The 56,549-nt window shown below is 57.6% G+C and carries 55 protein-coding genes (2 of these 55 only partly in view); 34 read left to right on the top strand and 21 right to left on the bottom strand.

What is annotated here, in order from left to right:
- The 3 genes from SERAS12_RS11275 to ydfG all read left to right on the top strand — a co-directional run.
- Positions 1–659 carry the 3' portion of an aldo/keto reductase gene (locus SERAS12_RS11275; protein ID WP_013812769.1) on the top strand. The gene continues 400 nt to the left of window position 1, outside the view, so 659 of the gene's 1,059 nt are visible here — the last part of the coding sequence; its start codon lies off the left edge, out of view; it ends in the stop codon at positions 657–659.
- A gap of 98 nt (positions 660–757) precedes the next feature.
- Positions 758–1,279: a GNAT family N-acetyltransferase gene (locus SERAS12_RS11270; protein WP_013812768.1), complete on the top strand. Its 522-nt coding sequence runs from the start codon at positions 758–760 to the stop codon at positions 1,277–1,279.
- A 198-nt stretch (positions 1,280–1,477) separates the two neighbouring features.
- The gene (ydfG, locus tag SERAS12_RS11265; protein ID WP_006325026.1) at positions 1,478–2,227 is read left to right on the top strand and encodes a bifunctional NADP-dependent 3-hydroxy acid dehydrogenase/3-hydroxypropionate dehydrogenase YdfG; all 750 of its coding nucleotides are present in this window, start codon (positions 1,478–1,480) and stop codon (positions 2,225–2,227) included.
- Between the two features lie 19 nt (positions 2,228–2,246).
- Here the strand turns inward: ydfG and SERAS12_RS11260 are convergent, their stop codons facing one another.
- Entirely contained in the window at positions 2,247–2,576 is a 330-nt protein-coding gene (locus SERAS12_RS11260; RefSeq protein ID WP_004944027.1) for a YnfA family protein, read from the bottom strand.
- Between the two features lie 149 nt (positions 2,577–2,725).
- Here SERAS12_RS11260 and SERAS12_RS11255 point away from each other — a divergent pair, with 149 nt between their 5' ends.
- Together SERAS12_RS11255 and SERAS12_RS11250 are read left to right on the top strand one after the other, a co-directional pair.
- Entirely contained in the window at positions 2,726–3,094 is a 369-nt protein-coding gene (locus tag SERAS12_RS11255) for a DUF1283 family protein (protein WP_013812767.1), read from the top strand.
- Between the two features lie 89 nt (positions 3,095–3,183).
- Positions 3,184–3,483, top strand: coding sequence for a DUF1161 domain-containing protein (locus tag SERAS12_RS11250; protein WP_013812766.1), 300 nt, complete (start codon positions 3,184–3,186; stop codon positions 3,481–3,483).
- Positions 3,484–3,522: 39 nt separating this feature from the next.
- Here the strand turns inward: SERAS12_RS11250 and SERAS12_RS11245 are convergent, their stop codons facing one another.
- Positions 3,523–5,010, bottom strand: coding sequence for an MDR family MFS transporter (locus tag SERAS12_RS11245; RefSeq protein ID WP_013812765.1), 1,488 nt, complete (start codon positions 5,008–5,010; stop codon positions 3,523–3,525).
- Between the two features lie 274 nt (positions 5,011–5,284).
- Between SERAS12_RS11245 and clcB the strand changes: the two genes are divergently transcribed.
- Positions 5,285–6,565 (top strand): voltage-gated ClC-type chloride channel ClcB, encoded by a 1,281-nt coding sequence (clcB, locus tag SERAS12_RS11240; protein WP_013812764.1) that lies wholly within the window; start codon positions 5,285–5,287, stop codon positions 6,563–6,565.
- Here clcB and bioD read toward each other — a convergent pair.
- The 3 genes from bioD to SERAS12_RS11225 all read right to left on the bottom strand — a co-directional run bounded on the left by bioD (position 6,562) and on the right by SERAS12_RS11225 (position 9,646).
- Entirely contained in the window at positions 6,562–7,233 is a 672-nt protein-coding gene (bioD, locus tag SERAS12_RS11235) for a dethiobiotin synthase (protein ID WP_013812763.1), read from the bottom strand. The two genes, clcB and bioD, sit on opposite strands and share 4 nt — an antisense overlap.
- 146 nt (positions 7,234–7,379) lie before the next feature.
- Positions 7,380–8,597, bottom strand: a complete 1,218-nt coding sequence (locus tag SERAS12_RS11230; protein WP_013812762.1) for an ROK family transcriptional regulator — start codon at positions 8,595–8,597, stop codon at positions 7,380–7,382.
- A gap of 158 nt (positions 8,598–8,755) precedes the next feature.
- Positions 8,756–9,646, bottom strand: a complete 891-nt coding sequence (locus tag SERAS12_RS11225; protein WP_013812761.1) for a LysR family transcriptional regulator — start codon at positions 9,644–9,646, stop codon at positions 8,756–8,758.
- Between the two features lie 149 nt (positions 9,647–9,795).
- Between SERAS12_RS11225 and SERAS12_RS11220 the strand changes: the two genes are divergently transcribed.
- Positions 9,796–11,061: an MFS transporter gene (locus SERAS12_RS11220; RefSeq protein ID WP_174270206.1), complete on the top strand. Its 1,266-nt coding sequence runs from the start codon at positions 9,796–9,798 to the stop codon at positions 11,059–11,061.
- Positions 11,062–11,221: 160 nt separating this feature from the next.
- Positions 11,222–12,160 carry a DNA replication terminus site-binding protein gene (gene tus, locus SERAS12_RS11215; protein WP_013812759.1) on the top strand — a complete coding sequence of 313 codons (939 nt, stop codon included), beginning with the start codon at positions 11,222–11,224 and terminating at the stop codon, positions 12,158–12,160.
- Here the strand turns inward: tus and SERAS12_RS11210 are convergent.
- From SERAS12_RS11210 to SERAS12_RS11200, 3 genes are all read right to left on the bottom strand, one after another.
- Positions 12,150–12,518: a VOC family protein gene (locus SERAS12_RS11210; protein WP_013812758.1), complete on the bottom strand. Its 369-nt coding sequence runs from the start codon at positions 12,516–12,518 to the stop codon at positions 12,150–12,152. The genes tus and SERAS12_RS11210 overlap by 11 nt on opposite strands.
- A 93-nt stretch (positions 12,519–12,611) precedes the next feature.
- Positions 12,612–13,301 (bottom strand): YafY family protein, encoded by a 690-nt coding sequence (locus SERAS12_RS11205; protein WP_013812757.1) that lies wholly within the window; start codon positions 13,299–13,301, stop codon positions 12,612–12,614.
- A gap of 1 nt (position 13,302) precedes the next feature.
- Positions 13,303–14,193, bottom strand: a complete 891-nt coding sequence (locus SERAS12_RS11200; RefSeq protein WP_013812756.1) for a LysR family transcriptional regulator — start codon at positions 14,191–14,193, stop codon at positions 13,303–13,305.
- A 100-nt stretch (positions 14,194–14,293) separates the two neighbouring features.
- On the opposite strand from SERAS12_RS11200, the gene SERAS12_RS11195 reads away from it, so the two are divergent.
- Positions 14,294–14,962, top strand: a complete 669-nt coding sequence (locus tag SERAS12_RS11195) for a peroxiredoxin-like family protein (RefSeq protein WP_239440995.1) — start codon at positions 14,294–14,296, stop codon at positions 14,960–14,962.
- A 60-nt stretch (positions 14,963–15,022) separates the two neighbouring features.
- Here the strand turns inward: SERAS12_RS11195 and fumC are convergent, their stop codons facing one another.
- Positions 15,023–16,420 (bottom strand): class II fumarate hydratase, encoded by a 1,398-nt coding sequence (fumC, locus tag SERAS12_RS11190; RefSeq protein ID WP_013812754.1) that lies wholly within the window; start codon positions 16,418–16,420, stop codon positions 15,023–15,025.
- Between the two features lie 274 nt (positions 16,421–16,694).
- Entirely contained in the window at positions 16,695–17,015 is a 321-nt protein-coding gene (locus tag SERAS12_RS11185) for a hypothetical protein (protein WP_013812753.1), read from the bottom strand.
- Between the two features lie 551 nt (positions 17,016–17,566).
- Between SERAS12_RS11185 and manA the strand changes: the two genes are divergently transcribed.
- A complete protein-coding gene (gene manA / locus SERAS12_RS11180; RefSeq protein WP_013812752.1) occupies positions 17,567–18,745 on the top strand; it encodes a mannose-6-phosphate isomerase in 1,179 nt (392 codons plus the stop codon).
- A gap of 143 nt (positions 18,746–18,888) precedes the next feature.
- Positions 18,889–20,412: a YdgA family protein gene (locus SERAS12_RS11175; RefSeq protein WP_013812751.1), complete on the top strand. Its 1,524-nt coding sequence runs from the start codon at positions 18,889–18,891 to the stop codon at positions 20,410–20,412.
- A 45-nt stretch (positions 20,413–20,457) separates the two neighbouring features.
- On the opposite strand, the gene SERAS12_RS11170 is transcribed toward SERAS12_RS11175, so the two are convergent.
- Entirely contained in the window at positions 20,458–21,615 is a 1,158-nt protein-coding gene (locus SERAS12_RS11170) for a serine hydrolase (RefSeq protein ID WP_013812750.1), read from the bottom strand.
- A 102-nt stretch (positions 21,616–21,717) separates the two neighbouring features.
- Here SERAS12_RS11170 and SERAS12_RS11165 point away from each other — a divergent pair, with 102 nt between their 5' ends.
- On the top strand, positions 21,718–22,647 hold the full coding sequence (locus tag SERAS12_RS11165; RefSeq protein ID WP_013812749.1) for a LysR family transcriptional regulator: 930 nt from the start codon (positions 21,718–21,720) through the stop codon (positions 22,645–22,647).
- Positions 22,648–22,656: 9 nt separating this feature from the next.
- On the opposite strand, the gene ampC is transcribed toward SERAS12_RS11165, so the two are convergent.
- Positions 22,657–23,793 (bottom strand): class C beta-lactamase, encoded by a 1,137-nt coding sequence (gene ampC, locus SERAS12_RS11160; protein WP_013812748.1) that lies wholly within the window; start codon positions 23,791–23,793, stop codon positions 22,657–22,659.
- Between the two features lie 257 nt (positions 23,794–24,050).
- On the opposite strand from ampC, the gene SERAS12_RS11155 reads away from it, so the two are divergent.
- Positions 24,051–24,926, top strand: a complete 876-nt coding sequence (locus tag SERAS12_RS11155; protein ID WP_013812747.1) for a LysR family transcriptional regulator — start codon at positions 24,051–24,053, stop codon at positions 24,924–24,926.
- Here SERAS12_RS11155 and SERAS12_RS11150 read toward each other — a convergent pair.
- Positions 24,923–25,954: a Mal regulon transcriptional regulator MalI gene (locus SERAS12_RS11150; protein WP_013812746.1), complete on the bottom strand. Its 1,032-nt coding sequence runs from the start codon at positions 25,952–25,954 to the stop codon at positions 24,923–24,925. The two genes, SERAS12_RS11155 and SERAS12_RS11150, sit on opposite strands and share 4 nt — an antisense overlap.
- 258 nt (positions 25,955–26,212) lie before the next feature.
- Between SERAS12_RS11150 and malX the strand changes: the two genes are divergently transcribed.
- A complete protein-coding gene (malX, locus tag SERAS12_RS11145; protein WP_013812745.1) occupies positions 26,213–27,832 on the top strand; it encodes a maltose/glucose-specific PTS transporter subunit IIBC in 1,620 nt (539 codons plus the stop codon).
- Positions 27,825–29,006 (top strand): MalY/PatB family protein, encoded by a 1,182-nt coding sequence (locus SERAS12_RS11140; RefSeq protein ID WP_013812744.1) that lies wholly within the window; start codon positions 27,825–27,827, stop codon positions 29,004–29,006. Before malX ends, SERAS12_RS11140 begins: the two co-directional genes overlap by 8 nt.
- A gap of 96 nt (positions 29,007–29,102) precedes the next feature.
- On the opposite strand, the gene SERAS12_RS11135 is transcribed toward SERAS12_RS11140, so the two are convergent.
- Together SERAS12_RS11135 and SERAS12_RS11130 are read right to left on the bottom strand one after the other, a co-directional pair.
- The gene (locus tag SERAS12_RS11135; RefSeq protein ID WP_013812743.1) at positions 29,103–29,468 is read right to left on the bottom strand and encodes an NUDIX hydrolase; all 366 of its coding nucleotides are present in this window, start codon (positions 29,466–29,468) and stop codon (positions 29,103–29,105) included.
- Complete coding sequence (locus SERAS12_RS11130; protein WP_013812742.1) at positions 29,465–30,061, bottom strand: NUDIX domain-containing protein; 597 nt, start codon at positions 30,059–30,061, stop codon at positions 29,465–29,467. The genes SERAS12_RS11135 and SERAS12_RS11130 overlap by 4 nt, the downstream gene beginning before the upstream one ends.
- A 101-nt stretch (positions 30,062–30,162) precedes the next feature.
- On the opposite strand from SERAS12_RS11130, the gene SERAS12_RS11125 reads away from it, so the two are divergent.
- From SERAS12_RS11125 to add, 9 genes are all read left to right on the top strand, one after another.
- Positions 30,163–30,918, top strand: coding sequence for a DeoR/GlpR family DNA-binding transcription regulator (locus SERAS12_RS11125; RefSeq protein ID WP_006324989.1), 756 nt, complete (start codon positions 30,163–30,165; stop codon positions 30,916–30,918).
- A 395-nt stretch (positions 30,919–31,313) separates the two neighbouring features.
- Complete coding sequence (locus SERAS12_RS11120) at positions 31,314–32,294, top strand: 6-phosphofructokinase (RefSeq protein ID WP_013812741.1); 981 nt, start codon at positions 31,314–31,316, stop codon at positions 32,292–32,294.
- 10 nt (positions 32,295–32,304) lie between these two features.
- Complete coding sequence (locus tag SERAS12_RS11115; RefSeq protein ID WP_006324987.1) at positions 32,305–32,619, top strand: PTS sugar transporter subunit IIB; 315 nt, start codon at positions 32,305–32,307, stop codon at positions 32,617–32,619.
- Positions 32,612–33,979, top strand: coding sequence for a PTS sugar transporter subunit IIC (locus tag SERAS12_RS11110; RefSeq protein ID WP_013812740.1), 1,368 nt, complete (start codon positions 32,612–32,614; stop codon positions 33,977–33,979). Before SERAS12_RS11115 ends, SERAS12_RS11110 begins: the two co-directional genes overlap by 8 nt.
- Positions 33,966–34,808: a class II fructose-bisphosphate aldolase gene (locus SERAS12_RS11105; protein WP_013812739.1), complete on the top strand. Its 843-nt coding sequence runs from the start codon at positions 33,966–33,968 to the stop codon at positions 34,806–34,808. Before SERAS12_RS11110 ends, SERAS12_RS11105 begins: the two co-directional genes overlap by 14 nt.
- Before the next feature lie 141 nt (positions 34,809–34,949).
- Positions 34,950–35,219, top strand: coding sequence for a hypothetical protein (locus SERAS12_RS11100; RefSeq protein ID WP_013812738.1), 270 nt, complete (start codon positions 34,950–34,952; stop codon positions 35,217–35,219).
- A gap of 9 nt (positions 35,220–35,228) precedes the next feature.
- On the top strand, positions 35,229–35,666 hold the full coding sequence (locus SERAS12_RS11095) for a PTS sugar transporter subunit IIA (protein ID WP_013812737.1): 438 nt from the start codon (positions 35,229–35,231) through the stop codon (positions 35,664–35,666).
- Positions 35,663–36,241: an ATPase AAA gene (locus SERAS12_RS11090; RefSeq protein ID WP_013812736.1), complete on the top strand. Its 579-nt coding sequence runs from the start codon at positions 35,663–35,665 to the stop codon at positions 36,239–36,241. The genes SERAS12_RS11095 and SERAS12_RS11090 overlap by 4 nt, the downstream gene beginning before the upstream one ends.
- Positions 36,242–36,426: 185 nt before the next feature.
- Positions 36,427–37,425: an adenosine deaminase gene (gene add, locus SERAS12_RS11085; protein WP_013812735.1), complete on the top strand. Its 999-nt coding sequence runs from the start codon at positions 36,427–36,429 to the stop codon at positions 37,423–37,425.
- 32 nt (positions 37,426–37,457) lie between these two features.
- Here the strand turns inward: add and SERAS12_RS11080 are convergent, their stop codons facing one another.
- Both SERAS12_RS11080 and SERAS12_RS11075 read right to left on the bottom strand, forming a co-directional pair.
- Positions 37,458–38,453: a bile acid:sodium symporter family protein gene (locus SERAS12_RS11080; RefSeq protein ID WP_013812734.1), complete on the bottom strand. Its 996-nt coding sequence runs from the start codon at positions 38,451–38,453 to the stop codon at positions 37,458–37,460.
- Between the two features lie 75 nt (positions 38,454–38,528).
- Positions 38,529–39,569 (bottom strand): oxidoreductase, encoded by a 1,041-nt coding sequence (locus SERAS12_RS11075; protein ID WP_013812733.1) that lies wholly within the window; start codon positions 39,567–39,569, stop codon positions 38,529–38,531.
- Positions 39,570–40,016: 447 nt separating this feature from the next.
- Here SERAS12_RS11075 and idi point away from each other — a divergent pair, with 447 nt between their 5' ends.
- The 4 genes from idi to sodD are packed head-to-tail and all read left to right on the top strand — an operon-like array spanning position 40,017 to position 44,591.
- On the top strand, positions 40,017–40,556 hold the full coding sequence (gene idi / locus SERAS12_RS11070) for an isopentenyl-diphosphate Delta-isomerase (protein WP_041416083.1): 540 nt from the start codon (positions 40,017–40,019) through the stop codon (positions 40,554–40,556).
- A gap of 26 nt (positions 40,557–40,582) precedes the next feature.
- Positions 40,583–42,427: a sodorifen biosynthesis 1-deoxy-D-xylulose-5-phosphate synthase SodB gene (gene sodB, locus SERAS12_RS11065; protein WP_013812731.1), complete on the top strand. Its 1,845-nt coding sequence runs from the start codon at positions 40,583–40,585 to the stop codon at positions 42,425–42,427.
- On the top strand, positions 42,424–43,395 hold the full coding sequence (gene sodC, locus SERAS12_RS11060) for a sodorifen biosynthesis class I SAM-dependent methyltransferase SodC (RefSeq protein ID WP_013812730.1): 972 nt from the start codon (positions 42,424–42,426) through the stop codon (positions 43,393–43,395). The genes sodB and sodC overlap by 4 nt, the downstream gene beginning before the upstream one ends.
- A gap of 41 nt (positions 43,396–43,436) precedes the next feature.
- Positions 43,437–44,591, top strand: a complete 1,155-nt coding sequence (sodD, locus tag SERAS12_RS11055; protein ID WP_013812729.1) for a sodorifen biosynthesis terpene cyclase SodD — start codon at positions 43,437–43,439, stop codon at positions 44,589–44,591.
- A 132-nt stretch (positions 44,592–44,723) separates the two neighbouring features.
- Here the strand turns inward: sodD and araC are convergent, their stop codons facing one another.
- The 4 genes from araC to SERAS12_RS11035 form a co-directional block, all read right to left on the bottom strand.
- Positions 44,724–45,641 carry an arabinose operon transcriptional regulator AraC gene (gene araC, locus SERAS12_RS11050; protein WP_013812728.1) on the bottom strand — a complete coding sequence of 306 codons (918 nt, stop codon included), beginning with the start codon at positions 45,639–45,641 and terminating at the stop codon, positions 44,724–44,726.
- 96 nt (positions 45,642–45,737) lie between these two features.
- Complete coding sequence (araH, locus tag SERAS12_RS11045) at positions 45,738–46,721, bottom strand: L-arabinose ABC transporter permease AraH (RefSeq protein ID WP_013812727.1); 984 nt, start codon at positions 46,719–46,721, stop codon at positions 45,738–45,740.
- Between the two features lie 17 nt (positions 46,722–46,738).
- The gene (araG, locus tag SERAS12_RS11040; RefSeq protein WP_013812726.1) at positions 46,739–48,274 is read right to left on the bottom strand and encodes an L-arabinose ABC transporter ATP-binding protein AraG; all 1,536 of its coding nucleotides are present in this window, start codon (positions 48,272–48,274) and stop codon (positions 46,739–46,741) included.
- A gap of 60 nt (positions 48,275–48,334) precedes the next feature.
- The gene (locus tag SERAS12_RS11035; RefSeq protein WP_013812725.1) at positions 48,335–49,318 is read right to left on the bottom strand and encodes an arabinose ABC transporter substrate-binding protein; all 984 of its coding nucleotides are present in this window, start codon (positions 49,316–49,318) and stop codon (positions 48,335–48,337) included.
- 362 nt (positions 49,319–49,680) lie between these two features.
- On the opposite strand from SERAS12_RS11035, the gene SERAS12_RS11030 reads away from it, so the two are divergent.
- The 6 genes from SERAS12_RS11030 to rsxC form a co-directional block, all read left to right on the top strand.
- Positions 49,681–51,366: a ribulokinase gene (locus SERAS12_RS11030; RefSeq protein ID WP_013812724.1), complete on the top strand. Its 1,686-nt coding sequence runs from the start codon at positions 49,681–49,683 to the stop codon at positions 51,364–51,366.
- A 35-nt stretch (positions 51,367–51,401) separates the two neighbouring features.
- Positions 51,402–52,907 carry an L-arabinose isomerase gene (gene araA, locus SERAS12_RS11025; protein ID WP_013812723.1) on the top strand — a complete coding sequence of 502 codons (1,506 nt, stop codon included), beginning with the start codon at positions 51,402–51,404 and terminating at the stop codon, positions 52,905–52,907.
- 147 nt (positions 52,908–53,054) lie between these two features.
- Positions 53,055–53,495: a DUF2569 domain-containing protein gene (locus SERAS12_RS11020; RefSeq protein WP_013812722.1), complete on the top strand. Its 441-nt coding sequence runs from the start codon at positions 53,055–53,057 to the stop codon at positions 53,493–53,495.
- Positions 53,496–53,640: 145 nt separating this feature from the next.
- Entirely contained in the window at positions 53,641–54,222 is a 582-nt protein-coding gene (gene rsxA / locus SERAS12_RS11015; protein WP_004938443.1) for an electron transport complex subunit RsxA, read from the top strand.
- Positions 54,222–54,794 (top strand): electron transport complex subunit RsxB, encoded by a 573-nt coding sequence (rsxB, locus tag SERAS12_RS11010; protein ID WP_004943888.1) that lies wholly within the window; start codon positions 54,222–54,224, stop codon positions 54,792–54,794. The genes rsxA and rsxB overlap by 1 nt, the downstream gene beginning before the upstream one ends.
- Positions 54,787–56,549, top strand: the 5' portion of a protein-coding gene (gene rsxC, locus SERAS12_RS11005) for an electron transport complex subunit RsxC (RefSeq protein ID WP_013812721.1). The gene runs 637 nt beyond the window's last position; the window shows 1,763 of its 2,400 coding nt (coding positions 1–1,763); it begins with the start codon at positions 54,787–54,789; the stop codon falls past the right edge of the window. Before rsxB ends, rsxC begins: the two co-directional genes overlap by 8 nt.

The following is a 56,549-nucleotide window of genomic DNA, read 5'->3' as shown; positions in this document are numbered from 1 at the left end:
CGGTTGAAGAGACCCTGCACGCGCTGGAGCATCTGGTCAGCAGCGGCAAGGTGCGTTACGTCGGCGTGTCCAATTTTTCCGGCTGGCACCTGATGAAACACCTGGGCGCCGCCGAACGTTTGGGCCTGGTGCGCCCGGTCAGCCAGCAGATTCATTACACGCTGCAGGCCCGCGAGGCAGAGTATGAACTGCTGCCGATCGCAGAGGATCAGGGCGTCGGCGTCCTGGTGTGGAGTCCGCTGGCCGGCGGTCTGCTTTCCGGTAAATACCGCCGCAATCAGCCTGCGCCGGAAGGCACCCGTCACCTGGCCAACTGGGGCGAACCACCGGTGCGCGACGAGGAACGGCTGTACGATATCGTCGACGTGCTGGTGGATATCGCCCAATCGCACGGCGTGTCTGCGGCTCAAGTCGCCCTGGCCTGGCTGCTGGCGCGGCCTACCATCACCTCGGTGGTGATCGGTGCTCGCAACGACACCCAACTGCAGGACAACCTGCAAGCGGCCAATCTGCACCTGAATGAGGAGGACTTTCAGCGGCTGGAGGAAGTGAGCCGCCCGCCACTGATTTATCCTTATTGGCACCAGGCCGCCACCGCGCCGGACCGTCTGTCGGAGGCCGACCTGTTGCTGTTGGCACCGCACCTGCCGCAAAAATAAGTCGCATCTGTCGCTAATCAACGTAATATCGATGATCCGCCCCGTTTTGACGGGCGCGGATTTTTTGCCGTTTTGGCCTGAAAAGCGAGGTAATAATAATGATTCACAGTGACCTTTCTCAGTGCCGCCTTAACACCGACCGGTTGTTGATTGCTCCATTTACCGCAGCAGACGCCGACGAGGTTTACCAGGCGATTACCCCTACGCTGACGCGTTTTATGAATTTTGAACCTGAGGAGTCGCCGGAGGCCTTCGCCAACGTCTGGCAAGCCTGGTTACCGCTGATCCGTGAAGGCGAGGAAGTGATTTTTGTTGCCCGTCTGCGCGACGGTAAAGGGTTTGTCGGCATGGGCGGCGCACACGATCTGCACAGCCAAACGCCGGAACTGGGCATTTGGGTGAAAGAGACTCAGCAGGGCCACGGCTATGGCCGCGAAATTGTCCACGCCATGGCGGTCTGGGCCAGTGAGCGTTACCGGCCGCAGCACTTTGTCTACCCGGTGGCCGAGCAAAACACCCCCAGCCGACGCATCGCTGAATCCCTCGGCGGCGTGGCAGCCGGCCGGCGCGAAAACACCAAATACGACTGCGTGGTCTACCACGTCCCGCCACAGCTTTAAGCGTTTTACCGGGCCGCCCCCTTGATCATCGTTTAGCGGCCCGGCCCTTATCCCTTCGTTGCCAACTGACCGAAAACTGCCCGTTTGCCCGCATCGATGACTGTTTTTTACCGCACATGCAGATAACCGCTGCCACTTGATGTGGGATTATGCTAATCCTAATAGCATATAGGGTATAAACACTTGAGGAACAGTCACATGATCATTTTTGTCACGGGCGCCACATCAGGTTTTGGCGAGGCTATCACACGACGTTTTATCCGCGAAGGCCACCAGGTGATTGCCACCGGACGTCGCGTTGAACGTCTGGAAGAGTTGAAAGACGAACTGGGTGACGCGCTGCATATCGTCCGCCTGGACGTGCGCAATCGCGCCGCTATTCAGCAGGTGATCGACGAGTTGCCTGCAACGCTGCGCCAAATCGATGTGCTGGTGAATAACGCCGGTCTGGCGTTGGGCCTGGAACCTGCGCACAGAGCCGACGCCGACGACTGGGATACCATGATCGATACCAACACCAAAGGCCTGGTGAACATGACCCGCGCCCTGCTGCCGGCGATGGTCGAACGCAACATTGGCCATGTGATCAACATCGGCTCAGTCGCCGCCAACTGGCCGTATGCCGGTGGCAACGTTTACGGTGCGACCAAGGCTTTCGTCAAACAGTTCAGCCTGGGTCTGCGGGCCGATCTGCACGGCACGCGCATCCGCGTCACCGACATTGAGCCTGGGCTGGTGGGTGGAACCGAGTTCTCCAACGTGCGCTTCAAAGGCGATGATGGCAAAGTTGACAAGATCTACGACGGCGCCAATGCGCTAACGCCGGAAGATATCGCCGAGTCGGTGTTCTGGGTGGCGACCCTGCCGGCCCACGTCAATATCAATACGCTGGAAATCATGCCGGTCAGCCAGTCCTTCGCCGGGTTGAACATCCACCGCGAGTCCTGATTTTTCCCGTGCCGCCGGGTTATCCGGCGGCACGCCAGCCTGAAACGATAATCAACATCCCCGCCAGCGCCACCCCGGCGCCCAGCCAATCCAACGCCGACAGCTTAACCCCGTCCACCACCCGCAACCACAGCAGCGCCGTTGCCACATAGACACCGCCATAAGCCGCATAAACTCGCCCGCTGGCGGCCGGGTGCAGCGTCAATAGCCAGACAAACAGCATCAAACTGGCCGCCGCCGGCAGCAACAACCAAACGCCGGCGTTTTTTTTCAGCCACAGGTAGGGCAAGAAGCAGCCTATAATTTCGGCTAACGCGGTGGCGAAAAATAGCAGGGTAGTCTTTAACATGGGTACTGATTTTCTCTCTATAAAGTAAACGAAGCGGTGCTTGACTGGTGCAGCATCAAGGCTCGGTGGTATATTTATTGCCACGCCCGCGGGCGCGATTAAGCCAGTGTTACCTTCCTTCGGCAACACTAACTCATAAGGATGAAACGATGAAAACACTTTCTACTCAACGACTGCTGCGCAGGATGCTGCCGGTCGCCATGCTGATGTTTATGGGTGCCTGGCAGGCTCCAGCGTTGGCTGCTACCTGCACTCAGGGCAGCACCTGCGTAACCGTCGATGGCAGCAACAGCGGCGCCATGAGCACCGAAGCGGCACGCCAGAGCAAAGAACAGTTTAACGACACCAAATCCCTGCGCCATAAGGTCAACACCCGCGTGGAGAAAGAGTTCGACAAGGTAGACAAGGCGATTGATAGCGAAGACCGCTGCGACGACAGCCTGAACGTTAACGCCTATTGGGAACCGAACACCCGCAAGTGTCTGGATCGCCAGACCGGTCGTCAGATTAATCCTTAATCACGCCGCAGCAAGCGGCGAACGTTAACCTCCGCCGCCATTGCTGCTATTGTGACAAAGGAAGCTCATGCTCAAATAAGGACGAATTGATGAAAAAAGCGCTTATCCTGGGTGCACTGCTGCTAACCGCAGCCCCCTTGGCAGCCTTGGCTTCATGCGAAAGCGTGAAGGCGGACATTTCACAGAAAATTGTCAAAAACGGCGTACCGGAATCCGGCTTCAAGCTGGACATCGTGCCCAATGACCAGGCCCAACAGGCTGGCGGATTGGTCGTTGGTCACTGCGAAAACGACACCCAGAAAATTGTCTATACCCGCCTGAGCAACGGCGACGACAACGGTGACGCGGCTCAGACCGGCACCAGTCAGGACACCAAAACCGCACAATAACCGCAGTTCAGGGCGCAATCTGCGCCCTTTCCTTTTTCTTTATGCCTGTTCCGCCTCTTCACCCTCGCCTTGCGGCCTATGCCTCGCGGGAATCAACATCGCCGCCGCCAGCGCCAGCAACGAAATCAGTGCGGAAACCAAAAACACCCAATGTAAAGAAGCGGCCACCTGCTGAATGATATCGGCCAGCTTTTCCGGCGTCATTGCGCCACGTACCGCCGGCTCCATCAGTTGCTGCACCGGATCGGCGGTTTGCGGCAGACGATACTGCAAGTTAAGGTTCAACGTTGCGCCCAGAATAGCGGTGCCGATGGCCGACCCCATCATCCGGGTGAAGACCGTACAGGCGGTGGCTATGCCGCGAATGCTGTGATGCGCGGCGTTTTGCACTGAAACCAGAAACGTGGTGTTGCACAGCCCCATGCCGGCGCCCACCATAAAGGCCGCCAACCGGCCCCACAACAGACCGCCGTTCGGCTGCAGCAGCAATAAGATCAACCCGCCAGCGACCAACAACAGCGCCCCCAGCAACGCGGTGGTACGGTAAGACGTCATCAGCATAAGCCGCCCGCTCAGGGTGCTGGCCAGCGGCCAACCGATCGACATCAGCGCCAGCGTGGTTCCGGCTTCCAGCGGCGTTCCGCCCATCACGCCCTGAATAAAGGTCGGCAGAAAAGCGCTGATCCCCATCATCGCCGCACCGATCACCACCCCGCCAATATTGCCGGCCACAATCACCCGGCTTTGCCATAATGCCAGCGGGAACAGCGGCTCTGGCGCGCGGCGTTCCTGGCGGATCAGCAGCATCAGCGAAACCGCCGCCAGCGACAACAGCGGCAACACCCACCACCCCAGACTTTCCGCCTGCAGCAGCGACATTAGCAGCGCCGCGACAAACAGCGTCAGCCACGCCGTGCCCGCCAGATCCAGCGCGTGTTTCCGCACCTGTTTACTGGAAGGCAGATAGCGGCCGAGGAAAAACATCGCCAGCAGGCCGATTGGCAAGTTGACCCAGAACACCAGCGCCCAAGGCAAATGCTGGACGATAAACGCCCCCAGCAACGGACCGATGATTGCCGACACGCCCCACACGCTGGACAGATAGCCCATGACCTTCGGCCGCTCGGTCGCACTGTAGATATCGCCGATAATGGTGGTCGCAATCGGCATAATCGCCCCGGCACCCAGCCCCTGCAACAGCCGAAAACCAATCAGCCAGTACATGTTGGGCGAAAAACCGCACAACACCGATCCCAGTAAAAACAGCGATGCGCCAAAGAAAAATACCCGTTTGCGGCCCAATAGATCCGCCAGCCGGCCATAGATCGGAATGGTGATGGCCTGTGCCAGCAAATAGACCGCAAAGACCCAGCCCAGCAGCGAGAAACCGCCGAGATCGCCAATGATGGTCGGCATCGCCGTGGCGACAATGGTCGCCTCGATGGCTGACATGAACATTGCCAGCATGCAGGCGATCAGAATCAGCGGGCGATGAGCGAGGGGTGCAGATGAGTCGTTATTTGTCATAGCGTTGTTTGGCTCTGGATTTTTATTGTCATCAAATTATACCCGCCGAGTTAAACGCTGCCGTAAGCTGTGTCTACTTCCCTGTTTTCAATGGCGAAAAACGCATCATTTGAACATTTAGTGACAACGTAACCGTAAATCAACGGAATTTATCGCTTCCCCGTTGAAACCACGATCCCAGCAGCGAATCTAAAAAGATTCTCTGGCCTTCGGCCGGACCGGCAAGCACAATGCCCAACTGAACCTTTCATTTTTCTCACGATTTTACCGCCTCATGAAACGATGGGTCCACTTGCATCACTATCGCGCCCTGCTGCGCCGCCTGTTTACCGCCATCTTTCTGGGCATTGCCGCCGCGTTGGTCGTTTGGCTGTTTCACCGCGCCATGCTCGGGTTGGAGTGGGCATTGCTCGATCACGAAGATGGCAGCCTGGTGGCCGCCGCCGCGGCATTACCGGGCTGGCGCAGAGCCTTGACTCCGGCTCTGGGCGGCCTGGCGGCAGGTTTGTTGCTGTGGGTTTATCAGCGTTATCAGCATCAGCGGCAAATAGCGCCCACCGATTATATGGAAGCGATAGAAACCGGCGACGGGCGGCTTGATGTCAGCGCCAGCCTGATTAAATGCCTGGCTTCATTGCTGGTGGTGTCCAGCGGCAGCGCTATCGGCCGCGAAGGTGCGATGATCCTGCTGGCGGCGCTGGTGGGATCGGTATTTGCCCAGCGTTTCACCCATGAGAAAGAGTGGAAACTGTGGGTGGCCTGCGGTGCGGCCGCCGGTATGGCCAGCGCCTATCACGCGCCGCTGGCGGGCAGCCTGTTTATCGCCGAAATTCTGTTTGGCACTCTGATGCTGGCTTCGCTCGGCCCGGTGGTGATTGCCGCCGTCAGCGCGCTGCTGGTGACTAATTTGCTCAACGGTGGCCAGGCGCCGCTGTATCTGGTGGAGCCGCTGCCTGCGCCCTGGCCGGTGCAATATCTGTTGATGGCGCTGCTCGGGATACTGGCCGGTATCTGCGGCCCGCTGTTCCTGTGGACGATGTCAGCTTCCGGCCATGCGTTCCGCTCGCTGCGCCTGACGCCGCCGCTACAGCTGGCGTTGGGCGGATTCATTGTTGGTTTGCTGTCGCTGCTGTTTCCTGAAGTGTGGGGCAATGGCTACAGCGTGGTGCAGTCTCTGCTCAGCGCGCCGCCCGGCGTATTGCTGGTCGGCGCCATTTTGATCTGCAAACTGTTGGCGGTGCTTGCCAGCAGTGGTTCCGGCGCGCCTGGCGGCGTGTTCACCCCAACGCTGTTTGTCGGGGCTGCGCTGGGCTCGCTGGTTGGGCAACTGTGCGCCACCTGGCCCGAACTGGGCGCAGCCGTACCGTTGCTGATGGCGTTGACCGGCATGGCGACCCTGTTGGCCGCCACCACTCACGCGCCGATCATGGCCGCGTTGATGGTGTTTGAGATGACCGGCGAATACACCTTGCTGCCCGGCATTCTGCTGGCCTGCGTGATAGCCACCACCGTGTCGCGCGGCTTGCGTTCAGTGTCGGTCTATCACAACGCCTAACGGTTCAGCAGCGCGGAGATATCGAGATAGTGCGCCAGTTCGCGCTGCTCGGCGCGCGGCAGATAAGGGATTTCGCCCAACAGCGGCGCAGGAATGCGTTGACGCAAGGCTTCAATAGTTTCTGCGTAATGCGCCAGCCCCGGGTTAATCCGGTTCGCTACCCATCCCAACAAAGGTAAGCCGTCATTAATGATCGACTGTGCGGTTAACAAGGCGTGGCTGACGCAACCCAGCTTGATTCCCACCACCAATACCACCGGCAATTGTTCCTGGATCACCCACTCGGCGTAGGGACGCAGATCGTTCATCAGCACACGCCAACCGCCGCTGCCCTCCACGACCACGGTGTCGGCTCTGGCGGACAAACTCTGCAACCCGCTGCTCATCACGCCGTAGTTGATATCCTCGGTGGCATTAGCGTGAAACACCTCATCCAGACAGGTGATGGGATTAATTTCCTCGTACGACAGCGGCAAGGTCGAAGACGCTTGTAAAACCAAAGCGTCTTTATTGCGAATGCCTTCGCTGGTTTCCTGACAATGCGCCGCGATCGGCTTATAGCCGGCTACCGAACGGCCCTGCGCGGCGAGCGCCTGCAGCAAGGCGCGGGAAACCACGGTTTTACCGACGTCGGTATCCGTGCCTGTTACAAATAAACGCTTTAACATGTCTTAATTGCCCCGAAATGCTCCATTAATCCAAATATCGCCGCATTAAGGCGAAGGAGACGAACGGGAAAATTCTAGGGGATGCTGAGCGCACAGGGCTTGAGGTAGCGCAATCTTTTGTCGTTAAACGATAAGTATTACTGATGCTACCCTTGCAACAGTTGCACCAACAGCGAACCGTTGTACAAGGCTTCCTTCACCAGTGCGGCGCCGGGCATGGTGCCCTTGTTGAAGAACTGAGTAGATTCTACCTGTACATGGTCGCTGTAAGCCGGCAACGACTGCTGACGAATACAAGAGGCGATGGCCGGGTGCAGGATTTCCGCCGCGCGATTCAGCGGTGAACCGACCAGGATTTTTTCAGGGTTGAACAAGTTGACCATGATCGCCAGGATACGCCCCACGCTGTGACCCACACCGAGGATGATATCTTTGGCCAGTTGATCGCCCGCCAGCGCCGCATCGCACAGGGATTCAGCCGTCAGCGGCGCGCCGTGCAGGCTGGAGCTCATGGAGGTCGCGAGACGCTGCTGGGCGATCTCCAGGATGTTTTCAATACTGGCGACGGTTTCCAGACAACCGTGGTTGCCGCAGTAACAGCGTTTTCCGTAAGGATCGACCTGCGTATGACCAATCTCTACCACGCTGTGGCTGCCGCCGTGCAGCACCCGGCCGCCGGTGATCACACCCGCCCCGACGTTGTGGTCGATCACCACCTGAATCACGTTCTGGCTGCCGCGTGAGGCGCCATACAGCGCTTCGGCCATGGTCCAGGCGCTGATATCGTGCTGCAGATAGACCGGCAGCCCGGTGCGGGTTTCCAGCGCGGGGCCCAGCGGCATGTCCACGACATCGTAAAACGGCATACGGTGCACCACGCCGGAGGCCACATCAATCATGCCCGGCAGCGTAATGGCGATCGCCGTCAGTCGCTCAAGTTTGCTTTGATGGCGGATAAAAAATTGGTCAACTTCACTGAGAATACGTTTTAGCAGCGGTTCAGGGTGTTCGGCGTCCAGCGGCAACAGCTCTTCCACCACCAGTTTACTGCTGAGATCGCGCAGCGCGAGCGTAATGGTGCCACGGCTGATGCGAGCGGAAAGGTAATGCCAGGCTTCGGTGTCCAGCACCAGCCCGACCGCCGGGCGCCCACGGCTGCCGACGTCCTGATATTCATTTTCTTTGACCAGATGCGCTTCCAGCAGCTCACGCACGATTTTGGTGATGCTGGCGGGGGCGAGCTGCGCGCGTTTTGACAGTTCGATGCGCGAAATTGGGCCCAGTTGATCGATTAACCGATAAACTGCCCCAGCATTTGTTTGTTTGATTTGATCGATATGCCCAGGCTGCCCAACAGCAATCACAAACCTGCTCCTACTATTTTTCGCGCTTCTAAATAAAGACTAGAGGCTATGGTGGGGCTTTTGTAATACAGCGTCAACTATTTGATTCGTTATGTGATTTGCCGCACAAATTCTCCCTGCTTTCGTCGTGAATTGCGTTTTATTTGCGCAGCATTCCGTCACGGCAGCAATAGCGTCATCAGCGATTTGGCCGCTGCGGTCAGCGCCCTTTGGCGGTGATGCACCAACCAGACTTCGGTCATCGCCTCCGGTTCCGCCAGCGGCAGGTATTTCACCCCATCGACTTTCACCCGGCCAAAGGACGCCGGCAAAATAGAGATACCCAGCCCGGAAGACACCAGGCCGATGATGGTCATCGCTTCACCGACTTCCTGGGTGATATAAGGCGTGATCCCCGCTTTGGCCAACAGCGACAGGATTTCGTCATGCAGCGCCGTGCCTACCTCTCTCGAGAAAAACACAAAGGGTTCTTCCGCCAGATGCTGGAAACGCAAGGTGCCGGGCGCAACATGGGTTAGCGGATGCCCTTCCGGCACCACCGCGACCAGTGGCTCGCACAGCAACAGTTGATGTTTCAGCACCTCCGGCAAGCGCGTATTGCGCATCACGCCCAGATCCAACTCGCCGTTGAGCAGCGGTTCGATCTGTTGCTTGGTGTTCACTTCACGCATTTTTATATGCACGTGCGGGTGCTGTTGACGGTAAGCACGCAAACTGCGCGATACCACGCTGATGAACGGCGCCGAAGAGGTGAAACCAATGGTCAACTCGCCCAGTTCGCCACGCTCCAGTCGCGCGGCCTTCTCCGCCGCACGGCTGACCTGATCGAGCACCTGATAAGCCTCTTTCAGGAACATTTCCCCTGCCTGCGTCAGGCTGACATTGCGGTTGTTACGTGCCAACAAACGCGCGCCGACCATTTCCTCCAACGCCTGGATTTGCTGGCTGAGCGGCGGTTGCGAAATGCGCAGACGTTCCGCAGCACGACCGAAATGCAGTTCTTCCGCCACGGCGACAAAATAGCGCAGGTGTCTCAGTTCGATATTCATACTTTAAACGTCTTAATTTGAATTATTAATATATTAGACAAAAAACTGAGCTCTCCCTATCATTTTGTTAACCCATGATGTGCTGGTTTAAATCTCCCGACGTTCGGTAAGGAAAGACTGTGACAACCCCTGTGCGTTCTGCGGCTAGCATGCCGTCGACGCTGGCCGCCAACGACGATGCGGCTGCTGCGCCAAAAGCCAAACGCTCCACCCTGAATAAACTCCCTTACATCGAACGCGGAACGCCGCAGTTTATGCGCGTTACCCTGGCGCTTTTTTCTGCCGGGTTGGCTACTTTCGCCCTGCTGTACTGCGTGCAACCGATCCTGCCGGTTCTGTCGCAAGACTTTGGCATCTCGCCGGCGGAAAGCAGCCTGTCACTGTCGGCGTCCACCGGCCTGCTGGCACTCGGTCTGATGTTTACCGGCCCGCTGTCCGATGCCATCGGCCGTAAATCGGTGATGGTGGTGGCGCTGTTGCTGGCGGCCATATGCACCCTGATTTGCGCCTTTATGACCAGTTGGCACGGTATCTTGCTGATGCGTGCGCTGATTGGGCTGTCGCTGAGCGGCGTGGCCGCCGTTGGCATGACTTACCTTAGCGAAGAAATCCACCCCAGCTTTGTCGCCTTTTCGATGGGGCTTTATATCAGCGGTAACTCCATCGGCGGCATGAGCGGCCGCCTGGTAACCGGGGTGCTGACCGATTTCTTCTCCTGGCGTGTGTCGCTGGCGGTGATCGGGTTGTTCGCGCTGGCCGCCGCCTGCATGTTCTGGCGCATTTTGCCCGCCTCTACGCATTTCCGCGCCAGTTCGCTACGCCCGCGTACCTTGCTGATTAACTTCAGGCTGCATTGGCACGACAAGGGCCTGCCGCTGCTGTTTGCCGAAGGTTTTCTGCTGATGGGCAGCTTTGTCACTATGTTCAACTACATTGGTTACCGCCTGCTGTCCGATCCTTATCACCTCAGCCAAGCGATTGTCGGCCTGCTGTCGGTGGTGTATCTGACCGGCTCTTACAGCTCGCCGAAAGCTGGCGCAATGACCTCTCGTTTCGGTCGTGGCCCGGTTCTGCTGACTTCGATCCTGATTATGCTGATCGGTATCCTGATTACCGCACTGGCGCCGGTAGCGGTTATTTTTATCGGCATGATGCTGTTTACCGCCGGTTTCTTTGCCGCCCATTCGGTTGCCAGCAGTTGGATCGGCCGCCGGGCGCGGCGCGCCAAAGGCCAGGCGTCCTCGCTTTATCTGTTTTGTTATTACGTCGGTTCCAGCGTCGCCGGTACCCTCGGCGGCGTGTTCTGGCACAGCTTCGGCTGGAGCGGTGTAGTGGCGTTTATCAGCGTAATGCTGCTGCTGGCTCTGCTGGTAGTGCATTATCTGAAGAAACTGCCGGAAGCGGCGCGCGTCTGACCCCTGTCCTTGCCGCCTGCCTGTGCGCAGAAACAGGCGGCAACCTTAATCCCCCTGCCAGGCTGGTCCGCTGGGAGCCTGGTGTTATCACTGTGGCTGAGGTTGCCCTTTCGTTTGCCGTTCTCTTATTGTATGTTGTAACTAAAATGCGAGGTGAATGATGGATAAATACGGTCTAATCGGCAGGATGAATGCGTGTTTCACCGAGCTGGAGCAGGCTCTGGTCGCGCTCCACCAGCAGATCCTCCCGCTGCGGCTGCTGGCGGCACGGGTGTTCAGTCTGCCGGAAATCGAGAAAGGCAAAGAGCACGCGGCGGTGGAACAGATCGCCGTTGAGCAGCATGTCGGCCAGGCGGCGCGCGACCTCGCACTGGAGCACTACCAGCGGCTGTTTATCCATCACAATAAACACAACGTCAGCAGCAAGGCGGCGGTACGCTTACCCGGCGTGATCTGTCTGGCTGTGGAACTGCCGCAATACCGGGCATTGCAGGCGCAGATCGCCCTGATTAATCGGCTTAAGGCCGAATTGGAGCAGATTATCACCGTCGATTCGGGCCTGGCGCCGGAGCAGCGGTTTGATTTCGTCCACACTCACCTGCATGGCCTGATCACCCTCAGCGCCTATCGCGCCATCACCGCCCTGAGCAACCCTGATTCGGTCCGCTTCGGCTGGGCCAATAAACACATTATCAAAAACGTGAAACGCGACGATATTTTGGCTCAGTTGGAAAAGAGCCTGAAGGCCGGGCGCGCAGTGCCGCCACATAATCGCGAACAGTGGGCAGAATTGGTTAGCCGCGAGATCGATGATGTCAGCCGCCTGCCGCAACAGGCGGTGCTGAAAATCAAACGCCCGGTGAAGGTACAGCCGATCGCCCGTGTGTGGTATCAGGAGCAGCAAAAACAGGTGCAACACCCCTGTCCGCTGCCGCTGATCGCCCTGTGCCAAGAGGAAAGCGGCGCACAGGTGCCGAAGATTGGCGAACTGCTCAATTACGACGCCGCAACGGTCAAGCACAAGTACAAACCGGATGCCAAACCGCTGCGGCTACTGGTCAAACGGCTACATCTGTATACCGACGCGCCTACAGGTTGAGCGCGTAGCCCCGCAGACGGTGGCCGTCCGGATCGGTGGCGACGAAGGTATAACCGAAATCGAGCGACACCGGTTGCTGGATAATCTCCACCCCCAGCTCACGCCACTGCTGACAAAGCGCGTCTACTTGCTGCGGTTGCTCGCACAGAAAACCAATCTCACCGCCACCACCGGCAGCCGTTGCGGCCGGTTCTACGGTATGCTTCGACCACATCGCCAATTTGAAGCCGTTACTCAGTACAAACAGCGCGAAAGTGGGTGAAAACTCCACCGGCTCCCGCTCCAGTAACCGGCGATAGAAAACGACGCTTTTTTCCGGGCTATCGACGTAAAGCAGAGTCATGTTTGGGGTTGTCATCAGACTGTCCTCATGGCTGAAGGGAACCGGCGGCTCCCGATAGCGATAAATTAGCCCGCCCTGCTGACAGTTTTTGGCAGTAGTGATTATTGTTTACTGGGGAGTAATTCCTTGAGTTTCATACCACTCTTTCAACAGCCCGCGGCGGCCGCGTGGGTAACGCTGCGCCAGCGGCGTCGCCAGACGGATACGATCGAGGCGGAAATGACGGAACTCCTGGCGCAGCTCGCACCAGGCGACCAGCATGCGAGCCTGTTCAAAATAGCCAAGCGCGAACGGCCACAGAATGCGTTCGCTGACTTTACCGGCAAGATCGCAATAATTTACGGCGAGCTTGCGCTCCTGGCGGATAACATCGCGGATCAACATCACCGTTTCGTCCGCCACCTGCGCCACGTCTATCGGCCCAATCAGCAGGGTGTTGGCTTCCAACTCATCGCGCAGCGCGGCGGGCAAAACGTCGGCAATTTTCGCCAGCGCATTATTCGCCGCGCCGGCCAGTTGAGTGTCGCCACGCCGCCCCACCCAGCGCATTCCCAGTACCAGCGCTTCGATTTCCTGCGGCGAGAACATCAGCGGCGGCAGCATAAAGCCAGGACGCAACACATAACCCACCCCCGCTTCCCCGACGATCTCCGCCCCCTGCTGTTGCAACGTGGCGATATCGCGGTACAGCGTACGCATGCTGATGTTCATTTCCTGTGCCAGCGCATGGCCGGCGACCGGATAACGATGACGCCGCAGGATCTGCATCAGATCCAGTAAACGTTCGGTACGTGACATGTCATGACTCCCTGCGCAAGGCTTGCTGGACAACATCGGCGAATGCCCTGGCTTTGGCGGGGGCGAAATGGCCGCCAGGAAATACGGCCCAGAGTTCTAACGGCGGCAATTGCCAATCGGTCATGACCTTCATAACGGCCCCACTTTGCAATTCACTGCGAAACAACCCTTCGCCGGCCACAGTGGTGCCAAATCCAGACAGCACCAACTCACGCAAGCATTCAGCGGCATTGACCCGCATTCGCCCCTGTAAACGCAGAGACCGGGTTTCCCCATGCCGGCTGAATGACCAATTTTCAGCGCCGCTACGGCGTTGATAGACCACCATTTCATGCTGCGTCAAATCTTCGGGCCGCAGAGGAACGCCTGCGGAGGAAAAGTAAGCTGGGGTCCCCATTACGCATTGTTCTATTTCACCCAATTTGCGAGCGGTAAAGGTCGAGTCGTCCAGGTTGCCGGTGCAAAGCGCGATATCCACACCTTCCTCTATCAGTGACAGATTGCCGTCATCCAGCAACAGATCGATGCCCAAACGAGGGTTGGCTTGCAGAAAGGCGGTTAAATCGGGCAAGGCGACTATTCGGGCAAATACCGCCGCGGAGGAAACCCGTAGCCTGCCGCTTAATCCCGCTCCGCCTTCCCGAACCAAGGATTCCGTTTCCGCCAGTTCATTCAGGATACGTTTCGCCCGTTGATAAAGCTGTTGGCCGGCATCCGTGGGCCGCAACCCGTGCGTAGAGCGCAGCATCAGTCGCGTATTCAACTGTTGTTCGAGCCGGGCCACGGTTTTTGAAACCGCCGGTTGCCCTACGTTCAATCTGCGGGCGGCGGCGGTGAAAGACTCCGTTTCGCACACGCAAATAAAGGTTTCCAAATCAGAAAATTTGCCCACATCATTCCTTAAGGGAATAACCATTAGCTATTTTGGCAGTCTACACTGGCCGTTAAGGAATGGGCAAGATGGCGATAATAACGTCCCCCCAACAGGAGCCATGATGAAACTTCAGGACAAACTCGACGCCTTCAAGGCTGAATTTGAAGCCGGTAAATTGCCCTTTACGCTGGAGGCACAGGATCATGAGCTGATGCGCCGCACAATAAATGAACTTAACGCCACCGGCGCCGCTGCACGAGCGTTGAAATGCGGCGATAAAGCCCCCGCGTTTGAGTTACCGGATGCGGAAAATACGCGCTTGTCTTCCCACGATCTTCTGGCGAATGGGCCGTTGATTATCAACTTCTTTCGCGGTGCGTGGTGCCCTTACTGCAACATCGAGCTACAGGCACTGGAAGCCGCTCAGCCGGAATTGAGATCCCGCCAGGCGCAACTGGTGGCAATTTCCCCCCAGACGACGCGCGGCAACCGCCAATCAATCCGCGACAATGCGCTCACCTTTCCTTTGCTTAGCGATCATGGCAATCAACTGGCCGCACTTTTCGGGCTACGTTATACGCTGCCGGACAGCCTGCGCGAGCTGTATCTCAACCGACTCAATCTCGATTTAACCACGTTAAATCAGGACGACAGCGGCACGCTCCCGATGCCGGCACGCTATGTCATCGCCCAGGATGGCCGAATCCTTTATGCCGAAGTGAATGCCGATTACACCCGGCGGCCAGACCCGCTGAGCCTGTTGCCGATACTCGACGCTTTACGCTGATACCGAAAGGGGCGCAGTCATGAATGAACTGCGCCCCCGGTGACGATCAACGGTGGGAGGTTACTTCTTCATGCTGCCTACCATTTCTTCCGGGCGCACCCATTGATCGAATTGCTGCTCGGTCAGGTAACCCAGTTTCAGCGCTGCGGCTTTTAGCGTCAGCCCTTCTTTATGCGCTTTCTTGGCGATTTCCGCCGCTTTGTCATAGCCGATATGGGTATTCAAGGCGGTAACCAGCATCAAGGATTCGTTCAACAGCTGGCTAATGCGATCGCGGTTGGGTTCGATGCCCACCGCGCAGTGCTCATTAAAGCCCTGCATGCCGTCGGCCAGCAGCCGGATAGACTGCAGATAGTTGTGGATCACCATCGGGCGGAACACGTTCAGTTCAAAGTTACCGGAGGCGCCGCCGATATTCACCGCCACGTCGTTGCCCAGCACCTGAGCGCACAGCATGGTCATCGCCTCGCACTGGGTCGGGTTGACCTTGCCCGGCATGATGGAGCTGCCCGGTTCGTTTTCCGGGATGGAAATTTCGCCGATGCCGCAACGCGGGCCGGAGGACAACCAACGCACATCATTGGCGATTTTCATTAATGAGGCCGCCAGCCCTTTCAGCGCGCCGTGCCCATGCACCAACGCATCGCAGGTCGCCAAGGCTTCAAATTTGTTGGGCGCGGTAACGAACGGTTGTTGGGCCAAGTCGGCCAGCGCCCTGGCAACGCGCACCGCATATTCAGGATGGGTGTTCAGCCCGGTCCCCACCGCCGTGCCGCCCAGCGCCAGCTCGCAAATGTGCGGAATGCTGGCTTCGATGTGCTGCAAATTATGTTGCAGCATCGCCGCCCAGCCGGAAATTTCCTGGCCTAGCGTCAGCGGTGTGGCGTCCTGCAGATGGGTGCGGCCGATTTTGACGATATCGCGGAAGGCTTCCGCTTTGTCACTCAGCGTTTTGTGCAGCACTTTCAGTTCGGGGATCAGATGCTCGCGCACCGCTATCACCGCCGCCACGTGCATCGCGGTCGGGAACACGTCGTTGGAGCTCTGGCTCTTGTTGACGTCATCGTTCGGGTGCACGCGCCGCTCTTCGCCGCGAACCCCGCCCAATAGCTCGCTGGCGCGATTGGCCAGCACTTCGTTCATGTTCATGTTGGTTTGGGTGCCGGAACCGGTTTGCCAGATCGACAGAGGGAATTCGTCCGGGTGTTTGTCCGCCAACACCTCATCGGCGGCGTTGATAATGGCATCGGCACGTTCCGCAGGCAGCAGCCCAAGATCCCGATTTACCCCGGCGGCGGCGCGTTTGGTCAGCGCCAGTGCATGAATCAATGCTGTCGGCATCTTTTCGGAAGAAATGCGAAAATGCGCCAGAGAACGCTGCGTTTGCGCGCCCCATAGCCGATCGGCCGGCACTTCGATGGGCCCCATGGAGTCTTTTTCAATACGAACGGCTGCCATCACTGTCTCCTTAGTACAATTCCTAAAAATGTACGATTACGCCAACGCGCTCAAGCCCGTCGACACGCCCATTCAGTATAGTGACATAATAACTATTCGCATTAAGAGAGTTACCTCACAGCATTTTTTCTTCATTGCCTTTTTTAATGCATGGCTATTATTTCCTTCCTCGGTCATCCCTGTGGTCCGCCGTCTCTTCATTATGTGTCAATACAATAAAAAAGCGCCACCAGACGCTTGGCGCCGCTATTTCCGCTACTCTGTTGTGAATGAGTTAATGATGATGCTGATTGTAGGCATTAATCCTTTCATCCTGAAGATGATTAATTTCATCATAAGCATCCTGCCGTTCATTGTGACGATAAATCCCGACGCCCACCGCAGTGGCCGCTGCCGCGACGGGATGAGTTACCGTCGGTGCCGCGGTGACCACAACCGGCGCCGGTGCCACGATAATCGGCGCGGGAGCGACGACCACCGGCCGCGGCACCACCACAACCGGACGACGAACAGCATAACCATAAGCATGGGTAACAACGACAGCCGCATGGGCGCCGGAAGTACACATAATCAAAACCAGTAATAATTTTTTCATCAGCGCCTCAGCGTTTAAATAGCCATAATCAAAAGAATCCATTTAATTGCGTGCACTGTAGAACGGTACTGTTTTCCGATTTAAGCCCTTTGTGTGGTTGCCAATAAAAAAACCACATAATGATGATATAAATATTCAGTGAGTAATAATTCACGTCAGAATTCACACATTGAAATATAACGGTGTAAAATAACGCCAAAACGGCATTTTGCGTTTCCATTAATAGCCAGAGCAAAACCTGCCGGTGCAACACCCTCTTCACAATCCCTTTTTACCGGCGTTTTTTTACCCAACCGCAACCCCGTCGAACCGCCAGAGGCATTTGTGACGCTTATTGTTATCACGTTATACTTTGCCAATACCGAACAGCAGCGCGCTGCAAATGTTATTTACCGTCTGAAGGACGCAAGTGCACCCCTTGTTTGATCGCGCACCTGATTGAGCGCCATCGGATGAGCGTATGATGGGTGCGCAGAGTCTGCTTGTTTTAGCCCTATATCAGTTAGCTACTCCCGCCACTTTGGCGGCGAACGCAAAGGATGTTTATCAAGATGCAAAAAATGACCAACGCAGTGCAAAACTATGCATGGGGCAGTCACGACGCCTTAACCCGGCTGTATGGCATCGCCAATCCGCAGGGGCAACCGATGGCGGAGCTGTGGATGGGCGCTCACCCGAAGAGCAGTTCCCGCGTGGCGGATGCCAACGGTAATTTGCGATCGCTGCGCGACCTCATTGATGAAGACCAATCCAAACAGCTGGGTGCCGACGTTGCCCACCGCTTCGGCGAACTGCCGTTCCTGTTCAAAGTACTGTGCGCCGATCAGCCGCTGTCGATCCAGGTGCACCCCAGCAAGTCCGCCGCCGTTGTGGGTTTTGCCAAAGAAAACGCCGCCGGCGTTCCGCTGGATGCGGCCGAGCGCAATTATAAGGACCCAAACCACAAACCGGAGCTGGTGTTTGCGCTGACCCCGTTCCTGGCGATGAACGGCTTCCGCGAGCTGTCAGACATCGTTTCTCTGCTGCAGCCGATTGCCGGTGCGCACCATGATATCGCCGCCTTCCTGCAACAACCGGACGTCGCGCACCTGTCAACGCTGTTTGCCAGCTTGCTGGCGATGAGCGGAGAGCAGAAGTCGCTGGCGCTCGGGGTGCTGAAAGCCGCGCTGAACAACCAACAGGGCGAACCCTGGGATACTTTGCGCTTTATCGCCGGTTTCTACCCGGACGACAGCGGCCTGTTCTCGCCGCTGCTGTTGAATGTGGTGCAACTCAAACCGGGCGAAGCGATGTTCCTGTATGCCGAAACACCGCATGCGTACCTGAAAGGCGTGGCGCTGGAAGTCATGGCCAACTCGGACAACGTGCTGCGCGCAGGTCTGACGCCTAAATTTATCGATATTCCTGAATTGCTGGCCAACCTGCAGTTCCGTCCGCAGCCGGTTTCCGGCCTGCTGACCCAACCGGAAAAACGCGGCGATGAGCTGTTCTTCCCGATCCCGGTCGAGGATTTTGCCTTCTCGCTGCACGATCTTTCCGCTACACCGCAGACGCTGGCGCAAAACAGCGCGGCCATCGTGTTCTGCGTCGAAGGCGAAGCGGTGCTGGAAAAACAGGGTCAGCAACTGGCGCTGAAGCCGGGTGAGTCCTGCTTTATCGGCGCTTTCGAGTCCCCGGTCAGCGTTAGCGGTTCAGGCCGAATCGCGCGCGTTTATAATCTGTTGCCGTAGTCACTCGGTAAATTTCAGCAAATTAGTTGCTAAAAAGAGTGGGTTACCTTCACAATTAAACGCCTGCGGGCGTTTTTTTGTTGGCCCAAACTTGCCCATCCATCTGTTTGCAACAGATGGCTTAATAAAGGATGAACAGAACTATGAAAAAATCGTTAGTCGCTGTCAGCGTCATTGTGGTTCTTGGCGCGGCATGGACCGGGGCTTCCTGGTACACCGGCAAACTGATCGAGCAACGGATGGGTGAAGTGGTTGATAACGCCAACAGCCAGCTGAAAGCCTACCTGCCGAAAGCCGGTGTCAAACTGGGGTATGAAAATTACCAGCGCGGCATTTTCAGCAGTAAAATCCGTTATGTGCTGCGCGCCGACGGCAGCGTCACCACCGACGATGCCGCACTGAAACCCGGCGACGAAGTGGCGTTCCTGGAAACCATCGATCACGGCCCTTTCCCGTTCGCCCAACTGAAAAAATTCAATCTGTTGCCAAGCATGGCCTCGGTGCATACCGAGCTGGAAAATACCCCGGCAACCAAGGGCCTGTTTGACATTACCAAAGGCAAGTCGCTGTTCACTGCCGACTCGCGCATTTCATACAGCGGCGACACCTCGTCGGCCATTGACGTGATCCCGCTGGAATACACCAAAGACAAATCGGCGCTGAAGTTCAGCGGTGCCACCATCAATGCCGATGTCTCGCGCGATATGAAGGCCTTCACCCTGGACGCCGGCAGCGACAGCGCCGTGATCAGCGGCCCTAACCAGTTCGGCCAAATCGAACAGGTTACCTTGCAGGGCGCCACGCTGAAGAGCCAGACTCATGCCGGCCAGTTCGATCTCAGCCTGGGCGACCAGAACATGGCGGTGAAGCAGATCAAGGTTGCCGTTGACGGTAAAGATACCCTGACGCTGGACGGCTTTAATCTGGCAAGCAAGTTCGGCGAGAAAGACAGCAACCTGAACGGCCAGATCGATTACACCATGGATGCGCTGAAAATCCAGAACAGCGACTTCGGCTCCGGCAAACTGTCGCTGAGAATCGACAAACTGGACGCCAAGTCGCTGAAAGAGTTTGCCGACCGTTACAACCAGCAAGCGCTGGCGATGCTGCAACAGGGTCAACCTGTCGATCCGGTCGCTTACCAGCAGCAAACCACCGATATCTTGCTGCAAAACCTGCCGCTGCTGCTGAAAGGCAACCCGAACATCAGCATCGCCCCGCTGAGCTGGAAAAACAGCAAGGGTGAAAGTACCTTTACCCTGAATCTGGACCTGACCGATCCGGCACAGGCCGGCTCCCCGGCACAATCTCCGGACCAGCTGATTGCCCGTTCGGTGAAAAAACTGGACGCCAGCCTGAGCATTCCGGTCGCGATGGCCACCGAAACCACCTCACAGACGGCATTGCTGCAAGGCTATAGCGCGGAAGAAGCGCAAAAGCTGGCACAGCAACAGGTGCAAGGGCTGGCGGCGATGGGCCAGATGTTCAAACTGACCACCCTGAAAGACGACGTGATTGGCAGCAGCTTCCACTACGCCGACAACCAGGTTGATCTGAACGGCAATAAAATGACGCTGCAAGAGTTCATCGGCATGTTCGGCCTGCTGGGTGCGCCGGCACAAGATGAAGCACCGGCTCAGGACGCCGTTCCTGCACCGGCACAGTAAGCAATAAATCGTTGTTCGCCGGGGCTCCTGTACGGAGCCCCGGTTTTATTCCCCTCTCCCGTACACCGCATCGCGTATCTGCTGTGGATACATCCCGCTCATGCCTTCAAACGCCGTATTGGTCAGCGCCACCACGCTTAATGCCGCCTGCGGATCGTAAAACCAACTATGTCCATAAACGCCCCCCCACTGCAGGGTGCCATTGTGCTGTGGCGTTGCCGCCAGTTGCGCATCCGCAAGAACCGCGCCGCCGAAACCAAATCCCCAGCCCGGCCCCTGAACCTCGGCTTCAGCCCCAACGTGCGGCTGGCGCATCAGCGCCACGGTCGCCGGCTGCAAAATGCCCTCACCGCCAGTACGCAGCGTCTCCACCAGCCGCAGTACGTCGTCGGCGTCACCGACCATGCCGGCACCGGCTGATGCAAAGGCCTGCGGATCAAGCACCCGCGATGGCGCCAGTTCTATATCAAAACCAAACCCTTCCGGCAGCGTCAACACCATGCCGTCGTACATAGGTTCGGGCCGTACGGCAGCGTTGTAATAGGTCTTCGCCAGATTATCGGCATCGGCGGTGTAAAAACCGGTATTACCCAAGCCCAGCGGCTGCGCTACCCACTCGCCGAACAGCTGCGACAACGGAACGCCCGCCACCTGCTCCAGCACCGCTCCCAGCACGTCGATCGCCAGTGAGTAATTAAATACGCTGCCCGGTTCGGCCAGCAGTTCCGCCTGCGCCAACAGACGCAAATTTTGCTCCAGCGTCATTGACGACAGCTCCAGGCCGTCTTGAACACCCAGCCGCTGGTATGATCCCTCTGCGGGCTGATTAAAGCGGTAATCCAATCCGGCGGTGTGGCTCAGCAGGTGGCGGATTTTAATCTCCGGGCGACGACCATCGGCCAGCGCCGGGGTGAACCACGGCAACCAGCGGCTTACGGCATCGTCCAGGCTCAGCTTTTGTTGCTCGGCCATGCGCATCGCCGCCAGCGTGATGTAAGGTTTGGACACCGAAGACAGAGGGAACAACGTTTCACGCCGCATAGGCCGCTGCAACTCGCGGTCGGCGTAGCCGCTGGCCCCGGCGTAAACCAGTTCGCCCCGTTGCGCCACCAGCACTACGCTACCCACGATGCGCCCTTCATCGATCGCCTGCTGGCTGACCGCCTGCACTCTTTCTGCTAATGACTGATTCACTGTCGACATGTTTTGTTGTTCTCTTTGAAGGAATAGAATCAGTCTATCCCGTCTATTATAAAATTAAATACCGGGTTACTTAATGAATCATTAAGCAGGAATTAGCGATCGATGAGTTCACTGTTGCAGTTGCTACCCTTCTTCGAAGCCGTTGCCCGGCTGGGCAGCTTTACTCAGGCAGCCAACCACCTGGGGGTTACGCCACCGGCAGTGTCGCAAAACATTCAGGCACTGGAAACCCGGCTGGGCGTCAGGCTGTTCAACCGCACCAGTCGTTCGGTACGGCTGAGTGATGAAGGGAAGATTTTTTACCAACGGGTGTCACCGGCAATGAACCAAATCGACGTGGCGGCGGACGATCTCCGCACCCTGCGCGGGCAACCTTCCGGCCTGCTGCGCATTACCTTGCCGCAACTGGCCGCGTCCCTGCTGGTGATGCCTTATCTGGCGGAGTTTCAGGCACGTTACCCCGAAGTACAGCTTGAACTGTTTACCGACGACCATTTTTCCGATCTGGTGCTCGGCAGCTTCGATGCCGGCATCCGTATGCGCGCGATGTTGCAGAAAGACATGATTGCGGTGCCGATCGATAACGGCCAACGGCGGGTGGTGATCGCCTCTCCCGGCTATCTGACGCAGCGCGGCGAACCGCTTACGCCGGCGGCACTGAGCGAGCATAATTGCCTGCGCTACCGTTTCCCCGGCAGCGGCAAATTTGAGCCCTGGTATTTCAGGCAGAATGACGGGCATCTGACGCTGGAGGTCGGCGGCAGCCTGATTTTCAATGAGGATCGGCTGATAAAAGACGCCGCGCTGGCGGGGCTGGGCATGACCCAGCGCTTTCGCGGGACGGTGCAGCGCGAGCTGGAAAGCGGGCGGTTGGTGGAAGTATTGGCGGATTACGCCGGCGATTCGCCCGGTTTTTTCATCTATTTCCCTGCCAGCCGCCATATGCCGCTCAAGCTGCGGGTATTTATTGATTTTATGCGCGAGAAACAGGTGTTGCAGGATATGCCTCAGAGCGCCATTGCGGCGCCCTGAGGCGGCGACTTAAGGTTTTTCCAGCGCCTGCACGATACGGTAAGTGGCCGCTACCCGATCGTCATTCGGGAACCATTTGTTGGCCAGCATTACCACGGCAATCTTTTGCTTGGGCAAAAACACCGCGTAGGTAGAGAAGCCGCCGGTCGAGCCGGTTTTATTGAACCAGGTCGCACCCTGTTCCCGTTGTGGCGGCGTAATGGCGGTGGCCGGAGTGCCGTTCATGATCATCCCGGCATTGTTGCCCTCCGTCAGGCGTGCCAGCGCCACCGGATAAGGGTAGCTTTCCCACATCAGATCCTGGGTGAATACCCCCGCCCGGTAATAGCCGGTATGGGTTTCGTCCAGCGCCTTGCGCCATTTATCCCCTACCTTCGCGACCTGCATATTGGCTTCGAGGTAACGGATCAGATCCTGCGCATTGGATTTGACGCCGTAGGATTCGGCATCCAGAGGTCCCGGAGTGACCCGCACCGGCTGGTCTTTTTTGTTGTAGCCCTGGGCGTAATTCGCCATTTGGCCGGTCGGCACGTCAATGTAGCTGTGCGTCAGCCCCAGCGCCGGGAACAAGCGTTGCTCCATCGCCTGAGCAAAGGGTTGGTTCAGGCTTTTGGCGGTGATCATCCCCAGCATGCCGATACCCAGATTGGAATAAACGCGGGTGCTGCCCGCCGGTTGAGGTGGCTGCCACTGCTTGTAATAGGCCATCAACTGCGCGTCGTTGGTCACCTCGTCCGGCACAAACAGCGGCAGCCCGGAGGTGTGGGTCGCCAGATTCAGCAGGCTGACATGGTCAAACGCGCTGCCGCGCAGCTCCGGCAGGTAACGGCTGGCCGGTTCGGCGAACGACAGTTTGCCCTCATCGTTGGCGTAGGCCGCCAGCGTGGCGGTGAAAGTTTTGCTCAGTGAGCCGATTTCAAACAGCGTCTGATTGGTGATAGGTTTGCCGGTTTGTTTGGACGCCACGCCATAATGATAAAACTGCTGTTTCCCTTCCACCGATACCGCGATCGCCATGCCCGGCACGCCGTATTTCTGCATCAGCGGTTGAATGATGGCATCGATGTCGGCTTTATCTGCGGCATGGCCTGCCGGTATCGCCAGTGCGGTCAGCAGCGCCACCGCCAGCTTATGGGTTCTCTTCATGATAACAAGCTCATTGTGTTGAAGGGCCGCCGCCAATAGATTTTTTTGTCAGTCGGCGTAACCCTATCCTTGAGTGATTATACCCGGTGAATTTCACGTTGCAGCCAACAACGCTGCGGCCTGAAAGGCATGGGCATCGATTATTCCTTGGCTCGTTGCAGGATAACCGCAACGAGTGCGCAAAATATCGGTGTTTATCCCTCACCTGACAAGCGATAATAATTTCACCTAGCCAAAAGAAAAACTTATAGGTTGTTATGCGTAACCGACTGCCGCTGAATGCACTGCGTGCTTTTGAATCCTCCGCCCGCCACCTTAACTTTACCCGCGCCGGGCTGGAACTGAGCGTGACTCAGGCTGCCGTCAGCCAGCAGGTGCGAATGCTGGAAGAACAACTGGGCATTGTGCTGTTCAAGCGCCTGCCGCGCGGTCTGGATCTTACCGAAGAAGGCCAGGCGCTGCTGCCGGTGTTAACCGAATCCTTTGACCGCATCGAGTCGGTACTGCAGCAGTTTGAAGGCGGCCATTTTCATGAGGTACTGACGATTGCGGTGGTCGGCACCTTTGCGGTCGGCTGGCTGATGCCGCGGCTGGCGTCGTTCAGGGAGGCCCATCCGTTTATCGATCTGCGCATCTTGACCAACAACAATCTGGTTAATCTGTCGGCGGACGGCATGGATTTCGCCATTCGCTTCGGCGAGGGACTGTGGCCCGCGACCTGCAATATCAAGCTGTTTGACGCCCCGTTGACGGTGTTGTGCCCGCCGGCAGTCGCCGTGCGGCTGCGTTCACCGGAAGATCTTAAAAACGAGCTGTTGATGCGCAGTTATCGCAAGGATGAATGGGAACGCTGGTTTGCCGCCGCGCAGATCGCCCCCTGGCGCATTAACGGCCCGGTGTTCGATGCGTCGAGATTGATGGTCGAGGGCGCGATAAACTGCGGCGGTGTGGCGCTGGCTCCCGCCAGTATGTTCGCCAGAGAGTTGCAGGGAGGGCTGCTGGTGCGCCCTTTTGCCGCCGAAGCGAACCTGGGCGGCTATTGGCTGACCCACCTGAAATCCCGCGTAATGACCCCGGCGATGAAAACCTTCGAAGGCTGGCTGCAACAGCAGGCCCGGCAAGAACAGGCTTAGGCAGAACCGCGCTCGATCAGTCGCGGCGGCAGAATGACGTTTTGCGCCGGCAGCCCGGCGTCGCCAATCCGCTGCAACAAGCGTGAAGCCGCGCTGCGCCCAACCTCCAATGCCGAGCCGGACACCAGGGTCAGCGGCGGTTCGGTCAGTTCGGCTTCAGGCACGTCGCCAAAGCCAATCAGCGCCACCTGTTGGCCATAATAGGTGTCCACGCCTTCCGAACCTATGCTGCGCCCGCTGCGCACAATGCCGAAATAAGCGCCCAACGCCACCGAAGCCTTGTGACACACCAGTGCGCTGATGTTCGGGTATTGGCGCAGCAGGTTTTCCGCCGCCTCCGCCGCCGCCCGCTGATGGTCATCGCATTCGACAATCCATTCGGAGCGGAAAGGCAGGCCATACTGCACCAGCGTGGCGCAAAAGCCCCCCAACCGTTCCGCGCGGGTCAGCGAGCTGCTCTGGCCGCCCAGATAGGCAATTTGGCTGTGGCCGCGTTTGATCAGGAATTCTGTGGCCATCTTGGCGGCCTGCATGTTGTCCGGGCGCACCACGTCGACGCCTTCCAGCCCGTTCGAACGCGCGGCGCACACCAGAGGAACGCCCTGCTCTGCAGCCTTTTCCTTCAGGCCCGCCGCCGAACGCATCCCCCCCGCCAGCACCATACCGTCGACGCCGTGTTCCAGCAGCGTATCAAAACAGCGCATCAGCCCTTTGCCGTCGCGGCCGCTCTGGGTGAGGAACAACACTTTGCCGTGCGCCTCCAGCACCTCACTTAAGCCCGCGGTCATTTCGGCATAAAAAGGGTCGCAGATATCGCGCAGGATCAGCCCTATCACGCCTGATTCACCGCCACGTAACGTCGCCGCCTGGCGGTTGCGCACATAGCCCAGCCGTTCGATCGCCTCATTGACCCGCGTCACGGTGGTGGCCGAAATACGGCCCTTGCCGCTCAGTACCAGTGAAACGGTGGTGACGGAGACGCCGGCCAGCTGTGCGACATCGGTGATGGTGATCTTTTTGATAGTCATAACCCCTGCAAGCCCGATCCTGGGCATATTGTGCAAACGCTGCAGCCTGAAAACCATAGGGCCTGTCTGTGAAGCCATGGTATACCGAATCTTTCTGTTCGGTAAAACGTTTTACTGGCATCACCATTGTCACCGCAAAGCACCTGCCATAATTGTGATTAGCGGCGCATTTTTGCTAGGTAAAACGTTTTATCTTATTTTTACCTAACAGGGGCACACATCACTTTTGCACGTTTTTTTCGCCAGGAGCCGCCGGTCATGCCAGCATCTAAAAAACAAAAAATAACGCTCTGGGAGTTTTTCCAGAGCCTGGGCAAGACATTCATGCTGCCCGTCGCCTTGCTGTCTTTTTGCGGCATCATGCTGGGGATCGGCAGTTCGCTGAGCAGCCGCGATGTCATCACTCTGCTGCCTTTTATCGGCCACCCCGCCTTCCAGTTGCTGTTCACCTGGATGAACAAGATGGGCTCTTTTGCCTTTAGCTTCTTGCCGGTGATGTTCGCCATCGCCATTCCGCTGGGCATGGCGCGTGAAAACAAAGGCGTCGCCGCATTCTCCGGCTTTGTCGGTTTTGCCGTGCTCAACCTGGCCACCAATTTTTATCTGACCACTACCGGCATTCTGCCCACCACCGACCCGCTGGTGTTAAAAGCCAATAACATCCAGAACATTCTCGGTATCCAGTCAATCGACACCGGCATTTTGGGCGCGGTGATCGTCGGCATCATCGTTTATCTGCTGCATGAGCGTTTCAATACCATCCGCCTGCCTGATGCGCTGGCGTTCTTCGGCGGCACCCGCTTTGTGCCGATCGTCACCACCCTGGTGCTGGGCCTGTGCGGGCTGGTTATTCCGTTGATCTGGCCCTGGTTCGCCGCCGGCATCAACGGCCTCGGCTGGGTGATCAACGGCGCGGGCGCTTTTGGCCCGATGATTTTCGGCACCGGCGAACGCCTGCTGTTACCCTTCGGTTTGCACCATATTCTGGTGGCGTTGATCCGCTTTACCGAAGCGGGCGGCACGCTGGACGTTTGCGGCCACAGCGTCAGCGGCGCCCTGACCATTTTCCAGGCGCAGCTCTCCTGCCCAACCACCACCGGCTTTGCCGAAAGCGCTACCCGCTTCCTGTCGCAGGGTAAAATGCCGGCGTTCCTCGGCGGCCTGCCGGGTGCAGCATTGGCGATGTATCACTGCGCCAAGCCGGAAAACCGACATAAAATTAAGGGTCTGCTGATCTCCGGCGTGGTGGCCTGCGTAGTCGGCGGCACCACCGAGCCGATCGAGTTCTTGTTCCTGTTCGTAGCCCCTTTCCTGTACTTCATCCACGCCATTCTGACCGGGCTGGGCTTCACCCTGATGGCGCTGCTGGGCGTGACCATCGGTAACACCGACGGCAATATCATCGATTTCGTGGTGTTCGGCATCCTGCACGGCACCGCCACCAAGTGGTATCTGGTGCCGATTGTCGCCGCCATCTGGTTTGCCGCCTACTACGCCATTTTCCGCTTCTCCATCCAGCGCTTTAACATCAAAACGCCGGGCCGCGAGAGCGACACCGCCGCCAGCCAAAGCGCACAGGTAGGCGTGGTCGGTAAATCCGGTTATAACGTGTCGGCCATTTTGGCGGCGCTGGGCGGCAGCGAAAATATCGTTTCGCTGGATAACTGCATCACCCGCCTGCGCCTGTCGGTCAGCGACATGAGCCAGGTGGATGACGCGGCGCTGAAGGCCAACCGCGCCATTGGCGTAGTGCACCTCAATGACCATAATCTGCAAGTGGTGATCGGCCCGCAGGTACAATCGGTAAAAGATGAATTAGACTCACTGATAGCGGCGGCGCTTCCTGCTGCCGCCCTGCAGGGAGCGTCGCATGTTTGATTTTTCTACTCCGGTCGATCGGCACGGCACCTGGTGCACGCAGTGGGATTACATTGCCGATCGCTTTGGCAGCGATGACCTGCTGCCGTTCACCATCTCCGATATGGATTTCGCTACCGCCCCCTGCATTATCGAGGCGCTGCAACAACGCCTGCAGCACGGCGTGCTGGGCTACAGCCGTTGGCAGCATGAGGATTTTCTCGGCGCGGTGCGCCACTGGTATCAGCAGCGCTTCAATACGCCGATCGACACCGGGATGGCGGTTTACGGTCCGTCGGTGATCTACATGGCAGCGCAGATGATCCGCCTGTGGTCAGCGCCGGGGGAATTCGTGGTCACTCACACGCCGGCCTATGACGCCTTTTATAAGGTGATCCTCGGTAATCAGCGTCAACTGTTGGCCTGCCCGTTGCACAAAAAAGGCGACCAATGGCTGTGCGATATGGCGCACCTGGAAGCGCTGCTGGCGCGGCCGCAAACCAAGATCCTGCTGTTGTGCAGCCCGCACAACCCGACCGGCAAGGTGTGGAGCGCGGCGGAGTTGCAGCAGATGGCCGAGCTGTGCGAACGCCATGATGTACGGGTGATCAGCGATGAGATCCATATGGACATGGTGTGGGGCGAGAGGCGCCACACGCCATGGAGCCAGGTGGCGACCACGCCCTGGGCCCTGCTGACCTCCGGCTCCAAAACCTTCAATATTCCGGCGCTGACCGGCGCCTACGGGTTTATCAGCGACGATACCGCTCGCGACGCCTACACCCAACTGCTGAAAAGCCGCGACGGGCTGTCTTCACCGGCGGTGTTGGCGGTGGTGGCGCACATTGCTGCCTATCGCCACGGCGAGCCCTGGCTGGATGCACTGCGCGATTACCTGCAAGACAACCTGACCTACGTTGCCGAACGGCTGAACCAGGCGTTTCCTATGCTCGACTGGCAGCCGCCGCAGGCCACTTATCTGGCCTGGATCGATCTGCGCCCGCTGGGCGTTGATGACAGCCAACTGCAACAGGTGCTGATCGACCGCGAGAAGGTCGCGATTATGCCGGGTTTCACTTACGGCGAAGAGGGGCGCGGCTTCCTGCGGCTGAACGTCGGTTGCCCACGCAGCAAGGTGGAAGCCGGCATGGATAAATTGATTAGCGGATTGAGGTTTGTTCTGGGCGAGGTTTAGTCGGCCGGGCCTGCCACCGGGGATTGACCAAACCGTCACCGGTTACAGGCTGCGCCCGCTATTGGGTCATTCAGGGCGAACATGTTCGCCCCCTGTTCATTTCGCTTGCGGAATATCGTCCAGGCGGTAATAGACATTCAACCCGCGCTCATTGGCCAGCCGCACGTCGTTATCCGCCCCCGCCGATGCGCCTTCAATGCGATAAATAGCCTGGCATTGGGCAATCAGCCGATGGGCCACCGGATAGAGAAACGCCTCGCTTACCGCGTCCCCCAATTGGGTTGAACCGGCCGCCGCCGCCAACGGCAGCGCCAGCCATTCGCCAATCACCGGCACATGCCCGCGCTGATACACCTCGAGCGCCGCCTGCTCCAAACGGTGCAGGTTAGCGGCAATGCGCTGCGGATCGCCATCGGTGCCGCTGCGGTACGGGCCGGCTATCAGAATCAATTGAGCACTCATAAGCTATTCTCCAGGGTACGGTTAAGCGCCACAAACTGCAGCAGCATAATGGTTTTGGCATCTACGATAATTCCTTGCCGGATGGCGTGCAGAGCGTCCGCCAACGGCATCTCGATCACCTCGAGGTCTTCGCCTTCCGCCTCCACCCCGCCGCCGTCGCTCACCCGGCTGTCGGCATCATATTCCCCAACAAAGAAATGCAGTTTTTCGGTCACCGAACCGGGGCTCATGTAGGCCTCAAACACCTTCTGCACGTTTTGCACCCGATAGCCGGTTTCCTCCTCAGCCTCGGCGCGAATGCGCTCCTCCGGCGAGGCATTGTCCAGCAAGCCGGCGGCGGCCTCTATCAGCATGCCGTCGTGGCCGTTGACGAACACCGGGAAGCGGAACTGGCGCGTCAGCACCACCTTTTGCACCTGCCGGTTAAACAGCAAAATGGTCGCGCCGTCGCCGCGATCGTAAGTTTCGCGGCTTTGCCGTTGCCAGACGCCATCACGGCGCAAAAAATCAAAGGTGGTTTTTTTCAGCAGATACCAGTCATCGGACAGCACCCGGGTTTCAACGATACGAACCCGATCTTTAGTCGCAATCATGTTGGTCAACTCCACAACTCAGGAAAGGAACTGGATACTATCGTGCAGTTTCGTGTATGATCAAGATATTTCGTGCAATGCAAATTTAACGGGACAACGCGATGCTCACCAGTCAGCGCAAGAAAATTATTCTGGAAAAACTGGCACAGGACGGACAGGTGCTGGCCAAACAGCTCAGCGAAATGTTCGGGCTGTCTGAAGACACCCTCCGCCGCGATCTGCGTGAGCTGGACAGCGAAGGGCTGCTGCAAAGGGTGCACGGCGGCGCGCTGCCGGTCTCCCCCGCCATTGGCACCTTTGCCGAAAGAAACGGGCAGGAATCCGCCGCCAAGCGTGCGATAGCCAAAGCCGCAGCAGCGATGATCATTCCAGGACAAGTGGTGATCATCGATGGCGGCACCACCTCCGCCGAGCTGGTGAAACAGCTGCCGCCCACGCTGGAGGCGACTATCGTCACCCACAGCCCCAGCGTGGCGGTCGGGTTGGTTGAACACCCAAAAGTGGAGGTGATCCTGATCGGCGGGCGGTTGTATAAACACTCGATCGTCAGCGTGGGGGCCGCCGCGGTGGAAGCCATGTCGCACATCCGCGCCGACATTTACTTTATGGGGGTGACGGGCGTGCACCCGACCGCCGGGCTGAGCACCGGCGACCTTGAAGAGGCCTATATCAAGCGCGCGCTGGCGGCGCGGGCGGCAGAAACCGTGGTGCTGGCCTCCGCCGCCAAGCTGAACGCCGCCTCACAATTTGCGATTGGCGACATCACGCTGGCACAGACCATTATTGTCGAACGCGCGACCGACGCCGCGCTGATCGCCCCACTGGAACAGGCCGGGGTCACGGTAGTGAGAGCCTGAGTGCCGCGGCCAAATAAAAAACACAATCAATACGCGGTTATTAACCCTGACCGCGTATTGAGCGCTATTAATTTCTTCGCCTCCCTCTTATTACCGCAAAAAATGCGAGAGTAATCACACTTCATTAAACTTCCCTCTGCCCGCCCCCCTATTTTTCACCCTATCCATCGTTCAAAAACAACATATCTGCAACATATTGATTATTAATAAATAGTCACCGTTTCTCTTTTGTCTCAAAAAAATAAAATGAGATCTGCTTCTCAGAAATCCTGCTATCTATAGTGCTGTCAATCTCTTCGAAGGAAATATTTGTGATTGTTTTGTGATATCACCTGCAAATTTTACCGATGCCAAAAATAACAATGACTGCAACGGAACGGGCTGGGAGCAGGCATATGAAAATCGGCATGGTAATAAGCGGTGGCGATGTCACCGGCATCAACAACTTTATTTTCCAGGTCGCCAGGCTGGCGCAGGCAGATATCGTTCTGTTTAACGGCGGAATACCGGGTTTACTGGCTAATCAGCATCATTCCATCGCCAGACGCGACCTGGTCGATTTCTCTATTTCATCGATGCCCATTATCTCTTCTGGTCGTACGGCAAAGAAACTGGTCGCCAGTGAATATGAAACTATCGGCAAGCAACTTAAAGCTCTGCACATTGACGTGCTTATTATGGCCGGCGGCGACGGCTCGCTGCAGTTTTTAAATACGCTCAGTGAGTTTGGCGTTAACTGTTTTGGCGTGGGCATGACCATCGACAATGACGTTTTTGGTAGCTACTACACCATCGGTTTTTCCACCGCCTGCGAGCAGGTGATAAAAGAAGTCTCCAAGCTGAGAAATACCGGGCGCGCCCTGCCGGGCCGCGTATTTATGATTGAGCTGCTGGGCGGTTACTGCGGGGAGCTAACGCTGCAATCGGCGATAAAGTCCAATGCGGACTTTGCCCTGATTCCAGAATGCCAACATCCTTTGAACGCATTGGCGGAAAAAATAACCCACCGGCTGGAGCGGCAAAACAGCGTTATCATTTTATGTTCAGAGGGATATACCAAAGAGTATTCGCCAGGCTTCCAGGGGGCGATCGACACCATGATTAAACAGCTGGAACCCAAGATTGGCGTGCGCATTCGCAAAACCATCGTGGGGTACGGTCTGCGCAATGGCGATCCCACCTGTGAAGAAATCTATCAGGGAACCCTTATGGCCAGCGAAGTCGTGCGCTGTATTCATTCCGGAATGAAAAACAAGGCAATCATTATTAATGCCGGCAACCAACCTATTCCGATTGATTTAATCAGCATGCAAAAACGTTTGGTCGACACCGAAGGACACCATTACAAACTCGCCAGGCAGTTAAATATAATCTGAGGAGATGTCCATGCTTAAAATACTGTGTGTTTGCGGCTGCGGCCTCGGCTCCAGCTTTGCCATCGAAATGAGCGCAAAAGCGGTGCTGAAAAAATTAGAGATTGAAGCCGATATTGATCACACCACGATCTCTGAGGCCAGCGCCTTTAAATCAGATATTATTCTGACCCAAAAAACCTTCGCCGATATTTTAAATGCCGACGCCAGCGAAGAAGAAAAAAAACGGGTCATTGTTCTCCACCGGCTCACCGATAAAGTGGAAATCGAGCAAAAGATTGTGGCCTTTTTGAAAGAGCGCGACATGAAGGGCCCTCATCATGAGTAGCCTGATCGATTTTATCGTCAAAGATCTGCTTGGTCAGGCGTCGATCCTGATTGCCTTTATCGCCATGCTGGGATTGTTGCTGCAGAAAAAATCCACCGGCAAGGTCGCCGAAGGCACGTTCAAAACGCTGTTGGGCTTTCTGATCATGATGGCGGGCATCAACATCATTGTCGGTGCCCTGACCTACCTGAACAGTATCTTCACCCACGGTTTCGGCATGACCGGTTACATCACCGACGTCGCCGCCATTGCCGGCCTGGCCAACCGCGAGCTGGGTTCTGAAGTGGCGATGACGCTGCTGGTGATTTTCGCCGTGAATATCATCATCGCCCGCATCACCCCGTTCAAATACATTTTCCTGACCGGGCAGGCGTTGTTGTGGATGGCCACCATCGGCGCAGTGATCGGCTATAAAGCCGGGTTGACCGGGATGCCGCTGATTTTGACCGGCGGGATCTTTGGCGGCGTGATGGCGGTGTTGATGCCGGCACTGGCGCAGCCGGTCGTGCGCAAAATCACCGGTTCGGACGAGGTGGCGCTGGGGCACTTCTGCACCATCGGTTATCTGGTGCAGGCGGCGGTCGCCAAGGTGGTCGGCAAAGGTTCGCGTTCCACCGAGGATCTGGAATTACCCGACAACTTCAAGTTTCTGCAAGACACCTATCTGTCGATGGCGGTGGTGATGATCCCGATGTATCTGATCCCCGCACTGGCGGCCGGGCCACAGTTCATCGCCCAATATGCCGGCGGTATGAACTACCTGATGTACTCCTTCATGCAGGCCATTCAGTTCGTCGCCGGCGTGTTTATCCTCTACAGCGGCGTGCGTCTGTTGCTCAATGAGCTGGTGCCGGCGTTTCGCGGCATTGCCATGCGCATCGTGCCGGATGCCCGCCCGGCGCTGGATTGTCCGGTGTTGTTCCCCTATGCGCCCAATGCGGTGATTGTCGGCTTCCTGGCCACGACCCTGGGTTCCATCATCGGCATGATCGTTTTCCCGATGTTCGGTCTGGCGATGATCCTGCCCGGCCTGCTCACCAACTTCTTCGCCGGCGGCACCGCAGGCATTTTCGGTAACGCCCTTGGCGGGCGACGCGGCGCGATGATCGGTGGCGTGGTTCACGGTCTGTTCATCACCTTCCTGCCGGCCATTCTGGTGCCGATGCTGGAAAGTTACGGCTTTGTCGGCGTGACCTTCAGCGATTCCGACGTCATCAGCAGCGGCCTGGTGATGGGGCATGCCTTCCAGGGCAACTGGCTGTTCATCGCCCTGTTCATTGTCTTCATCACGCTGATTGCGTGGTTCGTTAACGGTAAATCAACCAAACACCCTGAGGGAAAAGTCCATGAAACTCTATAATTTCAACGAGCTGTTGTCCGTTGCCAAGGCCCGCGACTTCAAGGCGATCGGCTCATTCAATCTCCATTGTCTGGAGATGCTACCGGCCTTTTTCAGGGCGGCCAAGGCGACCCACAGCCCGCTGATGATCCAGATTTCCACCGGAACCGCCGAATATCTGGGTTACCGGCTGCTGGTTGATTCGGTCCGCTCGCTGTCGGCAAGCGAAGACGTGCCCACCTGTCTGCATCTGGATCACTGCTCGGACATCGCCGCCATCGAGACGGCGATTGATGCCGGTTTCAGTTCGGTGATGTATGACGGTTCGCATCTTGATATGGACGAGAATATCGCCAATACCCGCAAGGTGATCGACATCGCCCGCCAGCGTAACGTCTCGGTGGAGGCTGAACTGGGCGCCATCGGCGGTTCGGAAGACGGTAAGGCGGTCGCGGAAGAGGACATTTGTTTTACTGCCGTAGAAGACGCCAAGCGCTTTGTAGACGAAACCGGGGTCGATATGCTGGCCGTGTCGGTCGGCACCGTCCACGGGCTGTACACCGGCAAGGCGCATATCCAGCACCAGCGCCTGGCGGAAATCACCGAGGCCACCCATACCCCGCTGGTGTTGCACGGCGGCACCGGGGTCAGCGATGAAGACATGCGGCGCGCGGTGGCCGGCGGCATTGAAAAGGTCAACGTGGGCACCGAGATGAACGTGCAGTGGGTTGGGCGCTGCAAGCAGACGTTTGAAAAAGGCAAAGTGAACGACAGCGTGCGGAAATTCCTGATCCCTGCCAATAATGCCGTCACCGAAGTATTAACGGAAAAGATCGGTCTGTTTAAATAACGGTTGTCATTCGTTCTTAATATATACCCTGTGCATTTCAAGTCGCGGCCAAGCGGTTAACTCGTAATCCCAAGATCCCCAGCTATTGCAGGGGTGCTGCACGCCGTGGCTTGAAACGTGCGGGTATAGACTGGAGAATATATGTTTAATTTTATGAAACGTCAGCGGGAAAAAGAAACGCTGCCCACCACGAATTACGATGATGAAGCCAATGAAATTGCAGCCGAAATTAACGCATTGGAACAGCGGTTGTCGGCAACGCCGGCAGAAGGCGAAATCCATAAGACATTAATGCTGGCCTATAATCGGGCTGTAAAGATTTACGCCAAAAGCCAGAACCATCGCCACTATATCGATGCCGTTTTTATCAAAATGGACGAGCTGCGCAATATTATCAGGAAAAATCTCTGAGGGATCATGATGACAATTAAACAACTGCTGATTGAGGCCGGCGCCATCCAGGTCGGCATCAAGGAAACGGACTGGAAAAAGGTCATTACGCTGGCGGCGCAGCCGTTGGTTGATAACGGCTATATTCACGCCTCTTATTATCAGGCGGTGATCAGCAATACGCTGGCCCACGGCGCTTATTACGTGTTTGACGAAGGGATCGCCATCCCCCATGCGCGGCCGGAGTGCGGAGTGATTAAAAATTGCTTCAGCATGGTGTTGCTGGAGGAGCCTATCGCCTTTCAGGACAGCGAAAAGGCCGATATCGTTATCCTGTTCGGCGCGACCGACAGTAACCGGCATATCGAAGACGGCATTCGCGCCATTGTCGATTTGCTGGACAATAAAGAGCGGCTCGACAAGCTCCGCGCCGCGAAAATATGGCAAGAAGTGGTGGAAATATTATGACTCTGGCGAGCGGAAAAACCGTCATTCTGGTCAATGGCATTCCTGCCTCCGGCAAAAGCACTGTCGCGCAGGCTTTGGCGCACCATTTCGGCCTGCCGTATCTGACTCTCGACGGTATCAAGGAGCCGTTTATGTCGCGGCTGGACAACGTGGATCGGGCGCTGAACCGGCGGCTTGGCTGCGCCGCTTATGACGCCATTTGGTCAATCGTGGCGCAGGCACCGGAATGCTGTACTTACGTTATAGACGCCTGGTTCGGCTTTCAGCCCAGGGAGTCGTTGCGCCATTACCTGCGAGAAGCCGGGGTGGTGCAGCCCCTCGAAGTGTGGAACCAGATTTCCGGCGAGTTGGCGGCCGAACGCTATGGTTCGCGCATCGGCCAACGGCCCAAAGGCCACCCCGGCGCAGAGTATTTGCCTGAATTGCGGGCGCTGGCCGAACGCGCCACCCCGATGGCCATCGGCCCGGTGTTCCGGATTGAACAGGCCCAGCCGGTGGAGATAGGCAGGATTGTCGACTCGCTGGCGGAGTACGGCATCGGTGGCGATAACATCGGTAAGCGGATGGCAGGTTAATGCTTTCCGCGACTGCCGGTCAGAGCAAACGCGGGAGCTTCTCGCCCGCCATGACCCAAAAATGCGACGCCGCCCGCAATTAATGTGATTTTCATCACTTTTTTATGCAACGTAATGGCAATTTTCATTCTTTTGTTTTTATACTGATATGCACTTTACCTACAACAAAATAACGAGTGCAGATCATGATTGACTCCCGCCTACCGCTTACCGACATTCACCGTCACCTCGACGGCAACATCCGTGCGCAAACCATTCTCGATCTGGGCCGTCAGTTTAATCTGACCCTGCCCGCTGACGAGCTGGAAGCGCTGCGCCCGCATGTGCAAATCACCCATGCCGAACCGGATCTGATCAGTTTTCTGCAAAAGCTGGACTGGGGCGTGGCGGTGCTGGGCGATCTGGATGCCTGCCGCCGGGTAGCCTACGAAAACGTAGAGGACGCGGCCAATGCCGGCCTGCACTATGCCGAGCTGCGCTTCTCGCCGTATTACATGGCGATGAAACACCAACTGCCGGTGGCTGGGGTCGTGGAGGCAGTGATTGACGGCATTCGTTCCGGCGTTCGCGATCGGGGCATCGATGTCCGCCTGATCGGCATCATGAGCCGCACCTTTGGCGAAGCGGCTTGTTTGCAAGAGCTGGAAGGCCTGTTGGCGCACCGCGACGGCATTACCGCGCTGGATCTGGCCGGTGACGAGCTGGGCTTCCCGGGCAGCCTGTTCCTCAGCCATTTCAACCGCGCCCGCGACGCCGGCTTGCGCATTACCGTGCACGCGGGCGAAGCCGCAGGCCCGGAAAGCATCTGGCAGGCGATCCGCGAGCTGGGCGCCGAGCGTATCGGCCACGGGGTGAAAGCGATTGAAGATCCGGCGTTGATGGACTTTCTGGCTGAACACGGCATCGGCATCGAATCCTGCCTGACCTCCAATATTCAGACCAGCACCGTCTCTTCTCTGGCCCAGCATCCGCTGGCGAAATTCCTGCGCCACGGCGTGCTGGCTTCGATCAACACCGATGACCCGGCGGTTCAGGGCATCGAGATCGAACACGAATACCGGGTTGCGGCACCCCAGGCCGGGCTGACGCCGGCCGAAATCCGCACCGCACAGGAAAACGGCCTGAAAATGGCGTTCCTCAGCGAGCAGGAAAAGCAGGCTCTGCGCGATAAAGTGCAAGGCTGATAAAGCAAGGGGCGCGTATAACGCGCCCCGGTTTATTTCACCGCCAGCGCCTCTCGCTGTTTGGCGGTTTTGCGCGCATAGCGCTGCGCCAGTACGGCGCACACCATCAGTTGCACCTGATGGAAAATCATCAGCGGCAGCACCATGGCCCCCACCGCAGCGGCCGGAAACAGCACGTTGGCCATCGGAATGCCGTTCGCCAGGCTCTTTTTCGAGCCGCAGAACACAATAGTGATCTCATCGGCGGTATCGAACCCCAGCCAGCGCGCAGTGTAAGTGTTGATAATCAGCACCACCGTCAGCAGCACCAGCGACATCACCAGAATGGTCAGCAACGACCAGCCATCAATCCGATGCCAGATGCCTTCCACCACCGCCGCACTGAACGCGGTATATACCACCAGCAATATCGATGAACGGTCAGTGATGTTGATCAGTTTACGGTGGCGATCGACCCATTTGCCAATCAACGGCCGCGCCAAATGCCCCACCACAAACGGCACCATCAGTTGCAGAATTATCGAACCAATGGCGTGCACTACGTCGGTGTTCCCGCCCTGAGTATGCATCAAGGCTCCCACCAACAGCGGCGACAGGAAAACGCCGAGGATACTGGACGCCGAGGCGCTGCAAATCGCCGCGGCCACATTACCGCCCGCCGCAGAAGTAAAAGCGATGGCCGACTGAACCGTCGCCGGCAACGCACACAGATACAGGAAGCCCAGATAAACCGTCGGCGTCATCAGCCCCGGTACCATCCAATTCATCGCCAGCCCCAATAGCGGGAACAGCGAGAAAGTGCTGAGAAACACCACCAGATGCAGTTTCCAGTGGCTCATGCCGGCGATAATCGCCTCGCGCGACAGCTTGGCGCCATGCATAAAGAACAGCAGCGCAATGGCGGCGGTAGTCAGGCGTTCGAAGAAGGTTTTCCATACCCCTTCGCAGGGGAATATCGAGGCGACGATCACCACAAAAATCAGGACCAACAAAAACTTATCAATGCGCAGACGCTGTAACCAGGACATGAATCGGGATCCCTCGAAGAGTAAAACGGGTTCGACAAGCGAACCCGGAACCGTGGATGGCGAAAGCGACGATGATCAAACCACCGGCAACGCCTTTTGCTGTTTCGCAGACTCAATGCCCAGTTCGATCATTTCCATCACGTTGATGGCGTCGCCGGCCGGCACCGGGTTTTCGCCCTCGCCGTTAATCGCATCGCGGATTGCCGCGTAATAGGCCGGGTAGTTGCCGGGAATACTCAGCAACGGCTTCTCCGCCAGTATGCCATCGCGTGACAATGTCACTACACCGTCGCGCATATCGTAGCCCCAGTCGGCCTGCGGCAGACGTTCACCGGCTTTCAGGCGGTCTTCCTGCGGATCCAGCCCGAACTTGATAAAGCTGCCCTGGGTGCCGTGCACGATATAACGCGCGGTTTCCGCCGCCGCCAGCACCGTGCCATGCAGCACCACCCGGCGGTTGCCGTAGTTCAACACCGCGTGGAAATAATCCACCGATTGCGAGCCAGAGCGCAGTTCACCCAGATCGACAAACAGCGTTTGCGGCTTGCCGAACAGTTGCAGCGCCTGATCGATCAGATGCGGCCCCAAATCGTACCAGATACCGGTGCCGGCGCCGGCCTGCTCGCGCCAGCGCTGGCGCACTTCCGGCCGGAAGCGATCGAAATGCGACTCAAAGTAAACCACTTCGCCGAGCGCGCCGTCTTTCAGCAGCGCCTTGAGCGTGAGGAAATCGCTGTCCCAGCGGCGGTTGTGGAACACCGACAACAGTTTGCCGCTCTGTTCCGCCTGCTGTTTCAATTCTTGCGCTTGCGACAATGTCACGGTAAAGGGTTTGTCTACCACCACGTGCTTGCCGGCGGCCATCGCCTGCTGCGCCAGCGGAAAGTGGGTATCGTTGGGGGTGGGAATGACGATCAGATCGATAGAGGGGTCGTTGAACAGCGCCTGCGGATCGCTCACTACCGTCATCGCAGGCCAGTCGGCGTGCACTTTGCCGGCATCGCTGCTGGACACGGCGGCCAGTTCTACGCCAGGGGTGCCGACAATCAGCGGCGCATGAAAGGTTTTGCTGGCATAGCCGTAACCGACCAGCCCAACCCGAATTTTTTCTGCCATGGTTTTTCCTCTTGCTGGCTCGCTATCTACCTATCCGATTTGACACCATGACGCAGGCGGGAACAAGAAGTAAATGTTATGTTAACTGCAGCGACGCACAATAACCCCACTCTTCAATCAACATGACCGAGACGCTTCACTACAGTCCGGGACAGAGGGTTTAGCATCATTGGGCTAGCCGACCCTTTTGTTTCTGTAGCTAAAATCATTCATCATCTGGCTCTGACATAAAATATATTTCGCCACGGAATCCCTCTCACCATTGAATTAACCTTGAACTCATCCATAAGTAAAAAATATGTCACCAACTTATACATCATCGTTATTAATTTATTTTTTCAAACCCATCATTAAATAAATTTGACAATGAAAGAAATGCGTCTTTAATTAAATTTCATTGATCAAAAAACATACTTCCTGCAATCGAATTTATTTCGGGGGTCACTCGTGGAAGAAATGCTGATCCTCGTTGATGACAAAGATAATCCTATCCGTTCGGAAGGGAAACTCTCGGTTCATCAGCAAGGGCTATTACATCGTGCATTTTCGATCTTTATATTTGATAACAAAGGAAGATGGCTGCTGCAACAAAGAGCGTTCGGCAAATACCATTCGGCCGGATTGTGGACCAACAGTTGCTGCGGGCATCCGCGCTGGGGCGAGGCTACCGATGCTGCCGCCCAGCGGCGTTTACAGGAAGAAATGGGGTTTTGCACCCCATTGAAAAAGGTCTCCAGCTTTATCTATCATGCTGAAGTACCTGGAAATTTGACTGAACATGAGTTCGACCATATTTATGTTGGGTTGTTTGAAGGTGAACCTGATATTAATCCTGACGAAGTAGAAAATTCGCGATGGATTGATGTCATCCAGTTATTGCATGAGATTGAATTGCATCCGGAAAAATTCACCGCCTGGTTCAGGTTAATAATAAACAGTTTTGATACCAATGAAATAACACGATGGGAAAAGCTTGCATCCCGTTAATGCTATCCACATTAAACGACTGGTGAATGGCGATGGATACCTTATTGGAATTAATTAATTTTCCGGCCGATCTACGAAAATTATCCCGTGAGAAATTAGCACAGGCAGCAAATGAACTCCGGGCATTTTTATTATCCAGCATTGCAAAAAGCGGTGGCCATTTAGCCTCTAATCTCGGCGTGGTGGAATTAACCCTGGCGCTGCATTATGTCTTTGATACGCCAAACGATCGCATTGTCTGGGACGTCGGTCATCAATGTTATCCGCACAAAGCGATTACCGGCAGGCGCGGACAGATGAGCAACCTGCGCAAAAAGGGCGGCATTTCCGGCTTTCCAAGACGGGATGAATCCCCCTATGACAGCTTCGGTACCGCCCATTCCAGCACGTCAATCTCCGCCGCGTTGGGAATGGCGCACGCCGTCCGGCTGCAGCGGCAGGCCCGGCGCTGCATCGCGGTCATTGGCGACGGCGCGCTCAGTGCCGGTCTGGCCTTTGAGGCGATGAACAACGCCACGCTCGATCCGGACCTGCCCCTACTGGTGATCCTCAACGATAACGATATGTCGATCTCGCCATCGGTCGGCGCGCTGCAACAGCATCTCGTCGCTCTGCAAGGCGGTGAATCTGCGTCACTGTTCAGCACCCTGGGTTTTGACTACTCGGGGCCGGTTGACGGCCACGATCTGGCTACGCTGATCCCGGCACTGGAACGGCTGCGCGATCGGCGCGGGGTGCAGTTGCTGCATGTCATCACCCGTAAGGGCCAAGGCTTTTCGCACGCGGAAGCCGACCCCGTGAACTACCATGCGCCGGCCAAATTTTGTCCGCAGGCCGGAATATTGCCCACCGCCGCCGGTAAGCTGACCTATACGCGGGTATTCGGCGACTGGTTGTGCGACGAGGCAGAGTGCGACGCGCGCGTGGTCGGCATTACCCCGGCGATGCGTGAAGGTTCCGGCCTGGTGGCCTTTCAGCAGCGCTTTCCCGATCGCTATTTCGACGTCGGCATCGCCGAACAGCATGCGGTGACCTTTGCCGGCGGCCTGGCCGCCGAAGGCATGCGGCCGGTAGTGGCGATTTACTCCACCTTCCTGCAGCGCGGTTATGACCAGCTTATCCACGACGTCGCCATCCAGAAACTGCCGGTAACCTTCGCCATCGATCGCGCCGGCGTGGTCGGAGCCGATGGCGCGACCCATATGGGCATGTTCGATCTGGCTTATCTGCGCTGCATTCCCAATCTGCTGCTGATGTGCCCGGCGGATGAAAATGAGTGCCGGCAAATGCTGCATACCGCGCTGAATCATCATGGCCCGGCGGCGGTACGTTATCCGCGCGGCAGTGGCCCCGGCGTGCTGCCGCAGCGCGAGATGGCGACGTTGCCGTTGGGAAAGGCGCAGGTTCGCCGCATTGGGCGACGGATCGCCATTCTGGCCTTCGGCTCGATGGTCGTGCCGGCGCTGGAAGCCGGAGTCCGACTGGATGCGACCGTGGTCAATATGCGCTTCGTCAAACCGCTCGACGCTGAGCTGCTGCAGCGCCTGGCGCGTACCCATGAGACCCTGGTTACGGTAGAAGAAGGCTGCATCGCCGGCGGCGCGGGTAGCGCCTGCCTGGAATGCCTGTCCGCCGCCGGGATCGCGGTAAACAGCTTGTTGCTGGGCTTTCCGGATAATTTTGTCGAACACGGCGAGCCGGCAGAGCTGCTGGCGGCCTGCGGTCTGGACGCCGACGGCATCGAAAACGCCATTGTCAGCTTTGTTACACCGCCGCTGGCGAGGTTTGTTGCCGACGTGGGGAGTTTTACCGATGAAAGTGAAGCTTTTTTGCACGAAAACACGCGCATTTATCGAGGAGAGCGACCATGAGCAATCTGTCTGAAATGATGTCACCCGACCCGGTGTATTTGCAAAACCTGCCGTATCAGGTGATCCGGGATAGCCATACCGACAGCTATGAGGAGAAGGTGGTACAGACCTACTGCGAAGAACCGGAACATTGGCGCAAGGCCATCGGCGAGACGCTGTTGTTTCAATTTGGGGTGTATGAGGATACGGCTCCTACCCTGACGCCGACGTCGAAACTGAAACCTACCGCGGGACTGGATGAGTCCAGTGTCCGTTATTTCGAGCAGCAGTTGTTTCTGGCCGGGGTAACCGGCAGCGATCGGCCGGCAATGCGCCGTATCCTGGATATCGGCTGCGGCTGGGGTTACATCCTCAAGCATCTGGCGGAGCGCTATCCGGAATGCCAACGGTTGGACGGCGTTAACGTCAGCGCCCAGCAGCTCAACTACTGCGCCCGCTTCCATGCCGAGCAAGGGTTGAGCGGCCGCATCAATCTGTTTTTGTGCAACGCGCAGGACATCGGACTGTTGCCGGATCCTGATGATCTTTATGATCTGGTGATCATCCGCGGCGTCATCTCTCACTTCCCCAACGAGCTGTATGAGAAAGCCATGCACGCGTTATTCAACCGGGTGCGGCCCGGTGGCAAGGTGATCATTTCCGACAATCTGTACAACGTCGAACCGGATCGCTACCAGTCCGATACGCCGGATATTGTTGATCGCCTGGCCTGCCGCCATCAAAAAACGCCGGTTTACTTTAGCCAGGTGCTGGAAGACAGCGGTTTCACCATAAAGGATTTTCGCGTATTGCCGTCAAACGTCGACGTAGCGCACTGGCTGATGGACTCCAAAGCCAATATCGAGCGTCATTTCCCCACCGGGGTTGACGGCGCGCTGGAGGAGCTGCGGGTGCTGGCGGAAAACTGGTCGGTGGCGCTGCTGAAGAACAAGGTTTCTACTTACAGCGTGATTGCTTGCAAAAAATAATCCTCCGTTAACGTCATATCTATTCAATGATGGGGAACAGTATGAACACAAATGATTTTTTGTCTCCCGAAGCCCAACCGACGCTTACGTCCCAACCCGTCATGCATATTGTGCCTGACTATAATCCCTTCAACCGGCAGTACAAAGTGCACCCCCTGAAAGCCGAAGTTGAAAAGAAAGCGCTCGATTTCATGGAGCGTTACCGTCTTTACTGGACTGAAGAACAGCGCCAGCGTCTGTACGGACAGGATTGCGGAGGGATTGCAGGCTATGTCTATACCTTGGCCCCCAATGCCGAGCAACTGCAATTGGGGGCCGATCTGGCGATGATTGCTTTTACCTGGGACGATGAATTTTGCGATGAAGGCCCAACTCGTGACAAGCCGATGGAAATGGCAGACAGCGCTTTCAGAACTATTCGCGCACTGGAATGCCACGACATCATTGTCGATAAAAATGACCGCTATGCAGTGGCCATGCGGGATATTCTGCAACGCGTTCGCCAATTGTCACCTGACTATCTTGCCAACCAGTGGGTGGATTCGGTCCGACATTGGTTTTTCATCGAGATCCAGAAAGCATCTAACGTGGCGCGCGGGATACGCCCCAACCTGAGTGATTATGTGGTGACCCGCATGCATACTGGTGCCACCCCCACATTTATGCTCAATACGCAGATCGCCAACGGGTTGGAGTTGGGGCCGGGTTTGCTGTTCGACAGACGCGTCAATGCGTTGATGGAACTGGCCCGTACCGTGGTCAACTGGTCAAGTGATTGCTATTCCTACTTCAAGGAGGCGGAACGTACTGCCGATGGGTATAACATCATCGATGTTCTGATGGACACCCATAACCTTTCTGTCGAAGCCGCAATGGCAATGGCTTTCAATATGCAGGACCGTATGCTGATGCGTTTTGTCGAGCTCCGTGATGAAGTATTAAATGGGCCGCATGACAAAGGAGCCGAAATTTATATTGATGCGCTGGAAGAATATACCATTGGCGGGATCTTGTGGTGTCAACAAACCCAACGTTATCGATTTATTGATGGGACGACATCAGGCAGGCTGGCTTATACCGCGTCAGGGTTTACTCGGCAAGCTCGGGGAAGCGAGCTGTCAGAGCCGATCGACATCCCGACCATCGCCTGGTGGTGGCAGGTGGGGGAAAGAGCAGATCAGCACGGGCGGCGCTAGGCGGCTTTCAACACAGAATTTGTTCATGGACGCTTGTTCGGCGATGAGCGTGATCGGGGAATGGTCGTATGCGCGGTAACCGGGTTCCCTCTCCCCCTGGCAGCCCGGTTACCGCGCATGTCCTCAACGCAGTTAACCGGTAACCGCCGCGTAAGGCGTTTGGCGCTCGCTTTTCGCCGGGTAGTTAATCTCCAGGCTGCGGCGGCGGAAATCGCTAGGGCTAACCCCCACCCGCTTGCGGAACACGCGAGAGAAATAGAGTTGATCGTCATAGCCTACCACCCGGCCGATGGTGGCGATCGACTCCTGCGTAGTTTGCAACAGCAGCTTGGCGCGGATCACCCGCTGGTCCTCGCGCCAGCGCAGGATATTGATGCCTACCTGCTCACGGAACAGGTGCGCCAGCCGCGACGGCGACAGGCAGACATGACGCGCCACCTCGTCAATGCGCAACTCGCCCGCCAGGTTGCCGGTGATGAACTGACAGGCTTCGATGACACGTGGATCCATGATTTTCTGCGGGCTGAGCGGATCTTCTTCCATCGCGCGCAGCAACAGGCGTTCCAGCAGGTTCATGCCCAGCTCTTCCGCAAAGCGGCGGCCGGAGCGCTGGGTCTGTTCGATATTGGCGAACAGCCGGTCAAATTCCAGCAGCAGGTTGTTGTTTGGCAGCGTCAGGCGCCCCACTTCATGGGTTTTGCTGTGCCATTCCAGCCAATCGGCCCAGTAGGCGCGCGGGCGGAAATAGACCCAGCGGTGATACCAACAGTCACTGTCCGGTGAACGGCCGTAGTAATGGGATGCCTTGGGAGGAAACAGCAACAGATCGCCTGGGTTGCAGTAAAAGGTGTCCTCGCCGTCGAACACTTTTCCCTGGCCCTTGATGGTCAGGTTGAGAATATAACCCTTCATGCCGCCAGGGCGGTCGATAAAGAAATCCAGCGGGCCGTCCGCCATGATCGGCGTCAACCCGGCCACCAGATAGGCATTGAAGGTGTAACCCGGTAACAGCGGGTTCGGTTGCGGTTCCTGTGCCATGCGATGATACATCGGTCCTCCTCAAACAACTTGTCTATTACCAGTGTATCGGCCCGGCAGATTACTGCCTGAGCCGATGGCAGAACTGTGAGCAGGGTTAACGATTTTCTACACCGTGCGTTTGGCCTGCTGTTTGTAGCGGTCGAAAATTACCGCCGCCAGCAGGATCACGCCGCGCACCACATATTGCGAGAACGGCGAGATATTCAGCAAATTCATCGCGTTTTCTACCGTCCCAAGGATCAGGATGCCGGCGATAACGTAGGAAATCTTGCCGATACCGCCCTTCAGCGACACCCCGCCCAGTACGCAGGCCGAGATCACGATCAGCTCATAGCCGATCGAGGTCATCGGCTGGCCGCTGGTCATGCGCGAAGCCAGAATGATGCCGGCGGCGGCCGAAACCAGCCCGGACAGCACAAAGATGATGATTTTAGTGCGCACCACCGGTACCCCGGCCAGGCGCGCCGCCTCTTCATTGCCGCCGATCGCCAGCGTATTGCGGCCAAAGGTGGTTTTGTTGAGCAGGAAACCGAACAGGATCAGGCAGGCGACGGTGATCCAGATCGGCGCAGGCAGCCCCAGCCAGTTGGCGTAACCCAGGGTGAAGAAGCGCTCGTCTTCAATGCCCACCGCTTTGCCGTCGGAAATGATGTAGGCCAGGCCGCGCAGGATCTGCATGGTGGCCAGCGTGGTGATCAGGGCGTTGATTTTCAGCCGGGCGATGACAAAGCCGTTAATCAACCCCGACGCCACGCCCAACAGCAGGCCGGCGCCTACGCCGATCCACAGGCTTTCTGTCAGGTTGATCACCACCGCCGTGGCAACCCCGGCACAGGCGATAACCGAAGCGACAGACAGATCGAAGTCGCCGGAGGCCAGGCAAAACAGCATGCCGCAGGCCACCATGCCGGACATGGATATCGCCAGCCCCAGCCCTTTCATGTTGATGAAAGATCCGAAGTTAGGCACAAACACTACGCAGGCGATAAACAGCACCGCGAACACCACCAGCATGCCGTAGCTGTCCCAGATACGCGCCAGCCCCCGGCCGCTGCGGCTTTTCACAGAATGGGTCGTTATGGTCGACATCTCTTTCTCCTTCACAATCAAGCCACCGCCACAGCGGCATCAGGGGCAATATCGGGGGTGCGCAGCATCGCCAGGCTGAGGGCTTTTTCCTCGCTGGCATCGTCATGCAATAATTCGCCGGAAATGGCGCCTTCGCGCATCACGATGATGCGGTCCGCCAGCCCCAGTACTTCGGGCAAATCGCTGGAAGCGAACAGCACCGCGATGCCCTGCTGCGCCAGTTGGTAAATCACATGGTAAATTTCATGCTTGGCGCCGACGTCGATACCGCGCGTCGGCTCATCCAGCAGGATCACTTTCATTTCTTCCGACAGCCAGCGGCCCAGAATCGCCTTCTGCTGGTTACCGCCGGATAAATTCATAATCAGCTGACCGGCACTTGGGGTTTTGATATTCAGCGCCCGGATGTGGTGGTCGGCATTGCTGACCTCCCAGCCGTTATTGATCAGGCAGCCTGCGCGGATGCTCTTACGCCGCGCGCTGATGTTGATGTTGTCTCGCACCGAATGCACCGGAATGATGCCGTCCGCCTTGCGGTCTTCCGGGCACAGCATGATGCCTGCGCGGATAGCGTCTATCGGCGAACGGATGTCCAACCGCTGGCCATCCAACGTCAGTTGTCCGCGGCTGACCCGCGTGGCGCCGAAAATGCCCTTCATCAGTTCGCTGCGCCCGGCGCCCACCAGGCCAAACAGCCCGACAATCTCCCCGGCGCGCACGCTCAGATCGATAGGGGTTTTGACGCCCGGTGCCTGCAATCCCTGTAGCGCCAATCTCACCGGCCCCAACTCACGCGGCTGATAACCGTAGACGTCAGCGATATCGCGGCCCACCATCGCCTGCACCAACTGCGCGTTATTGACCTGGTTCATGTCGTCAAAGGTGCGCACATAGCGGCCGTCTTTGAATACCGTGATGGCATCGCTGAGGGCAAAGATCTCCTCCATACGGTGCGAAACGTAGAGGATCACCCGCCCTTCGGCGCGCAGTTCGCGGATCACCCGGAACAATTGCTCAATCTCTCTGGCGGACAGCGAACTGGTCGGCTCGTCAAACGCGATCACCTTGGCGTTGCGCGCCAGCGCCTTGGCGATTTCCACCATCTGCCACTGGCCGATCGACAGGTATTTCAGCGGCGTATCCGGGTCGATATCCAGCCCGAGATGTTCCAGTTGCAAGCGGGATTCGTAACGCAACAGCTTGCGATCCACCAGCCCGAGTTTGGTCGGCAACTGGCCAAGATAAATGTTCTCCGCCACCGTCATTTCCGGCACCAGATGCAGCTCCTGGTAGATAATCGCTACCCCGGCGTTCAAGGCATCGGTGGTGTTGGTGAACTGAACCGGCTGGCCTTTCAGCTGAATTTCACCCTGGGTCGGCGCGTAGTTACCGCTGAGAATTTTCAGCAGCGTGGATTTCCCGGCGCCGTTTTCCCCCATCAACGAGTGGATCTGCCCGGCCTGGCAGCTGAAACTGATATCGTCCAGCGCCTTCACGCCCGGGAAGGTTTTACCGATGCCTTTAAACGTCAGATACGGCAATGCGGCGGTCATAATGCGATCCTCCTGCGGTCAAAAATGCCGCCCGGCGTTACGCTGCGGGCGGCTCGGTGATTACATCAGGCCTTTTTTCTGCAGTTCGGTTTTAAAATTGTCGCGGGTGATCAGTACCACGTCGGTCACTTCGGTAAATTTCTGCGGCTCCACACCCTTTTCTACCCAGTCATGCAGCATCTGAATGCTCTTGTAGCCGTGAATGTCCGGGCTTGGCAGCAGCGAGCCGTAGAAACCGGTGGCCTGCGCCTTGGACAGTTCGCTGACCGCGTCCACACCGTTGATGCCGATGCCGATCACGTTAGGTGCCTTGAAGCCCTGGCCTTCGGTGGCGCGCACGCCGCCCAGCACGGTGTTGTCGTTCATGCCGACAATCAGCCAGTTTTTCACTTCAGGATGCTGCACCAGCATTGAGTTGGCGGCGTCGAACGCCCCCGGGATATCGTTGGACTTGGTCGGTACCGAGTAGATTTGTTTTTCCGGGAAGCCGGCCGCTTTCAGCGCGGCAATCGAACCGCCGGTGCGGCGACGGGCGGTATCCAGCTCATCGGCGGTGATCGCCATCACGGCGGTGTCCGTCGGTTTCCAGCCGCGTTTGTTCATCTCTTTCCACAGCTCCTGGCCCTGACGTTCACCGATTTTGGTGGCCGCCATCATCACCAGCGGCACGCTGTCCATAGGTTTGCCCTTGGCGGTGACAAACTGATCGTCCACGGCGATCACTTTCAGGTTGTAACTGCGCGCCTTGGCCATGATCGCCGAGCCGAGCTTCGGATCCGGCGTGCAGATGACAAAGCCCTTGGCTCCGCTGGCCGCCAGGCTGTCGATGGCGTTAAGGGTTTTTTCCCCGTCCGGCACGGCGATTTTGATCACGTCGAAACCAAGATCCTTACCGGCCTTGTCGGCAAATTTCCATTCGGTCTGGAACCAGGGTTCCTCTGGCTGCTTGACCAAAAAACCCAGCTTCATGGTCTCGGCGACAGCCGAATGTGACATAACGGCCGCCAGACCCAGTGCCGCCAGCGCCTTAGTGAATTTATGCATGATACTCTCCGCAGTGTTGTTCTCTTCGGCGAATAAATTCGCTCGCCGTGAAAACGTTATCATTAGGGTGCCTGTTGTCGGTGCGCCGCTTGTTTGCGCGGCATCTCCCAACACCAGCTGTAAGACGGATTAAGTTTTAGCGGGTATTTGTTGCCGAAATGTAGAGCGCTATCACATCCGTGGATTACAGCAGATATGTGCATATATTTAGCGAATTCCGCCAAGCATTAACTTATGACAACCGTCACAAAATCACTGTGCGAAGCAGAAAAGTGCATACTTCCAGCTAATGGCTCCTCACCTGCCCACCGCTCCCGCTCCTATGGTTGTCACAGCGTATTTACACATCAGGAGTCAACATCATGACGGCAGGCGCTATTGCCCTGGGATTGGACTTCGGCAGCGATTCGGTGCGGGTATTGGCGGTTGACTGCCATAACGGCCAGGAGCTGGATACCGAAGTGGTTTACTACCCTCGCTGGCAGCGCGGCGAATTCTGCAACGCTGCAGAGAACCGATTCCGCCACCACCCACTCGACTATATAGAAGCCATGGAACAGGCGATCGTCAGCCTGGTACAGCGCATGTCCCCGCAGCAACGGCTGCAGGTGATCGGCATCGGTGTCGATTCGACCGGCTCCACGCCTGCGCCGATTGACGCGCAGGGCAAGGTGCTGGCGCTGCGGCCGGAGTTTGCCGACAACCCGAACGCCATGTTTGTGCTGTGGAAAGATCACACCGCCATCGAGGAAGCCGACGCCATCAACCGGCTTTGCCGCAGCGGCGATTTCCCCGACTATTCTCGTTATATCGGCGGCGTCTATTCATCCGAATGGTTCTGGGCCAAGATCCTGCACGTTTCGCGTCAGGACGCCGGAGTGCGCCAGGCCGCCGCCTCTTGGGTGGAACTGTGCGACTGGGTGCCGGCGCTGCTGTCCGGCACCACCGCCCCGCAGCGATTGAAACGCGGGCGCTGTAGCGTCGGGCATAAAACGCTATGGCACCCCGACTGGGGCGGCCTGCCGCCGAAGGCGTTTTTCGCCGCTCTCGATCCCCTGCTGGTCGAAGACTTGCCCTGGCCTTTGTTCGAAGACTCCCACACCGCCGATTTGCCGGTCGGCACGCTCACCGCCGAGTGGGCCGCACGCCTCGGGCTGCCGCAGAGCGTGGTGTTATCCGGTGGCGCGTTCGATTGCCATATGGGCGCGGTGGGCGCCGGGGCGCAACCCTATACCCTGGTGAAGGTAATTGGCACCTCCACCTGCGACATCCTGATCGCCGATCGCCAGCGGGTCGACGGGCGCGCGATCGAAGGTATCTGCGGCCAGGTCGACGGCAGCGTAGTACCGGAGCTGATAGGCCTGGAGGCCGGGCAATCGGCCTTTGGCGATATGTATGCCTGGTTCAGCCGTTTGCTCAGTTGGCCGCTGCATGAGGCGGCGAAAAACCATCCCGAACTGCAACCGCAGTTGAAACAGATTGAAGCCGGCCTGCTGGCCGCACTGACCGAATCCTGGGCCAACAATCCGTCGCTGGATCACCTGCCGGTGGTGCTGGACTGGTTTAACGGCCGCCGCACCCCCTATGCCAACCAGCGTCTGAAAGGCGTGATTACCGATTTGAACCTCGGGACCGACGCGCCGACGCTGTTTGGCGGATTTATTGCCGCCACCGCTTTTGGCGCCCGCGCCATCATGGAGTGCTTCGAACAGCAGGACATCCCGGTCGACAACGTGCTGACCATGGGCGGCATCGCGCGGAAATCACCGACGATCATGCAGGCCTGCGCCGACGTGATGAACCGCCCGCTGCAGATTGTCGCCTCCGATCAATGCTGCGCGCTGGGTGCGGCGATCTTCGCCGCCGTGGCCGCCGGCCGTTTCAGTAACGTGCCCGAGGCGCAACGCCTGATGGCCTGCGGCATCGAACGCACACTGCAACCGGATCCGCAGCGTGTCGCGCGCTATCAACAACTTTATCAACGCTATCAGCAATGGTGCCTGGCCGCCGAGCCGCGCTACGCCCCTGGCGCAGATTCGCCATGCTGAATCCCGATACCCAACACTAACCCCAGGAGTCTCTGATGGATGCATTTAAGCAGCATGAAGTCTGGTTCGCCATCGGCAGCCAGCACCTGTACGGCCCGCAAACCCTGCAACAGGTCAAGGCGCACGCCGAACAGGTCGTGGAAAGTCTCAACCGTGAGGCGGGGTTGCCGGTAAAACTGGTGCTGAAGCCGCTGGTCACCACACCAGATGAAATTACCGCCCTGTGCCGCGACGCCAACTATCGCCAGGAGTGCATCGGCATCCTGACCTGGTTGCACACCTTTTCGCCGGCCAAAATGTGGATCGCCGGGCTGTCTATCCTCAACAAACCGCTGCTGCAATTCCATACCCAGTTCAATGCCCAGGTGCCTTGGGACAGCATGGATATGGACTTTATGAACCTGAACCAGACCGCCCACGGCGGCCGTGAGTTCGGCTTTATCGGCGCCCGCATGCGCCAACAGCACAGCGTGGTTGCCGGCCACTGGCAGGATCCTGAAGCCCACCGCCGCATTGCCCAGTGGATGCGTGCCGCCGCCGCCAAACAGGCGAGCCGGCAGCTGAAAGTGGCGCGTTTTGGCGACAACATGCGTGAAGTGGCGGTGACCGAAGGTGATAAGGTCGGCGCGCAGATCCAGTTCGGCTACTCGGTCAATGCCTATGGCATCGGCGATTTGGTCAGCGTGATCAATGAGGTCAGCCGTGGCGATGTGGACACGCTGATTGAAGAATACGAAGCCAGCTATGTGCTGAGCGACGCGGCGAAAGTCAAGGGCGAAAAGCGCGAGAACCTGATCGACGCGGCACGCATCGAGCTGGGGATGAAGCGTTTTCTGGAACAAGGCAATTTCCAGGCCTTTACCACCAACTTTGAAGACCTGCACGGCATGAAGCAGTTGCCGGGGCTGGCGGTGCAACGCCTGATGCAACAGGGTTACGGCTTTGGCGGCGAAGGCGACTGGAAGACCGCCGCGCTGCTGCGTATCCTGAAAGTGATGGCCGATGGACTGAACGGCGGCACCTCGTTTATGGAGGATTACACCTATCACTTCCAGCCGGGCAACGATCTGGTGGTCGGTTCGCACATGCTGGAGGTGTGCCCGTCGATCGCCAAAGAAAGCAAGCCGCTGCTCGACATTCAGCCGCTCGGCATCGGCGGCAAGGCGGATCCGGCTCGATTGATTTTCTCCACCCCGGCCGGCCCGGCGGTTAACGCCAGCCTGATCGACATGGGCGACCGTTTCCGTCTGCTGGTCAATCAGGTGGATACCGTGGAACAACCGCACCCGCTGCCCAAGCTGCCGGTAGCGCGCGCCATCTGGCGGGCTCAGCCGACGCTGGCCACCGCCGCAGAAGCCTGGATCCTGGCCGGCGGCGCGCACCACACCGTGTTCTCCCAGGCGCTGGACGCAGACCAACTGCGGCTGTACGCCGAGATGCACAACATCGAGTTCTTGTTGATCGATAACGCCACCGCACTGCCGGCGTTCAAAAATGAGATCCGCTGGAACGACGCTTACTATCAGCTAAACCGCCGTTAATCTGTCGGCAGCCGGGGCAAAACCGGCTGCCGGTAACCAAACGTGCTGCCCTTGCCCCATTGTCCCGACCATCCGCTTGATATTGATGACTAACCCCCTATTACCCGCTAAGCTATGCGGCTTCATGTCTTACCCAGGAAGCCGTTTATGTCTCAAGCTGAATACACCCGTATTGGCGGTTGGTTGCTGGCCCCGATGGCCTATATGATTGTCACCCTGCTTAGCGCCAGCCTGATGATACTCCTGTATGGCATGGCGATTTTCATGCCGGAGTCGCGCGAATACCTGCTGACCAACGCCCAGGCATTTACCCTGCAATGGTATTTGTCCGTCCTGACCACGCTGGCGATGTGGTGCTTTACCCTGTGGCTGCTGTGGCTGTTTTGCCAGCGCTCGCAGCGTTTCCCCAAGCTGTTCCTTGTGTGGTTATTGATCACCGTGCTGCTGGCGATAAAAGCCTTCGCCTTTTCGCCGGTGCCGGACGAGCTGGCGGTACGCAGTTTGGGTTGGCCCCTGTTGATGGCGGCGCTATTGGTGCCCTACATGAAGCGATCCCAACGGGTAAAAGGCACCTTTACCGAGCGCTGAATGCCGCTGTGGCACGTTTTGCGCGGATAATTGTGTAAATTTTCGCCAAAAAAGGGCAAAAAGAGCAATAACCTTGCTATCCGTATGTTGTCGTTATGCCGCCAATTCCCGATAATAGGCGGCTTTTATTTTTTTAGGCATCGCAATGACCGAATACCTGCTCCTGTTTGTTGGCACCGTCCTGGTTAATAACTTCGTTTTGGTGAAGTTTCTTGGCCTGTGCCCGTTCCTTGGCGTATCCAAGAAGCTGGAAAGCGCCATCGGCATGGGGATGGCGACCACCTTTGTCATGACGCTGGCCTCCGTCAGCGCCTGGGTGATCAACACCTTTATTCTGGTTCCGCTGGATCTGGTGTACCTGCGCACGCTGTCATTTATTCTGGTGATCGCCGTTGTGGTGCAATTTACCGAGATGGTGGTACGCAAAACCAGCCCGGCGCTGTATCGCCTGCTGGGTATCTTCCTGCCGCTGATCACCACCAACTGCGCGGTGCTCGGCGTGGCGCTGCTTAACGTCAATCTCGGCTACAACTTCCTGCAATCGGCGGTGTACGGCTTTAGCGCCGCCGCCGGTTTCTCGCTGGTGATGGTGCTGTTCGCCGCCATTCGTGAACGCTTGGCGGTCGCCGACGTGCCTGCGCCATTTCGCGGTTCTTCCATCGCGCTGATCACCGCCGGGCTGATGTCGCTGGCCTTTATGGGCTTTACCGGGCTGGTGAAATTCTAATGACGGCGTTATGGATTGCTATTGCCGCGCTTAGCGCCCTCGGCTTGTTGTTCGGCCTGGTGCTGGGCTTTGCCGCACGCCGCTTTGAAGTGGAAGAAGATCCGGTGGCCGAGCAGGTCGACGAGATCCTGCCACAGAGCCAGTGCGGCCAGTGCGGTTACCCCGGCTGTCGCCCTTATGCCGAAGCCGTCGCCAACGGCGAGATGATCAACAAATGCGCGCCGGGCGGCGAGCAGGTGATGCTGAAACTGGCCGAGCTGCTTAACGTCGAGCCGCAACCCTTGGGCAGCGAAGCCGCCGCCGAGCCGGTGCGTCAGGTGGCCTATATCGATGAAGCCAACTGCATCGGCTGCACCAAGTGCATTCAGGCCTGCCCGGTGGATGCCATCGTCGGCGCCACGCGCGCCATGCATACCGTAATTACCGATCTCTGTACCGGCTGTGACCTGTGCGTTGCGCCGTGCCCTACCGATTGTATTGAAATGAAGCCGGTCGCCACCACCACTGCCAACTGGAAGTGGGATATGAAGACGATTCCGGTGCAAGTGATCCACGTGGAGCAACATGCTTAATCTGTTCGCCGCCTTCAAAAAAGACCGGATTTGGGATTTCGACGGCGGGATCCATCCACCGGAAATGAAGACTCAGTCCAGCGGAGTGCCTCTGCGCACCGCTCCGTTGGCCGAGCGTTTTATTATTCCCCTGCAACAGCATCTTGGGCCGGAAGGCGAGCTGTGCGTCAACGTCGGCGACCGGGTGTTGAAAGGCCAACCGCTGACCGTTGGCCGCGGCCGTACGGTGCCGGTACACGCGCCGACCTCCGGTATCGTCAGTGCCATCAAACCGCATATCACCGCTCACCCTTCCGGGCTGGCGGAGTTATGCGTGATAATCCAGGCGGATGGCGAAGACCGCTGGTGCGAACGCGAGCCGGTGTCGGACTACCGCCAACTGGCGGCGCAGGATCTGCTGCAACGCATTCATCAGGCCGGTATCGCCGGGCTGGGTGGCGCCGGTTTCCCGACCGCCAGCAAGCTGCAGGGCGGCATGAGCGGCGTGGAAACGCTGATCCTCAACGCTGCCGAGTGCGAGCCTTATATCACCGCCGATGACCGTCTGATGCGCGAACACGCCGACCAGATTATCGAAGGCACGCAGATTTTGCGTCACCTGCTGCAACCTAAGGTCACGCTGATCGGCATCGAAGACAACAAGCCGGAAGCGATCGAAGCACTGAAGCTGGCGTTACGCAGTCAACCGGGCATCGCCCTGCGGGTGATCCCGACCAAATACCCTTCCGGCGGCGCCAAGCAGCTCACCAAGATCCTGCTCGGCAAGGAAGTGCCGCACGGCAAGCACTCTTCCGCCATCGGCGTGCTGATGCAAAACGTCGGCACCGCTTTTGCCATTAAGCGTGCCATTGTCGACGGCGAACCGCTGATCGAGCGCGTGGTGACCCTGACCGGCGATGCGCTTAGCCAGCCGGGTAATCTGTGGGCACGCATCGGTACGCCGGTGCAGCACCTGTTGAATTTTGCCGGTCTCCAGCCGCAGGCACAGCAAATGGTGGTGATGGGCGGCCCGCTGATGGGCTTTACCCTGCCCGCCCTTAACGTGCCGATCGTTAAAATCAGCAACTGCATTCTGGCCCCATCGGTCAACGAAATGGCGCCGCAGGAGCCTGAACAGTCCTGTATCCGCTGTGGCCTGTGCGTCGACGCCTGCCCGGCGGGCCTGCTGCCGCAACAGCTTTACTGGTTCAGCCGCGGCGAAGAACACGAAAAAGCCCGCAATCATAACCTGTTCGACTGCATTGAATGTGGCGCCTGCGCCTTTGTCTGCCCAAGCAATATTCCGCTGGTGCAGTATTACCGCCAGGAAAAGGCCGAGATCAAAGCCATCGATCAGGAAGCCGCACGCACCGCCGAAGCCAAGGCGCGTTATGAAGCCAAGCTGGCGCGACTGGAACGCGAAAAACTGGCGCGTGAAGAACGCCACAAGAAAGCCGCAGTCAAACTGACCGATGACGATCAGGATGCCGTTCAGGCCGCACTGGCGCGCGTGCGCAGTAAAAATGCCACGCCGGCGACCGGCACGGTAAACGGCGAGGCCCCAGACAACAGCGAGATGATCGCCGCCCGCGAAGCCCGCAAGGCGCAGGCGCGCGAACGTCGCGCCCAGTTGGAGGCGGCGCCGTCAACGGCCCCAGCCGCTGACGGCGAAGATCCTCGTAAAGCGGCGGTTGCCGCCGCGCTGGCACGGGTAAAAGCCAAAAAAGCCGCGCAACAGGCAGGGACCGAGACACCTGTCGAAACCACGCCAGCCGA

Origin of the sequence: Serratia sp. AS12 (genome assembly GCF_000214195.1) — a bacterium.
Classification (GTDB): Bacteria; Pseudomonadota; Gammaproteobacteria; order Enterobacterales; family Enterobacteriaceae; genus Serratia; species Serratia plymuthica.
Note: the sequence above shows the minus strand (reverse complement) of the source record. Positions and strands in the feature narration are given on the sequence as shown.

Excerpts from the sequence above, each read along its gene's own strand:
- ydfG (WP_006325026.1), top strand. The coding sequence starts at position 1,478 with ATGATCATTTTTGTCACGGGCGCCACATCAGGTTTTGGCGAGGCTATC.
- SERAS12_RS11255 (WP_013812767.1), top strand. The coding sequence starts at position 2,726 with ATGAAAACACTTTCTACTCAACGACTGCTGCGCAGGATGCTGCCGGTC.
- SERAS12_RS11130 (WP_013812742.1), bottom strand. The coding sequence starts at position 30,061 with ATGATTGCGACTAAAGATCGGGTTCGTATCGTTGAAACCCGGGTGCTG.
- SERAS12_RS11120 (WP_013812741.1), top strand. The coding sequence starts at position 31,314 with ATGAAAATCGGCATGGTAATAAGCGGTGGCGATGTCACCGGCATCAAC.
- araA (WP_013812723.1), top strand. The coding sequence starts at position 51,402 with ATGGATGCATTTAAGCAGCATGAAGTCTGGTTCGCCATCGGCAGCCAG.
- sodD (WP_013812729.1), top strand. The coding sequence starts at position 43,437 with ATGAACACAAATGATTTTTTGTCTCCCGAAGCCCAACCGACGCTTACG.
- SERAS12_RS11155 (WP_013812747.1), top strand. The coding sequence starts at position 24,051 with ATGCGTAACCGACTGCCGCTGAATGCACTGCGTGCTTTTGAATCCTCC.
- SERAS12_RS11250 (WP_013812766.1), top strand. The coding sequence starts at position 3,184 with ATGAAAAAAGCGCTTATCCTGGGTGCACTGCTGCTAACCGCAGCCCCC.
- SERAS12_RS11100 (WP_013812738.1), top strand. The coding sequence starts at position 34,950 with ATGTTTAATTTTATGAAACGTCAGCGGGAAAAAGAAACGCTGCCCACC.
- SERAS12_RS11080 (WP_013812734.1), bottom strand. The coding sequence starts at position 38,453 with ATGTCCTGGTTACAGCGTCTGCGCATTGATAAGTTTTTGTTGGTCCTG.
- fumC (WP_013812754.1), bottom strand. The coding sequence starts at position 16,420 with ATGGCAGCCGTTCGTATTGAAAAAGACTCCATGGGGCCCATCGAAGTG.
- SERAS12_RS11110 (WP_013812740.1), top strand. The coding sequence starts at position 32,612 with ATGAGTAGCCTGATCGATTTTATCGTCAAAGATCTGCTTGGTCAGGCG.
- SERAS12_RS11125 (WP_006324989.1), top strand. The coding sequence starts at position 30,163 with ATGCTCACCAGTCAGCGCAAGAAAATTATTCTGGAAAAACTGGCACAG.
- malX (WP_013812745.1), top strand. The coding sequence starts at position 26,213 with ATGCCAGCATCTAAAAAACAAAAAATAACGCTCTGGGAGTTTTTCCAG.
- araG (WP_013812726.1), bottom strand. The coding sequence starts at position 48,274 with ATGACCGCCGCATTGCCGTATCTGACGTTTAAAGGCATCGGTAAAACC.
- SERAS12_RS11140 (WP_013812744.1), top strand. The coding sequence starts at position 27,825 with ATGTTTGATTTTTCTACTCCGGTCGATCGGCACGGCACCTGGTGCACG.
- sodB (WP_013812731.1), top strand. The coding sequence starts at position 40,583 with ATGGCGATGGATACCTTATTGGAATTAATTAATTTTCCGGCCGATCTA.
- SERAS12_RS11150 (WP_013812746.1), bottom strand. The coding sequence starts at position 25,954 with ATGACTATCAAAAAGATCACCATCACCGATGTCGCACAGCTGGCCGGC.
- SERAS12_RS11225 (WP_013812761.1), bottom strand. The coding sequence starts at position 9,646 with ATGAATATCGAACTGAGACACCTGCGCTATTTTGTCGCCGTGGCGGAA.
- manA (WP_013812752.1), top strand. The coding sequence starts at position 17,567 with ATGCAAAAAATGACCAACGCAGTGCAAAACTATGCATGGGGCAGTCAC.
- SERAS12_RS11115 (WP_006324987.1), top strand. The coding sequence starts at position 32,305 with ATGCTTAAAATACTGTGTGTTTGCGGCTGCGGCCTCGGCTCCAGCTTT.
- rsxB (WP_004943888.1), top strand. The coding sequence starts at position 54,222 with ATGACGGCGTTATGGATTGCTATTGCCGCGCTTAGCGCCCTCGGCTTG.
- araC (WP_013812728.1), bottom strand. The coding sequence starts at position 45,641 with ATGTATCATCGCATGGCACAGGAACCGCAACCGAACCCGCTGTTACCG.
- SERAS12_RS11135 (WP_013812743.1), bottom strand. The coding sequence starts at position 29,468 with ATGAGTGCTCAATTGATTCTGATAGCCGGCCCGTACCGCAGCGGCACC.
- SERAS12_RS11170 (WP_013812750.1), bottom strand. The coding sequence starts at position 21,615 with ATGTCGACAGTGAATCAGTCATTAGCAGAAAGAGTGCAGGCGGTCAGC.
- SERAS12_RS11260 (WP_004944027.1), bottom strand. The coding sequence starts at position 2,576 with ATGTTAAAGACTACCCTGCTATTTTTCGCCACCGCGTTAGCCGAAATT.
- SERAS12_RS11220 (WP_174270206.1), top strand. The coding sequence starts at position 9,796 with ATGCCGTCGACGCTGGCCGCCAACGACGATGCGGCTGCTGCGCCAAAA.
- SERAS12_RS11195 (WP_239440995.1), top strand. The coding sequence starts at position 14,294 with ATGATGAAACTTCAGGACAAACTCGACGCCTTCAAGGCTGAATTTGAA.
- ampC (WP_013812748.1), bottom strand. The coding sequence starts at position 23,793 with ATGAAGAGAACCCATAAGCTGGCGGTGGCGCTGCTGACCGCACTGGCG.
- add (WP_013812735.1), top strand. The coding sequence starts at position 36,427 with ATGATTGACTCCCGCCTACCGCTTACCGACATTCACCGTCACCTCGAC.
- SERAS12_RS11245 (WP_013812765.1), bottom strand. The coding sequence starts at position 5,010 with ATGACAAATAACGACTCATCTGCACCCCTCGCTCATCGCCCGCTGATT.
- SERAS12_RS11205 (WP_013812757.1), bottom strand. The coding sequence starts at position 13,301 with ATGTCACGTACCGAACGTTTACTGGATCTGATGCAGATCCTGCGGCGT.
- SERAS12_RS11270 (WP_013812768.1), top strand. The coding sequence starts at position 758 with ATGATTCACAGTGACCTTTCTCAGTGCCGCCTTAACACCGACCGGTTG.
- araH (WP_013812727.1), bottom strand. The coding sequence starts at position 46,721 with ATGTCGACCATAACGACCCATTCTGTGAAAAGCCGCAGCGGCCGGGGG.
- SERAS12_RS11105 (WP_013812739.1), top strand. The coding sequence starts at position 33,966 with ATGAAACTCTATAATTTCAACGAGCTGTTGTCCGTTGCCAAGGCCCGC.
- SERAS12_RS11165 (WP_013812749.1), top strand. The coding sequence starts at position 21,718 with ATGAGTTCACTGTTGCAGTTGCTACCCTTCTTCGAAGCCGTTGCCCGG.
- SERAS12_RS11210 (WP_013812758.1), bottom strand. The coding sequence starts at position 12,518 with ATGACAACCCCAAACATGACTCTGCTTTACGTCGATAGCCCGGAAAAA.
- sodC (WP_013812730.1), top strand. The coding sequence starts at position 42,424 with ATGAGCAATCTGTCTGAAATGATGTCACCCGACCCGGTGTATTTGCAA.
- SERAS12_RS11030 (WP_013812724.1), top strand. The coding sequence starts at position 49,681 with ATGACGGCAGGCGCTATTGCCCTGGGATTGGACTTCGGCAGCGATTCG.
- rsxA (WP_004938443.1), top strand. The coding sequence starts at position 53,641 with ATGACCGAATACCTGCTCCTGTTTGTTGGCACCGTCCTGGTTAATAAC.
- clcB (WP_013812764.1), top strand. The coding sequence starts at position 5,285 with ATGAAACGATGGGTCCACTTGCATCACTATCGCGCCCTGCTGCGCCGC.
- SERAS12_RS11020 (WP_013812722.1), top strand. The coding sequence starts at position 53,055 with ATGTCTCAAGCTGAATACACCCGTATTGGCGGTTGGTTGCTGGCCCCG.
- SERAS12_RS11075 (WP_013812733.1), bottom strand. The coding sequence starts at position 39,569 with ATGGCAGAAAAAATTCGGGTTGGGCTGGTCGGTTACGGCTATGCCAGC.
- SERAS12_RS11185 (WP_013812753.1), bottom strand. The coding sequence starts at position 17,015 with ATGAAAAAATTATTACTGGTTTTGATTATGTGTACTTCCGGCGCCCAT.
- bioD (WP_013812763.1), bottom strand. The coding sequence starts at position 7,233 with ATGTTAAAGCGTTTATTTGTAACAGGCACGGATACCGACGTCGGTAAA.
- SERAS12_RS11035 (WP_013812725.1), bottom strand. The coding sequence starts at position 49,318 with ATGCATAAATTCACTAAGGCGCTGGCGGCACTGGGTCTGGCGGCCGTT.
- tus (WP_013812759.1), top strand. The coding sequence starts at position 11,222 with ATGGATAAATACGGTCTAATCGGCAGGATGAATGCGTGTTTCACCGAG.
- SERAS12_RS11095 (WP_013812737.1), top strand. The coding sequence starts at position 35,229 with ATGACAATTAAACAACTGCTGATTGAGGCCGGCGCCATCCAGGTCGGC.
- SERAS12_RS11175 (WP_013812751.1), top strand. The coding sequence starts at position 18,889 with ATGAAAAAATCGTTAGTCGCTGTCAGCGTCATTGTGGTTCTTGGCGCG.
- SERAS12_RS11090 (WP_013812736.1), top strand. The coding sequence starts at position 35,663 with ATGACTCTGGCGAGCGGAAAAACCGTCATTCTGGTCAATGGCATTCCT.